The organism is Streptomyces sp. R44 (assembly GCF_041053105.1).
Classification (GTDB): Bacteria; Actinomycetota; Actinomycetes; order Streptomycetales; family Streptomycetaceae; genus Streptomyces.
Window position 1 is genome coordinate 6,232,501 of record NZ_CP163444.1, and the last position, 57,671, is coordinate 6,290,171.

44 protein-coding genes, 1 tRNA gene, 2 rRNA genes and 1 pseudogene (1 of these 48 running past the window's edge) are annotated in these 57,671 nt (G+C 71.5%); 24 read left to right on the forward strand and 24 right to left on the reverse strand.

Annotated features, from left to right (window positions below):
* Positions 1–60 precede the first annotated feature (60 nt).
* The 3 genes from AB5J54_RS29065 to AB5J54_RS29075 all read left to right on the forward strand — a co-directional run bounded on the left by AB5J54_RS29065 (position 61) and on the right by AB5J54_RS29075 (position 3,445).
* Positions 61–3,179 (forward strand): 23S ribosomal RNA (locus AB5J54_RS29065).
* Positions 3,180–3,251: 72 nt separating this feature from the next.
* Positions 3,252–3,368: ribosomal RNA gene (rrf, locus tag AB5J54_RS29070) — 5S ribosomal RNA — on the forward strand.
* Positions 3,369–3,372: 4 nt separating this feature from the next.
* Positions 3,373–3,445 (forward strand) — tRNA-Thr (locus AB5J54_RS29075).
* A gap of 109 nt (positions 3,446–3,554) precedes the next feature.
* Here AB5J54_RS29075 and AB5J54_RS29080 read toward each other — a convergent pair.
* Complete coding sequence (locus tag AB5J54_RS29080) at positions 3,555–6,200, reverse strand: SpoIIE family protein phosphatase (protein ID WP_369146856.1); 2,646 nt, start codon at positions 6,198–6,200, stop codon at positions 3,555–3,557.
* Positions 6,201–6,468: 268 nt separating this feature from the next.
* Between AB5J54_RS29080 and AB5J54_RS29085 the strand changes: the two genes are divergently transcribed.
* The 9 genes from AB5J54_RS29085 to AB5J54_RS29125 all read left to right on the forward strand — a co-directional run bounded on the left by AB5J54_RS29085 (position 6,469) and on the right by AB5J54_RS29125 (position 20,736).
* Entirely contained in the window at positions 6,469–11,949 is a 5,481-nt protein-coding gene (locus AB5J54_RS29085; protein ID WP_369146857.1) for a HAMP domain-containing protein, read from the forward strand.
* Between the two features lie 304 nt (positions 11,950–12,253).
* Positions 12,254–12,928, forward strand: coding sequence for a two-component system response regulator (locus AB5J54_RS29090; RefSeq protein ID WP_015036579.1), 675 nt, complete (start codon positions 12,254–12,256; stop codon positions 12,926–12,928).
* 138 nt (positions 12,929–13,066) lie between these two features.
* The gene (locus tag AB5J54_RS29095; RefSeq protein WP_369146858.1) at positions 13,067–15,874 is read left to right on the forward strand and encodes a DNA translocase FtsK; all 2,808 of its coding nucleotides are present in this window, start codon (positions 13,067–13,069) and stop codon (positions 15,872–15,874) included.
* Between the two features lie 222 nt (positions 15,875–16,096).
* Complete coding sequence (locus AB5J54_RS29100) at positions 16,097–16,921, forward strand: helix-turn-helix domain-containing protein (protein ID WP_369146859.1); 825 nt, start codon at positions 16,097–16,099, stop codon at positions 16,919–16,921.
* A gap of 91 nt (positions 16,922–17,012) precedes the next feature.
* The gene (rimO, locus tag AB5J54_RS29105; protein WP_369146860.1) at positions 17,013–18,518 is read left to right on the forward strand and encodes a 30S ribosomal protein S12 methylthiotransferase RimO; all 1,506 of its coding nucleotides are present in this window, start codon (positions 17,013–17,015) and stop codon (positions 18,516–18,518) included.
* Entirely contained in the window at positions 18,515–19,189 is a 675-nt protein-coding gene (gene pgsA, locus AB5J54_RS29110; protein ID WP_369146861.1) for a CDP-diacylglycerol--glycerol-3-phosphate 3-phosphatidyltransferase, read from the forward strand. The genes rimO and pgsA overlap by 4 nt, the downstream gene beginning before the upstream one ends.
* The gene (locus AB5J54_RS29115) at positions 19,186–19,707 is read left to right on the forward strand and encodes a CinA family protein (RefSeq protein ID WP_369146862.1); all 522 of its coding nucleotides are present in this window, start codon (positions 19,186–19,188) and stop codon (positions 19,705–19,707) included. The genes pgsA and AB5J54_RS29115 overlap by 4 nt, the downstream gene beginning before the upstream one ends.
* Before the next feature lie 109 nt (positions 19,708–19,816).
* On the forward strand, positions 19,817–20,200 hold the full coding sequence (locus AB5J54_RS29120; RefSeq protein WP_024758922.1) for a helix-turn-helix domain-containing protein: 384 nt from the start codon (positions 19,817–19,819) through the stop codon (positions 20,198–20,200).
* Positions 20,201–20,424: 224 nt separating this feature from the next.
* Positions 20,425–20,736, forward strand: a complete 312-nt coding sequence (locus AB5J54_RS29125; RefSeq protein ID WP_369146863.1) for a hypothetical protein — start codon at positions 20,425–20,427, stop codon at positions 20,734–20,736.
* Here the strand turns inward: AB5J54_RS29125 and AB5J54_RS29130 are convergent.
* The 3 genes from AB5J54_RS29130 to AB5J54_RS29140 form a co-directional block, all read right to left on the reverse strand.
* Entirely contained in the window at positions 20,684–21,454 is a 771-nt protein-coding gene (locus tag AB5J54_RS29130; protein WP_369146864.1) for an SDR family NAD(P)-dependent oxidoreductase, read from the reverse strand. The genes AB5J54_RS29125 and AB5J54_RS29130 overlap by 53 nt on opposite strands.
* A gap of 32 nt (positions 21,455–21,486) precedes the next feature.
* Positions 21,487–22,296, reverse strand: a complete 810-nt coding sequence (locus AB5J54_RS29135) for a DNA-formamidopyrimidine glycosylase family protein (protein WP_369146865.1) — start codon at positions 22,294–22,296, stop codon at positions 21,487–21,489.
* 235 nt (positions 22,297–22,531) lie between these two features.
* A complete protein-coding gene (locus AB5J54_RS29140; RefSeq protein ID WP_369146866.1) occupies positions 22,532–27,181 on the reverse strand; it encodes a DEAD/DEAH box helicase in 4,650 nt (1,549 codons plus the stop codon).
* Between the two features lie 91 nt (positions 27,182–27,272).
* Between AB5J54_RS29140 and AB5J54_RS29145 the strand changes: the two genes are divergently transcribed.
* The 3 genes and pseudogenes from AB5J54_RS29145 to AB5J54_RS29155 all read left to right on the forward strand — a co-directional run bounded on the left by AB5J54_RS29145 (position 27,273) and on the right by AB5J54_RS29155 (position 29,377).
* A complete protein-coding gene (locus AB5J54_RS29145; protein ID WP_369146867.1) occupies positions 27,273–28,139 on the forward strand; it encodes an AraC family transcriptional regulator in 867 nt (288 codons plus the stop codon).
* A 193-nt stretch (positions 28,140–28,332) separates the two neighbouring features.
* Positions 28,333–29,072, forward strand: a pseudogene (locus AB5J54_RS29150) (AzlC family ABC transporter permease).
* Entirely contained in the window at positions 29,069–29,377 is a 309-nt protein-coding gene (locus AB5J54_RS29155; RefSeq protein WP_369146868.1) for an AzlD domain-containing protein, read from the forward strand. The pseudogene AB5J54_RS29150 and the gene AB5J54_RS29155 overlap by 4 nt, the downstream one beginning before the upstream one ends.
* 51 nt (positions 29,378–29,428) lie before the next feature.
* Here AB5J54_RS29155 and AB5J54_RS29160 read toward each other — a convergent pair whose 3' ends face one another.
* Positions 29,429–30,736: an MFS transporter gene (locus tag AB5J54_RS29160; RefSeq protein WP_369146869.1), complete on the reverse strand. Its 1,308-nt coding sequence runs from the start codon at positions 30,734–30,736 to the stop codon at positions 29,429–29,431.
* On the reverse strand, positions 30,733–32,097 hold the full coding sequence (locus tag AB5J54_RS29165; protein WP_369146870.1) for an alkyl sulfatase dimerization domain-containing protein: 1,365 nt from the start codon (positions 32,095–32,097) through the stop codon (positions 30,733–30,735). Before AB5J54_RS29165 ends, AB5J54_RS29160 begins: the two co-directional genes overlap by 4 nt.
* A gap of 145 nt (positions 32,098–32,242) precedes the next feature.
* Between AB5J54_RS29165 and AB5J54_RS29170 the strand changes: the two genes are divergently transcribed.
* The gene (locus tag AB5J54_RS29170) at positions 32,243–33,433 is read left to right on the forward strand and encodes a PucR family transcriptional regulator (protein ID WP_369146871.1); all 1,191 of its coding nucleotides are present in this window, start codon (positions 32,243–32,245) and stop codon (positions 33,431–33,433) included.
* 52 nt (positions 33,434–33,485) lie between these two features.
* On the opposite strand, the gene AB5J54_RS29175 is transcribed toward AB5J54_RS29170, so the two are convergent.
* Positions 33,486–34,415 (reverse strand): hypothetical protein, encoded by a 930-nt coding sequence (locus tag AB5J54_RS29175; RefSeq protein ID WP_369146873.1) that lies wholly within the window; start codon positions 34,413–34,415, stop codon positions 33,486–33,488.
* Positions 34,416–34,494: 79 nt separating this feature from the next.
* Between AB5J54_RS29175 and AB5J54_RS29180 the strand changes: the two genes are divergently transcribed.
* Together AB5J54_RS29180 and AB5J54_RS29185 are read left to right on the forward strand one after the other, a co-directional pair.
* The gene (locus AB5J54_RS29180; RefSeq protein ID WP_369146874.1) at positions 34,495–34,689 is read left to right on the forward strand and encodes a DUF3046 domain-containing protein; all 195 of its coding nucleotides are present in this window, start codon (positions 34,495–34,497) and stop codon (positions 34,687–34,689) included.
* 280 nt (positions 34,690–34,969) lie between these two features.
* Positions 34,970–36,103 carry an AI-2E family transporter gene (locus AB5J54_RS29185; RefSeq protein WP_369149489.1) on the forward strand — a complete coding sequence of 378 codons (1,134 nt, stop codon included), beginning with the start codon at positions 34,970–34,972 and terminating at the stop codon, positions 36,101–36,103.
* Positions 36,104–36,115: 12 nt separating this feature from the next.
* Here the strand turns inward: AB5J54_RS29185 and AB5J54_RS29190 are convergent, their stop codons facing one another.
* From AB5J54_RS29190 to AB5J54_RS29205, 4 genes are all read right to left on the reverse strand, one after another.
* Positions 36,116–36,895 carry a cytochrome d ubiquinol oxidase subunit II gene (locus AB5J54_RS29190; RefSeq protein ID WP_369146875.1) on the reverse strand — a complete coding sequence of 260 codons (780 nt, stop codon included), beginning with the start codon at positions 36,893–36,895 and terminating at the stop codon, positions 36,116–36,118.
* Between the two features lie 37 nt (positions 36,896–36,932).
* Complete coding sequence (locus AB5J54_RS29195) at positions 36,933–38,228, reverse strand: cytochrome ubiquinol oxidase subunit I (protein WP_369146876.1); 1,296 nt, start codon at positions 38,226–38,228, stop codon at positions 36,933–36,935.
* A gap of 136 nt (positions 38,229–38,364) precedes the next feature.
* Entirely contained in the window at positions 38,365–39,033 is a 669-nt protein-coding gene (locus AB5J54_RS29200; protein ID WP_369146877.1) for a response regulator, read from the reverse strand.
* On the reverse strand, positions 39,030–40,253 hold the full coding sequence (locus AB5J54_RS29205; protein WP_369146878.1) for a sensor histidine kinase: 1,224 nt from the start codon (positions 40,251–40,253) through the stop codon (positions 39,030–39,032). The genes AB5J54_RS29200 and AB5J54_RS29205 overlap by 4 nt, the downstream gene beginning before the upstream one ends.
* Before the next feature lie 112 nt (positions 40,254–40,365).
* On the opposite strand from AB5J54_RS29205, the gene AB5J54_RS29210 reads away from it, so the two are divergent.
* The 4 genes from AB5J54_RS29210 to recX all read left to right on the forward strand — a co-directional run bounded on the left by AB5J54_RS29210 (position 40,366) and on the right by recX (position 43,915).
* Positions 40,366–41,151, forward strand: a complete 786-nt coding sequence (locus tag AB5J54_RS29210) for an SGNH/GDSL hydrolase family protein (RefSeq protein WP_369146879.1) — start codon at positions 40,366–40,368, stop codon at positions 41,149–41,151.
* 42 nt (positions 41,152–41,193) lie between these two features.
* Positions 41,194–42,027, forward strand: a complete 834-nt coding sequence (locus tag AB5J54_RS29215; RefSeq protein ID WP_369146880.1) for an alpha/beta fold hydrolase — start codon at positions 41,194–41,196, stop codon at positions 42,025–42,027.
* Between the two features lie 183 nt (positions 42,028–42,210).
* On the forward strand, positions 42,211–43,344 hold the full coding sequence (gene recA, locus AB5J54_RS29220; RefSeq protein ID WP_369146881.1) for a recombinase RecA: 1,134 nt from the start codon (positions 42,211–42,213) through the stop codon (positions 43,342–43,344).
* 4 nt (positions 43,345–43,348) lie between these two features.
* Positions 43,349–43,915: a recombination regulator RecX gene (recX, locus tag AB5J54_RS29225; RefSeq protein ID WP_369146882.1), complete on the forward strand. Its 567-nt coding sequence runs from the start codon at positions 43,349–43,351 to the stop codon at positions 43,913–43,915.
* Between the two features lie 431 nt (positions 43,916–44,346).
* Here recX and AB5J54_RS29230 read toward each other — a convergent pair whose 3' ends face one another.
* From AB5J54_RS29230 to AB5J54_RS29265, 8 genes are all read right to left on the reverse strand, one after another.
* Positions 44,347–44,754 (reverse strand): rhodanese-like domain-containing protein, encoded by a 408-nt coding sequence (locus tag AB5J54_RS29230; RefSeq protein ID WP_369146883.1) that lies wholly within the window; start codon positions 44,752–44,754, stop codon positions 44,347–44,349.
* The gene (locus AB5J54_RS29235) at positions 44,751–45,296 is read right to left on the reverse strand and encodes a cysteine dioxygenase (RefSeq protein ID WP_369146884.1); all 546 of its coding nucleotides are present in this window, start codon (positions 45,294–45,296) and stop codon (positions 44,751–44,753) included. Before AB5J54_RS29235 ends, AB5J54_RS29230 begins: the two co-directional genes overlap by 4 nt.
* A gap of 94 nt (positions 45,297–45,390) precedes the next feature.
* Positions 45,391–45,477, reverse strand: a complete 87-nt coding sequence (locus tag AB5J54_RS29240) for a putative leader peptide (RefSeq protein ID WP_311307652.1) — start codon at positions 45,475–45,477, stop codon at positions 45,391–45,393.
* Positions 45,478–45,509: 32 nt separating this feature from the next.
* Positions 45,510–47,261 (reverse strand): FAD-dependent monooxygenase, encoded by a 1,752-nt coding sequence (locus AB5J54_RS29245; protein ID WP_369146886.1) that lies wholly within the window; start codon positions 47,259–47,261, stop codon positions 45,510–45,512.
* 192 nt (positions 47,262–47,453) lie between these two features.
* Complete coding sequence (locus AB5J54_RS29250) at positions 47,454–48,344, reverse strand: amino acid ABC transporter permease (protein WP_369146887.1); 891 nt, start codon at positions 48,342–48,344, stop codon at positions 47,454–47,456.
* Positions 48,341–49,015: an amino acid ABC transporter permease gene (locus tag AB5J54_RS29255; RefSeq protein ID WP_369146888.1), complete on the reverse strand. Its 675-nt coding sequence runs from the start codon at positions 49,013–49,015 to the stop codon at positions 48,341–48,343. Before AB5J54_RS29255 ends, AB5J54_RS29250 begins: the two co-directional genes overlap by 4 nt.
* Before the next feature lie 121 nt (positions 49,016–49,136).
* Positions 49,137–49,958, reverse strand: a complete 822-nt coding sequence (locus AB5J54_RS29260; protein ID WP_369146889.1) for a glutamate ABC transporter substrate-binding protein — start codon at positions 49,956–49,958, stop codon at positions 49,137–49,139.
* Between the two features lie 54 nt (positions 49,959–50,012).
* The gene (locus AB5J54_RS29265; RefSeq protein ID WP_369149491.1) at positions 50,013–50,741 is read right to left on the reverse strand and encodes an amino acid ABC transporter ATP-binding protein; all 729 of its coding nucleotides are present in this window, start codon (positions 50,739–50,741) and stop codon (positions 50,013–50,015) included.
* A gap of 348 nt (positions 50,742–51,089) precedes the next feature.
* Between AB5J54_RS29265 and AB5J54_RS29270 the strand changes: the two genes are divergently transcribed.
* Together AB5J54_RS29270 and AB5J54_RS29275 are read left to right on the forward strand one after the other, a co-directional pair.
* Positions 51,090–51,803, forward strand: coding sequence for a response regulator transcription factor (locus AB5J54_RS29270; RefSeq protein WP_369146890.1), 714 nt, complete (start codon positions 51,090–51,092; stop codon positions 51,801–51,803).
* A gap of 18 nt (positions 51,804–51,821) precedes the next feature.
* Positions 51,822–53,216 carry an ATP-binding protein gene (locus tag AB5J54_RS29275; protein WP_369146891.1) on the forward strand — a complete coding sequence of 465 codons (1,395 nt, stop codon included), beginning with the start codon at positions 51,822–51,824 and terminating at the stop codon, positions 53,214–53,216.
* Between the two features lie 84 nt (positions 53,217–53,300).
* Here the strand turns inward: AB5J54_RS29275 and AB5J54_RS29280 are convergent, their stop codons facing one another.
* The 5 genes from AB5J54_RS29280 to AB5J54_RS29300 form a co-directional block, all read right to left on the reverse strand.
* On the reverse strand, positions 53,301–53,645 hold the full coding sequence (locus AB5J54_RS29280; RefSeq protein WP_369146892.1) for a hypothetical protein: 345 nt from the start codon (positions 53,643–53,645) through the stop codon (positions 53,301–53,303).
* Between the two features lie 16 nt (positions 53,646–53,661).
* Entirely contained in the window at positions 53,662–54,021 is a 360-nt protein-coding gene (locus AB5J54_RS29285) for a hypothetical protein (protein WP_369146893.1), read from the reverse strand.
* Between the two features lie 292 nt (positions 54,022–54,313).
* Entirely contained in the window at positions 54,314–55,312 is a 999-nt protein-coding gene (locus AB5J54_RS29290) for a TAXI family TRAP transporter solute-binding subunit (RefSeq protein ID WP_369146894.1), read from the reverse strand.
* A gap of 170 nt (positions 55,313–55,482) precedes the next feature.
* Positions 55,483–56,658: an RCC1 domain-containing protein gene (locus AB5J54_RS29295; RefSeq protein ID WP_369146895.1), complete on the reverse strand. Its 1,176-nt coding sequence runs from the start codon at positions 56,656–56,658 to the stop codon at positions 55,483–55,485.
* Between the two features lie 15 nt (positions 56,659–56,673).
* Positions 56,674–57,671, reverse strand: partial view of an RCC1 domain-containing protein gene (locus AB5J54_RS29300; protein WP_369146896.1) — the 3' portion only. Its footprint extends 163 nt past the window's final position; 998 of the gene's 1,161 nt are visible here — the last part of the coding sequence; its start codon lies off the right edge, out of view; it ends in the stop codon at positions 56,674–56,676.

Sequence of the window (57,671 nt, forward strand, 5' to 3'; positions counted from 1 at the left end):
ATCAGGGTGATGGGTGGCTGGTCGTTGTTTGAGAACTACACAGTGGACGCGAGCATCTGTGGCCAAGTTTTTAAGGGCGCACGGTGGATGCCTTGGCACCAGGAACCGATGAAGGACGTGGGAGGCCACGATAGTCCCCGGGGAGCCGTCAACCAGGCTTTGATCCGGGGGTTTCCGAATGGGGAAACCCGGCAGTCGTCATGGGCTGTCACCCATGCCTGAACACATAGGGCATGTGGAGGGAACGAGGGGAAGTGAAACATCTCAGTACCCTCAGGAAGAGAAAACAACCGTGATTCCGGGAGTAGTGGCGAGCGAAACCGGATGAGGCCAAACCGTATGCGTGTGATACCCGGCAGGGGTTGCGCATGCGGGGTTGTGGGATCTCTCTTTCACAGTCTGCCGGCTGTGAGACGAGTCAGAAACCGTATGGATAGGCGAAGGACATGCGAAAGGTCCGGCGTAGAGGGTAAGACCCCCGTAGCTGAAATCTGTACGGCTCGTTTGAGAGACACCCAAGTAGCACGGGGCCCGAGAAATCCCGTGTGAATCTGGCGGGACCACCCGCTAAGCCTAAATATTCCCTGGTGACCGATAGCGGATAGTACCGTGAGGGAATGGTGAAAAGTACCGCGGGAGCGGAGTGAAATAGTACCTGAAACCGTGTGCCTACAAGCCGTGGGAGCGTCGGATACAGCTTGCTGTATCTCGTGACTGCGTGCCTTTTGAAGAATGAGCCTGCGAGTTTGCGGTGTGTTGCGAGGTTAACCCGTGTGGGGAAGCCGTAGCGAAAGCGAGTCCGAATAGGGCGATTCAGTAGCACGCTCAAGACCCGAAGCGGAGTGATCTAGCCATGGGCAGGTTGAAGCGGAGGTAAGACTTCGTGGAGGACCGAACCCACCAGGGTTGAAAACCTGGGGGATGACCTGTGGTTAGGGGTGAAAGGCCAATCAAACTCCGTGATAGCTGGTTCTCCCCGAAATGCATTTAGGTGCAGCGTCGTGTGTTTCTTGCCGGAGGTAGAGCACTGGATAGGCGATGGGCCCTACCGGGTTACTGACCTTAGCCAAACTCCGAATGCCGGTAAGTGAGAGCGCGGCAGTGAGACTGTGGGGGATAAGCTCCATGGTCGAGAGGGAAACAGCCCAGAGCATCGACTAAGGCCCCTAAGCGTACGCTAAGTGGGAAAGGATGTGGAGTCGCAGAGACAACCAGGAGGTTGGCTTAGAAGCAGCCACCCTTGAAAGAGTGCGTAATAGCTCACTGGTCAAGTGATTCCGCGCCGACAATGTAGCGGGGCTCAAGCGTACCGCCGAAGTCGTGTCATTGCAGCATGAGGGCCAACGCCCGCTGTGATGGGTAGGGGAGCGTCGTGTGCCGGGTGAAGCAGCCGCGGAAGCGAGTTGTGGACGGTTCACGAGTGAGAATGCAGGCATGAGTAGCGATACACACGTGAGAAACGTGTGCGCCGATTGACTAAGGGTTCCTGGGTCAAGCTGATCTGCCCAGGGTAAGTCGGGACCTAAGGCGAGGCCGACAGGCGTAGTCGATGGACAACCGGTTGATATTCCGGTACCCGCTTTGAAACGCCCAATATCGAGCCCATTAATGCTAAGGCCGTGAAGCCGTTCCGGACCCTTCGGGGAAAGGAAAGTGGTGGAGCCGTCGACCCAAGGTGGTAGTAGGTAAGCGATGGGGTGACGCAGGAAGGTAGTCCAGCCCGGGCGGTGGTTGTCCCGGGGTAAGGGTGTAGGGCGTGTGATAGGCAAATCCGTCACACATGAAGCCTGAGACCTGATGCCGAGCCGATTGTGGTGAAGTGGATGATCCTATGCTGTCGAGAAAAGCCTCTAGCGAGTTTCATGGCGGCCCGTACCCTAAACCGACTCAGGTGGTCAGGTAGAGAATACCGAGGCGTTCGGGTGAACTATGGTTAAGGAACTCGGCAAAATGCCCCCGTAACTTCGGGAGAAGGGGGGCCACGCCTGGTGATCGGATTTACTCCGTGAGCTGGGGGTGGCCGCAGAGACCAGCGAGAAGCGACTGTTTACTAAAAACACAGGTCCGTGCGAAGCCGTAAGGCGATGTATACGGACTGACGCCTGCCCGGTGCTGGAACGTTAAGGGGACCGGTTAGCTCTGTTTCGACAGGGCGAAGCTGAGAACTTAAGCGCCAGTAAACGGCGGTGGTAACTATAACCATCCTAAGGTAGCGAAATTCCTTGTCGGGTAAGTTCCGACCTGCACGAATGGCGTAACGACTTCTCGACTGTCTCAACCATAGGCCCGGTGAAATTGCACTACGAGTAAAGATGCTCGTTTCGCGCAGCAGGACGGAAAGACCCCGGGACCTTTACTACAGTTTGATATTGGTGTTCGGTTCGGCTTGTGTAGGATAGGTGGGAGACTTTGAAGCCGTGACGCCAGTCATGGTGGAGTCGCCGTTGAAATACCACTCTGGTCGTGCTGGATGTCTAACCTCGGTCCGTGATCCGGATCAGGGACAGTGTCTGATGGGTAGTTTAACTGGGGCGGTTGCCTCCCAAAGGGTAACGGAGGCGCCCAAAGGTTCCCTCAGCCTGGTTGGCAATCAGGTGTTGAGTGTAAGTGCACAAGGGAGCTTGACTGTGAGACCGACGGGTCGAGCAGGGACGAAAGTCGGGACTAGTGATCCGGCGGTGGCTTGTGGAAGCGCCGTCGCTCAACGGATAAAAGGTACCCCGGGGATAACAGGCTGATCTTCCCCAAGAGTCCATATCGACGGGATGGTTTGGCACCTCGATGTCGGCTCGTCGCATCCTGGGGCTGGAGTCGGTCCCAAGGGTTGGGCTGTTCGCCCATTAAAGCGGTACGCGAGCTGGGTTTAGAACGTCGTGAGACAGTTCGGTCCCTATCCGCTGTGCGCGTAGGAATATTGAGAAGGGCTGTCCCTAGTACGAGAGGACCGGGACGGACGAACCTCTGGTGTGCCAGTTGTCCTGCCAAGGGCATGGCTGGTTGGCTACGTTCGGGAGGGATAACCGCTGAAAGCATCTAAGCGGGAAGCCTGCTTCGAGATGAGTATTCCCACCTCCTTGAGAGGGTAAGGCTCCCAGTAGACGACTGGGTTGATAGGCCGGATGTGGAAGCCCAGTAATGGGTGGAGCTGACCGGTACTAATAGGCCGAGGGCTTGTCCTCAGTTGCTCGCGTCCACTGTGTTAGTTCTGAAGCAATGAACTCCCTTGCCGGTTGAGTTCAACTTCATAGAGTTTCGGTGGTCATAGCGTTAGGGAAACGCCCGGTTACATTCCGAACCCGGAAGCTAAGCCTTTCAGCGCCGATGGTACTGCAGGGGGGACCCTGTGGGAGAGTAGGACGCCGCCGAACACCTGCCCTTTTAGCTCAGTCGGTAGAGCGTCTCCATGGTAAGGAGAAGGTCAACGGTTCGATTCCGTTAAAGGGCTCCGAAAATGAAAAGGCCCCCGCCTCTTGGCGGGGGCCTTTTCGTGTTTCCAGGGCCGTATGGAACAGCGCCGGTGTCTCCCTTCGAGGGAGGCACCGGCGCTGGTTTCGTCAGCTGTGGTCCGGCTCGCGGAGGCGCATCGCCAGGATGGCCATGTCGTCGGAGGCGGGGGCGTGGGCGAAGCGCTCGACCGCGCGGAGGACACGGGAGGCGACCGCGCCGGCCGTCAGGCCCGTACAGGTCTTGAGGACCTCGGCCAGGCCGTCGTCGCCGAGCATGCGGCTGCCCTCGCGGCGTTCCGTCACGCCGTCCGTGACGCAGAGGAGGACGTCGCCCGGGTCGAGCGTGATGGTCTGCTCGTACAGCTCCAGGTCCTCCATGACACCCAGGAGCGGCTGCGGTTCGGCCGCGGGCTCCACCGTGCCGTCCGGGCGGAGGCGCAGCGGGAGCGGGTGGCCGGCGCAGACGACCTTGAGGATCGCCGAGCCGTCCGGCTGCGGGCGCATCTCGCCGTACAGCAGGGTCAGGAAGCGGCTGCGGGCGCCTTCGTCGAGGATCGCCGCGTTCAGCCGCTCCAGGACCGCCGGGCCGCCGAAGCCCTCGCGGGCCAGCAGGCGCAGGGCGTGGCGGGCCAGGCCGGTGACGGCGGCTGCCTCCGGGCCCGTACCGCAGACGTCGCCGATGGCGAATCCGTACGCGCCGTCCCGGATGGGGAAGAGGTCGTAGAAGTCGCCTCCCACCTCGTTGCCCTCGCCGGCCGCCCGGTAGATGACGTCGACCTCGACGCCCGGGATGGTGGGCAGGCCGGGCGGGAGGAGGCTGCGCTGGAGGGACTGGCTGATCGCCACGCGCTCCGAGTACAGGCGGGCGTTGTCCAGGGCCAGGGCGGCCCGGCGGGAGAGGTCCTCGGCGAGCTCCAGGATCTCCTGGCGGAAGTGGTCCTCCGAGGGCCTGCCGAGGGTCAGCATGCCGATGACGCGGTTGCGGGCGACCAGCGGCAGGACGACGGTCTCGCCGGCGACCGCGCTCGCGGTGGCCAGGGTGGTGTCGATGCCGGAGGAGAGCGGGCTCGTGGGGTGGTCGAGGGCGTGGACCGAGGCGGTGAGCGCGGCCCGGTGGGCGGCGTCGCCCGGCGCGGACCACACGCGGGCGCCGGGGGTCGGCACCGGGTCGGGCGGGGCGATGGAGGAGAGCAGGTCCTTGAGGCCGTCGATGCGGTCCTCGTCCTCGTGGAGCACGTACGAGAGGTACGGGTCGGAGGCCTGGTCGGCGATCGTGTAGACCGCGCACCAGGTGGCGAGGGTGGGGACCGTCATCTGGGCCATGAGGGCCAGGGTCTGGTCGCGGTCGAGGGTGCCGGCCAGCAGGTCGGAGGCCTCGACGAGGAAGCTGAGGGAGCCGCGGCGGAGTCGTTCCAGTTCGCCCAGGCGGGCGGATTCGACGGCCAGGGCGATGCGGTCGGCGGCGAACTGGAGGCGCAGGGCCTCCTCGTTGGAGTAGCGGTTCGCGGACTCGGCGGCGACGCCGAGGGAGCCGGTGAGGCGGCCCTCGACCTTCAGAGGGACCGTCACCACCGAGCGCATGCCGGTGCCTTCGAGGAGGGGGACGGCGCCGGGGACGGCGGCCAGGTCCTCGTGGACGGCGGGCATGCGGGCGGAGCCGTAGCGGCTGGCGCCGGTCTCCACGGGGACGCGGGCGAAGCGCTGGCGGGCGGCCGGGAGTCCGGTGGTGGCCCGTACCTCCAGTTCCGTCTCGTCGTCGGTGGCGAGGAGGAGGAAGGCGGCGTCGCCGTCGAGCATGTCGCGGGCGCGCTCGACCGTGCGCTGCAGGAGGCCGTCGAGGTCGTCGGGGGCGGGGGTGCCGATGAAGACCTCGAAGGGGTCGGCGGCGCGGCTCTCGGTGCCCGGCTCGGCGACGGGGCGCTGCGGGGTCTGGAGGACGGCGCGCTCGTGTTCCCGTACGAGAAGGCAGACGGTGGAGGGTTCGCCCTGGGCGTCGCGGACCCGGAGGTGCGAGGCGTAGACGGGGATGACCCGGCCGTCGGCGCAGCGGATGCCGTAGCTGCCCTCCCAGCGGGAGAGGCGCAGGGCCTCGGCGAGGCCGGTGCCGATGCCGGGGGTGTGGGGCCAGGCGGCGAGGTCGCCGAGGGGTTTGCCGATGACCTTGTCGGAGTCGTATCCGAAGAGTTCCTCGGCGTCCTCGTTCCACGCGGTGATCGTGCCGCCGCGGTCGATCTGGGTGACGGCGACGCGGACGCGGCTCTCGGCGACCGGGAGGAGGGCGTCGGGGAGGACGGGTCCGGCGGAGCGGGTGCCGACCGGGCGCTGGGGGAGGTCGAGGTGGAACCAGACGTGCTTGCGGGTGGGGGAGTAGTCGACGCCCCAGCGGTGGGCGAGGGCGGCGCAGAGCAGCAGGCCGCGGCCGTTCTCGCGGTCCGGGCTGCCGAGGGTGCGGCCGCTCTGGACGGGGATCTCGCGCTCCGGGTAGCGGTCGGAGACCTCGACGCGGACGCTGTCGTCGGAGCGGAGGCACAGGACCTCGGCGGAGGTGCCGGCGTGGATGACGGCGTTGGTGACGAGCTCGCTGGTGAGGACGACGGCGTCGTCGACGAGTTCGGGGTGTCCCCAGCCCTGGAGGGTGTCTCTGACGAAGGCGCGGGCGGCCGCGACGGACCGCCCGACGGGCTCGAAGCTGGCAGTCGCCCGCGCGGTGATCACAGCACTCCTCGTACGCGTCTCGACGCCCGGCTCTGCCATGCTCGGTCTGTCCCTCCCACTGCCCGGTGGTCGTGCGCGCACCACACCGCCCCCGCCGGGCGGACCGGGGCGGTTGGACAGCCGGATGCCAGGTTACTTACCTTCGCTGTCCGAGCGGATGCCGGTCACCGCTGATTCCGTCCCTCGGGGTAGGGACGCTGTGCGAAGCTGCCGAACTGTTATCGCCAGGTTCGGGCACGGTGAAACACTGGGCAGGCTGACGGCGAGAGCCGGAGCGGTACGGTCGACCCCTTTCGGGAGGGACACGGTGGAGTCTGGCACGGCGGCGCGGCGCGGCGGAGGCAGTGGCACGCGCGCGAGGGGCGGGCGTTCCCGTGGGGGGACGGTCCAGGTGGACGCGGCGGCATTGGAGCGGTTGCTGGCCGCGCTGGTGTCGATGCGCGACGGGAACTTCCGTCGGCGTCTGACGGTGTCCGGTGACGGGGTCATGGCGGAGATCTCCGCCGTGTTCAACGAGGTCGCCGACCGGCAGATGCATGTGACGGGTGAGCTGTCGCGGGTCCGGCGGGTGGTCGGACGCGAGGGCAAGCTGTCCGAGCGGCTGGAGGCCGGGGCCAGTGAGGGGGCGTGGGCGGCGGCGATCGAGGCCGCGAACGCGCTCGTCGACGATCTGGCCCGGCCGGTGTCCGAGGTGGGGCGGGTTCTCTCGGCGGTGGCCGAGGGTGACCTGGACCAGCGGATGGACCTGCGTTCGGAGGGTGCGGACGGGACCGTGCGGCCGTTGCGCGGGGAGTTCCTGAAGGTCGCCCGTACGGCCAACAACCTGGTCGACCAGTTGTCGGTGTTCGCCTCCGAGGTGACGAGGGTCGCCGTCGAGGTGGGTACGGACGGCAAGCTGGGCGGGCAGGCGCAGGTGCGCGGGGTGTCCGGTTCGTGGAAGGACCTCACGGACTCCGTCAACACCATGGCGAACCGGCTGACGGCGCAGGTCCGGGACATCGCGCTCGTGACGACGGCGGTCGCCAACGGTGATCTGTCGCAGAAGGTCACGGCGAACGTGGCCGGCGAGATGCTGGAGCTGAAGAACACCGTCAACCGGATGGTGGACCAGCTGTCGTCGTTCTCGTCCGAGGTGACCCGTGTCGCGCGCGAGGTGGGTACGGAGGGTGAGCTCGGCGGTCAGGCCGAGGTGGCCGGGGTCGCCGGCGTGTGGAAGGACCTCACCGATTCCGTCAACACGATGGCGGGAAACCTCACCAATCAGGTGAGAGGCATCGCCGAGGTGACGACGGCGGTCGCGAACGGTGACCTGTCGCAGAAGGTGAGGGTCTCCGCGCGCGGTGAGATCGCTCAACTCGCGGACACCATCAACCAGATGACGGAGACGCTGCGGACGTTCGCCGACGAGGTGACCCGGGTGTCGGGCGAGGTCGGCGCGCAGGGTCTGCTCGGCGGTCAGGCGCAGGTGCCGGGCGCGGCGGGGACCTGGAAGGACCTCACGGACTCCGTCAACACGGTCTTCCGGAACATCACCACGCAGGTGCGGGACATCGCGCAGGTGACGACGGCGGTGGCCAACGGTGATCTGTCGCAGAAGGTCACGGTGGACGTGGCCGGCGAGATGCTGGAGCTGAAGAACACCGTCAACACGATGGTGGACCAGCTGTCGGCCTTCGGTTCCGAGGTGACCCGTGTGGCGCGGGAGGTCGGCGTCGAGGGTCTGCTCGGCGGCCAGGCCGAGGTGCCGGGCGCCGCGGGGACGTGGAAGGACCTCACCGACTCGGTGAACACGGCCTTCCGCAACCTGACCGGTCAGGTGCGGGACATCGCGCAGGTGACGACGGCGGTGGCCAACGGTGATCTGTCGCAGAAGGTCACGGTGGACGTGGCCGGCGAGATGCTGGAGCTGAAGAACACCGTCAACACGATGGTGTCGCAGCTGTCGTCCTTCGCGGACCAGGTGACCCGGATGGCCCGGGACGTGGGCACCGAGGGGCGGCTCGGCGGTCAGGCGCGGGTCGACGGGGTGTCCGGGCGCTGGCGGGAGCTCACGGACTCCGTGAACTTCATGGCCGGCAACCTGACCTCGCAGGTGCGGCAGATCGCGCAGGTGACGACGGCCGTGGCCCGTGGTGACCTGTCGCAGAAGATCGACGTGGACGCGCGCGGCGAGATCCTGGAGCTGAAGAACACCATCAACACGATGGTGGACCAGCTGTCCGCGTTCGCGGACCAGGTGACCCGGGTGGCCCGTGAGGTGGGCACGGACGGGCGGCTGGGCGGTCAGGCGCAGGTGCCGGGCGTGGCCGGTGTGTGGCGGGACCTGACGGACTCGGTGAACGGCATGGCCGGCAACCTCACCACCCAGGTCCGCAACATCGCGCAGGTCGCCACCGCGGTGGCGCGGGGCGACCTGTCGCAGAAGATCGACGTGGACGCGCGCGGCGAGATCCTGGAGCTGAAGAACACCCTCAACACGATGGTGGACCAGCTCTCGAACTTCGCGGAGCAGGTGACCCGGGTGGCCCGCGAGGTGGGCACCGAGGGCATCCTGGGCGGTCAGGCCGAGGTGCAGGGGGTCTCCGGCACCTGGAAGGACCTCACCCAGTCGGTGAACTTCATGGCGAACAACCTCACCATCCAGGTGCGGAACATCGCCGAGGTCACGACGGCGGTCGCCATGGGCGATCTGTCGAAGAAGATCACGGTCGACGCCCGGGGCGAGATCCTGGAGCTGGTGACGACCGTCAACACCATGGTCGACCAGCTGTCGAACTTCGCCGACGAGGTCACGCGCGTGGCCCGTGAGGTGGGTACGGAGGGCATCCTCGGCGGCCAGGCACGCGTGCGCGGTGTCACCGGCACGTGGAAGGACCTCAGCGACAACGTCAACCTGATGGCCAACAATCTGACCAACCAGGTGCGGAACATCTCCCGGGTGTCGGCGGCCGTCGCCAACGGCGACCTGACGAAGAAGGTGACGGTCGAGGCGCGCGGCGAGGTCGCCGAGCTCGCCGAGACCGTCAACACGATGGTGACGACCCTGTCGTCCTTCGCGGACGAGGTCACGCGCGTGGCCCGTGAGGTGGGTACGGAGGGCATCCTGGGCGGCCAGGCACGCGTGCCGGGCGTCTCCGGCACGTGGAAGGACCTCACCGAGTCGGTGAACTCGATGGCCGACAACCTCACCGGCCAGGTGCGCCAGATCGCCGCCGTCACCACCGCCATCGCCAAGGGCGACCTCACCAAGAAGATCGACATCGACGCGCGCGGTGAGATCCAGGAGCTGAAGAACACCATCAACACGATGGTGGACCAGCTGTCGAACTTCGCCGAGGAGGTCACCCGGGTGGCCCGCGAGGTGGGCACCGACGGGCAGCTCGGCGGCCAGGCCCGGGTCCGGGACGTCGAGGGCACCTGGTGGGACCTGACCGAGTCCGTGAACGAGATGGCCGAGAACCTGACCCGTCAGGTGCGGGCCATCGCGGCCGTCGCCACGGCGGTGACCCGCGGCGACCTCAACGTGAAGATCGACGGTGTGGACGCGGCCGGTGAGATCCAGGCGCTGCAGGACAACATCAACACGATGATCGCCAACCTGCGCGACACCACCCTCGCCAACGACGAGCAGGACTGGCTCAAGAGCAACCTGGCCCGTATCTCCGGCCTCATGCAGGGCCGCCGGGACCTCGACGACGTGGCCTCGCTCATCATGAGCGAGCTGACGCCGGTGGTCTCGGCCCAGCACGGCGCGTTCTTCGTGGCCATGCCGACGGGCTCCGCGCACGGCGACGCCGAACTCGTGGGCGAGGGCGAAGGCTCGTACGAGCTGCGGATGCGCGGGAGTTACGGATACTCCACCGGCTCGATGCCGACCTCGTTCCGTCCCGGCGAGACCCTCATCGGGACGGCCGCCGAGGAGAAGCGGACCATCCAGGTCAATGTGCCGCCGGGCTATCTGAAGATCTCCTCGGGGCTGGGGGAGGCCTCGCCCGCGCATGTGATCGTGCTGCCGGTGCTGTTCGAGGGCAAGGTCCTCGGGGTGATCGAGCTGGCCTCGTTCCAGCCGTTCACGCAGATCCAGCGGGACTTCCTCAACCAGATCGCCGAGCTGATCGCGACCACGGTCAACACCATCAGCGTCAACACCAAGACCGAGGTGCTGCTCCAGCAGTCGCAGAAGCTGACCGAGCAGCTCAAGGAGCGGTCGGCCGAGCTGGAACACCGGCAGAAGGAACTCCAGGGCTCCAACCTGGAGCTGGAGGAGAAGGCCGAACTCCTCGCCCGGCAGAACCGCGACATCGAGGTGAAGAACACCGAGATCGAGGAGGCCCGGCAGGTCCTGGAGGAGCGGGCGGAGCAGCTCGCCGTCTCCATGCGGTACAAGTCGGAGTTCCTCGCCAACATGTCGCACGAGCTGCGCACGCCGCTCAACTCGCTGCTGATCCTGGCCAAGTTGCTCGCGGACAACGTCGAGACCAATCTGACGCCGAAGCAGGTCGAGTTCGCGGAGACCATCCACGGTGCCGGCTCGGACCTGCTCCAGCTGATCAACGACATCCTCGACCTGTCGAAGGTCGAGGCGGGCAAGATGGACGTCTCGCCGACCCGTATCGCGCTCGTCCAGCTCGTCGACTACGTGGAGGCGACGTTCCGGCCGCTGACGGCGGAGAAGGGGCTCGACTTCTCGGTGCGCGTCTCGCCCGAGCTGCCGGCCACGCTCCACACCGACGAGCAGCGGCTGCTCCAGGTCCTGCGCAACCTGCTGTCCAACGCGGTGAAGTTCACCGACACGGGCGCGGTGGAGCTGGTGATCCGGCCGGCCGGCGCGGATGTCCCGCAGTCGATCCGCGAGCAGCTCCTGGAGGCCGGTTCGCTGCGCGATCCGGAGGCCGACCTGATCGCGTTCTCGGTCACCGACACCGGGATCGGGATCGCGGCGAGCAAGATGCGGGTCATCTTCGAGGCGTTCAAGCAGGCCGACGGCACGACCAGCCGGAAGTACGGCGGTACGGGTCTGGGGCTCTCGATCAGCCGGGAGATCGCGCGGCTGCTCGGCGGCGAGATCTTCGCGGCGAGCGAGCCCGGCCGCGGTTCGACGTTCACGCTGTACCTGCCGCTGAGCCCGATGGAGCAGCTGTCGGGCGGTTACGGGCAGGGCGTGCAGGACGCGGACGATCCGCAGCAGGGGGCCGAGGAGGGCATGGCCGGGGTCGTCAACCCGTTCCCGCACTTCCCGCCGCCGACCGTCCGGACGGAGGCGCGGTCGGGGGCCGGGGCGCTGTTCCGGCACCGGCGGAAGGCCGCGGCGGAGGCGACCGGGATGCGGGGCGCGGTCCCCGGACAGTCCGGGCAGCCGATCGCGGCGGAGCGGGAGGAGCAGGAGTCCGAGCCGCGCCGTACCTTCAACTTCTCCGGCGAGAAGGTGCTCATCGTCGACGACGACATCCGCAACGTCTTCGCGCTCACCAGTGTCCTGGAGCAGCACGGGCTCGCGGTGCTCTACGCCGAGAACGGGCGGGAGGGCATCGAGGTCCTGGAGCAGCACGACGACGTGACGGTGGTGCTGATGGACATCATGATGCCGGAGATGGACGGGTACGCGACGACGACCGCGATCCGGCGCATGCCGCAGTTCGCCGGGCTGCCGATCATCGCGCTGACGGCGAAGGCGATGAAGGGCGACCGGGAGAAGGCGATCGAGTCCGGTGCCTCGGACTATGTGACGAAGCCGGTCGATCCCGACCACCTGCTGTCCGTCATGGAGCAGTGGATGCGGGGGCAGTGACTCCGGGCCGGTGGTCCGTGCCGCGCGCGGTACGGACCACCGGGCTCCGCCGGTGCCCGCTGACGGACTGTCGCCAGGGGCGTGTGAGAGGGCGGGATACGGGGAACCTTCTGGTCTCCCACCGCGTTTCTGCTACGTGCACAGTGACATCGCGGTGACAGGGTGTGGCGACGGGCGGGGTGCGGCTACGATGACCGGCACAAGGACGGACGGCGCTAGGGAGTCGTCTTCTGGGGCGGCGCCCGGTGCTTCCCCCGGTTCGGGGGTCCGGGGAGAGCCGTTGCCGGGACGAGGAGGACGGGGCATGGTGCAGAAGGCCAAGATCCTCCTGGTCGATGACAGGCCGGAGAATCTGCTGGCGCTGGAGGCCATTCTCTCCGCGCTCGATCAGACGCTGGTGCGGGCATCGTCCGGGGAGGAAGCGCTCAAGGCGCTGTTGACGGACGACTTCGCGGTCATCCTGCTCGACGTCCAGATGCCGGGGATGGACGGTTTCGAGACCGCCGCCCACATCAAGCGGCGCGAGCGGACCCGGGACATTCCGATCATCTTCCTCACCGCCATCAACCACGGCCCCCACCACACCTTCCGGGGGTACGCGGCCGGGGCGGTCGACTACATCTCCAAGCCCTTCGACCCGTGGGTGCTGCGGGCCAAGGTCTCCGTCTTCGTCGAGCTCTACATGAAGAACTGCAAGCTGCGCGAGCAGGCCGCCCTGCTGCGGCTGCAGTTGGAGGGCGGCGGCGAGGGCGGTCACGGCAAGGAGGCCGCCGGACTGCTCGCCGAGCTCTCCGCGCGGCTCGCGGCCGTCGAGGAGCAGGCCGAGGCCCTGTCGAAGCAGCTCGACGACGACTCCGCCGACGCGGCCGCCGTCGCCACCGCCGCGCACCTGGAGCGCAAGCTCACCGGGCTGCGCCGGGCGCTCGACGCGCTGGAGCCCGGTACGGGCGCCGCGCCGACCCTGCCCGCCCAGAGCTGACGTACCGTCACCGCTCCTCCGGCGCGGCGGCCGTCGTCGTGATGCGGCGTCAGCATCGCGCCCCGGCACGGACGACACGAACGGGTGAGGCGGACGGGCGCTCCCCACACCGCTCCCCACACCGGTAACCTCGGCATCATGGCTTCACGTACGTCCGGCAAGGGTTCCCAGGGCACGGCGAACACCGCAAAGCCGCGGGCCGGCCGGACGACGGGCGCCGCGAAGAAAGCGGCGCCCGCGAAGTCCCCCGCCAAGCCGCCCGCGAAGAAGGCGCCCGCCAAGAAGGCCGCGCCCGCCAAGCGCGCGCCCGCGCGGAAGACCGCGGCGAAGAAGGCCCCGCCCCGGCCCGCCCCGTCCCCGACCGGGGGCGTCTACCGGCTCGCGCGTGGCGCCTGGCTCGGCCTCGCCCACGGGATCGGGGCGATGTTCCGGGGGATAGGGCGCGGCGCCAAGGGGCTCGACCCCGCCCACCGCAAGGACGGGCTCGCGCTGCTCCTCCTCGGCCTCGCGCTGATCGTCGCCGCCGGCACCTGGTCCAATCTGCGCGGCCCGGTCGGCGACCTCGTCGAGATGCTGGTCACCGGATCCTTCGGCCGGCTCGACCTGCTCGTACCGCTGCTCCTCGGGGCGATCGGCATCCGGCTGATCCTCTATCCGGAGAAGCCCGAGGCCAACGGCCGGATCAGCATCGGCCTCTCCGCGCTCGTCATCGGCATCCTCGGCCAGGTGCACATCGCCTGCGGCTCGCCGGGGCGCGGCGACGGCAGCGCGGCCATGCAGGACGCCGGCGGGCTCATCGGCTGGGCCGCCTCCCAGCCCCTCGTCTTCATGATGGGCGAGGTCCTCGCCGTACCGATGCTGGTGCTGCTCACCGTCTTCGGACTGCTCGTGGTCACCGCCACTCCGGTCAACGCCATCCCGCAGCGGCTGCGCGCGCTCGGCGCCAGGCTGGGCATCGTCGAGCCCGCGTACGACCCGGAGGAGGCCGAGGAGCACCCGGGCCACGAGGGGTACGACGAGGAGTGGCGGGATGCCGGCCCGCGGCCCGCGCGACCCTCCCGGCGGCGCCCGGCCGGGCCCTCGGAGCCGTACGACGTCGACCGGGCCGAGGCCGAGCTCCTGGAGCGGCGCGGCCGCTCGGCCCGCCGGAGTTCCGCGCGGGACGACTTCGCGACCGGTCTGGACCCGGTGGACGTCGCCGCGGCCGCCGCGGCCGCGCTCGACGGCGCCGTGCTGAACGGCATGCCGCCCTCGCCGATCGTCGCCGACCTGACCAAGGACGTCACCGCCGAGCGGAACGCCGCGCTCGCCGCCTCCGCCGCCGAAGCCGCTCCGGCGGAGGCGGTGCCGGCCGCGCCCGTGCCGCCGGCCCGTGGGGGAGACCGCCCCGGCGGGGCCGTACCCGACCTGACGAAGCCGGCACCCGAGCCGACCGACCTGCCGCCCCGGGCCGAGCAGCTCCAGCTCGCGGGCGACATCACGTACTCCCTGCCCTCGCTCGACCTCCTGGAGCGCGGCGGGCCCGGCAAGACCCGCAGCGCCGTCAACGACGCCGTCGCGGCGGCGCTGACGAACGTCTTCACCGAGTTCAAGGTGGACGCGGACGTCACGGGCTTCACGCGCGGTCCGACGGTCACGCGGTACGAGGTCGAGCTCGGCCCCGCCGTGAAGGTCGAGAAGATCACGGCGCTGGCCAAGAACATCGCGTACGCGGTGGCCTCCCCCGACGTGCGGATCATCTCGCCGATCCCCGGGAAGTCCGCGGTCGGCATCGAGATCCCCAACAGCGACCGGGAGATGGTCAACCTCGGGGACGTGCTGCGGCTCGCGGACGGCGACGACGACCATCCGATGCTGGTCGCGCTCGGCAAGGACGTCGAGGGCGGCTATGTGATGGCCAACCTGGCGAAGATGCCGCACATCCTGGTGGCCGGTGCCACCGGCTCCGGCAAGTCCTCCTGCATCAACTGCCTCATCACCTCGGTGATGATAAGAGCGACCCCCGAGGACGTCCGGATGGTGCTCGTCGACCCCAAGCGGGTCGAGCTCACCGCCTACGAGGGCATCCCGCACCTGATCACCCCGATCATCACCAACCCCAAGAAGGCCGCCGAGGCGCTCCAGTGGGTCGTGCGCGAGATGGACCTGCGCTACGACGACCTGGCCGCCTTCGGCTTCCGGCACATCGACGACTTCAACCAGGCCATCCGGGACGGCAAGATCAAGCTGCCCGAGGGCAGCGAGCGCGAGCTCAACCCCTACCCGTACCTCCTGGTGATCGTCGACGAGCTCGCCGACCTGATGATGGTCGCGCCGCGCGACGTCGAGGACTCCATCGTCCGGATCACCCAGCTGGCGCGCGCCGCCGGCATCCACCTCGTGCTCGCCACCCAGCGGCCGTCCGTGGACGTCGTCACCGGTCTGATCAAGGCGAACGTGCCCTCCCGGCTCGCCTTCGCCACCTCCTCGCTCGCCGACAGCCGGGTCATCCTGGACCAGCCCGGCGCCGAGAAGCTGATCGGCAAGGGCGACGGCCTCTTCCTGCCGATGGGTGCCAACAAGCCCATCCGCATGCAGGGCGCCTTCGTCACCGAGGCCGAGGTCGCGAACGTCGTACAGCACTGCAAGGACCAGATGACGCCCGTCTTCCGGGACGACGTCACCGTCGGCACCAAGCAGAAGAAGGAGATCGACGAGGACATCGGCGACGACCTCGACCTGCTGTGCCAGGCCGCCGAGCTCGTCGTCTCGACGCAGTTCGGCTCCACCTCGATGCTCCAGCGGAAGCTCCGCGTGGGCTTCGCGAAGGCCGGCCGGCTGATGGACCTGATGGAGTCGCGGAACATCGTCGGGCCGAGCGAGGGTTCGAAGGCGCGGGACGTGCTGGTGAAGCCGGACGAGCTGGACGGGGTCCTCGCCGTGATCCGGGGGGAGTCGGGAGCGTAGCCGCGGCGGGGCCGGGTACCCGGTTCGAGACCGGGCCGAGACTCACTCGTAAGGGAACGGTGGGCAACCGTTTCCCCTGGCCGTACGTCAAGTTGGAGGGAGGGACAGAAGGATGTCCCAGCCTCATGGCGTACAAACAGCACCCGCCCGGTTGCCCCACCCTTTCGTACCACCCATAGACTGAACGTCCAGCAGGTGGCTACACGCTCGAAAGGCGCTCTCGTGTCCATCGGCAACTCCCCCGAAGACGACCGGACCTTCCCGGCAGACGACCGGGAACCGATCGGTCGTGCTCTCCAGCAGGCCCGAATCGCCGCCGGTCTCACCGTCGAAGAGGTCAGTGCCTCCACCCGTGTCCGGATTCCGATCGTGCACGCGATCGAGGAGGACGACTTCTCGCGCTGTGGCGGCGACGTCTACGCCCGCGGCCACATCCGTACCCTCGCGCGCGCCGTCGGCATCGATCCGGCTCCGCTGATCGAGCGGTACGACGCCGAGCACGGTGGCCGTCCCGCGCCCACCCCCGCCGCCCCGCTCTTCGAGGCGGAACGTATCCGCCCCGAGCCCCGCAGGCCCAACTGGACCGCCGCCATGGTCGCGGCCATCGTCGCCGTCGTCGGATTCGTCGGCTTCACGATGTTCAACGGGAACGAGTCCGGGAAGGGGACCACCGTCGCCGACGGCGGCCCCGCGCCCGCCCCCGAGAAGGCGAGCTCCGCCGCCAAGCCGAAGCCGGTCAAGCCCGCGCCCAAGCCCACCGAGAGCGCGATCGCCGCGGTCCCGCAGGACAAGGTCACGGTCAAGCTCTCCGCGATCGACGACAAGAGCTGGATCTCGGCCAAGGCCCACGACGGCAAGCTCCTCTTCGACGGCCTCCTCCTCAAGGGCGAGTCCAAGACCTTCCAGGACGACGAGCGCGTCGATCTGGTCCTCGGCAACGCCGGCGCGATCGAGCTCTACGTGAACGGCAAGAAGCTCGACGACAAGTTCGAATCCGGCCAGGTGGAGCGGCTCAGCTACACCAAGGGCGACCCCGAGGCCGGCTGAGCCCCCGCCGTACCGCGTGCGATGTGACCTCTGTCGCGCAGGTGAACCCTGCGCGACGGGGGAACGGCCGGGACGAAGTAGTCTTGAGCCCATGCCCGAACGCCGTACCGTCGCCCTTGTCACTCTTGGCTGCGCCCGTAACGAGGTGGACTCGGAGGAGCTCGCAGGCCGCTTGGCAGCGGACGGCTGGGAGCTCGTCGAGAACGCCGAGGAAGCGGACGTCGCCGTCGTCAACACCTGCGGATTCGTCGAAGCTGCCAAGAAGGACTCCGTCGACGCCCTGCTCGAAGCCAATGATCTGAAGGACCACGGCAAGACCCAGGCCGTCGTCGCCGTCGGCTGCATGGCCGAGCGGTACGGCAAGGAGCTCGCCGAAGCCCTCCCGGAGGCCGACGGCGTCCTCGGCTTCGACGACTACGCCGACATCTCCAACCGCCTCCAGACCATCCTCAACGGTGGCAGTGTCGAGGCGCACACCCCGCGTGACCGGCGCAAGCTGCTGCCGCTGTCGCCCGTGGAGCGCCAGGAGGCCGCCGCGGCCGTCGCCCTGCCGGGGCACGGCGCCGTGGAAGCCCCCGAGAACGTGCCGAGCGACCTGCCCGACGGCCTCGCGCCCGCCTCCGGGCCGCGCGCGCCGCTCCGCCGCCGCCTGGACACCAGCCCCGTCGCCTCCGTGAAGCTGGCCTCCGGCTGCGACCGCCGCTGCTCCTTCTGCGCCATCCCCTCCTTCCGCGGCTCCTTCGTCTCGCGCCGTCCCTCGGACGTGCTCAACGAGACGCGCTGGCTCGCCGAGCAGGGCGTGAAGGAGATCATGCTGGTCTCCGAGAACAACACCTCCTACGGCAAGGACCTCGGCGACATCCGGCTCCTGGAGAGCCTGCTGCCCGAGCTGGCCGCGGTGGACGGCATCGAGCGCGTCCGCGTCAGCTACCTCCAGCCCGCCGAGATGCGCCCGGGCCTGATCGACGTCCTCACGTCGACCGAGAAGGTCGTGCCCTACTTCGACCTGTCCTTCCAGCACAGCGCCCCCGACGTGCTGCGGGCCATGCGCCGCTTCGGCGACACCGACCGCTTCCTGGAGCTCCTGGAGACCATCCGCTCCAAGGCCCCCACGGCCGGTGCCCGCTCCAACTTCATCGTCGGCTTCCCCGGCGAGACCGAGGCGGACTTCGCCGAGCTGGAACGCTTCATCACCCACGCGCGCCTCGACGCCATCGGCGTCTTCGGCTACTCCGACGAGGACGGCACCGAGGCCGCCACGTACGAGCACAAGCTCGACCAGGACGTCGTCGACGAGCGGCTCGCCCACCTCTCCCGGCTCGCCGAGGAGCTCACCGCACAGCGCGCGGAGGAGCGGATCGGAGAGACCCTTGAAGTACTCGTCGAGTCCGAGTCGGACGACGAGGACGAGGAGGGCGGCTGGATCGGCCGTGCGGCCCACCAGGCGCCCGAGACCGACGGGCAGGTGCTGCTGCTCACCACGGACGGCGGTGCGGGCCCCGCGCTCGCCCCGGGCCGTATGGTCAGGGCGAAGGTCGTCGGCACGGAGGGCGTCGACCTGGTGGCCGAGTGTCTTTTCGAGGAGGCAGGCAGATGACCGGAGTCCCGGCATCCGCGACGGGCGGAACCGGTAGGCCGGCGCCCCGCGGCAAGCTGGGCGCGGCGGCCGTCAACCAGGCCAGCCTGTGGAACATCGCCAACATCCTCACCATGATCCGGCTCGTCCTCGTGCCGGGCTTCGTGATCCTGCTGTTCCAGGACGGCGGGCACGACCCGGCGTGGCGGGCCTGGGCCTGGGCGGCGTTCGCGGTGGCCATGATCACGGACGTCTTCGACGGGCACCTCGCCCGTACGTACAACCTGGTCACCGACTTCGGGAAGATCGCCGACCCCATCGCCGACAAGGCGATCATGGCGGCCGGGCTGATCTCGCTGTCCCTGCTCGGCGACCTGCCCTGGTGGGTGACCTCGGTCATCCTGGCCCGTGAGCTCGGCATCACCCTGATGCGGTTCTGGGTCATCCGGCACGGGGTCATCCCCGCCAGCCGCGGCGGCAAGATGAAGACGCTCGCCCAGGGCACCGCCGTGGGCATGTACGTCCTGATGCTCACCGGGCCGCTCGCCACCCTCCGCTTCTGGGTGATGGCGCTGGCCGTCGTGCTGACGGTCGTCACCGGTCTGGACTACGTCCGCCAGGCGGTCGTCCTGCGGCGCAAGGGGCTCGCGGAGGAGCGCGCGGCCGCGCGGGCGGAGACGGCGACACGATGACCGAGGCCGCCCGGGTGCTGGCGCTGCTCGCGGAGCGTGATCAGACGCTGGCGGCCGCGGAGTCCCTCACGGGTGGTCTGGTGGCCGCCGAGCTCACCGGCGTGGCCGGCGCCTCGGTGTCCTTCCTGGGGTCGGTCACGGCGTACGCCACGGCCCTCAAGCAGCAGCTCCTCGGCGTCGACGGGGCCCTGCTCGCGGAGCGCGGAGCGGTGGATCCCGAGGTCGCGCTGCAGATGGCGGCCGGCGTGCGGGACCGGCTCGGCGCCGACTGGGGGATCTCGACGACCGGGGTCGCGGGGCCCACACCGCAGGACGGACAGCCCGTCGGAACGGTCTACGTGGCGGTCGCCGGACCGGCCGCGACGAGCGCGCGGGCCGGGAAAGTGGTGTCGTTGAGGTTGAACGGCGATCGTACGGAAATCCGTAGAGAGAGCGTACGGAGCGTGCTGGAACTGCTCCATGAGGAACTCTCGGGAAATGCGCGGGCACAGGATACGGAACACAACGGGGGGAATTGATGTTTGCAGCCCTGAGTGAACACGACATCGCTCCCCGCACGGCCGCAGCGCGAGGCGGTACGGTGGGGCGTGAAGGATGCGGCTACGCGGTCCGAGGAGGGAGCCACCGATGATTCTGCTCCGTCGCCTGCTGGGTGACGTGCTGCGTCGGCAGCGCCAGCGCCAGGGCCGTACTCTGCGCGAAGTCTCCTCGTCGGCCCGAGTTTCGCTCGGCTATCTCTCCGAGGTGGAGCGGGGGCAGAAGGAGGCTTCCTCCGAACTGCTCTCCGCGATCTGCGACGCGTTGGACGTACGGATGTCCGAGCTGATGCGCGAAGTGAGCGACGAGCTGTCGCTGGCCGAACTGGCCGAATCGGCAGCGGCGAGCGAACCGGTGCCGACGCCGGTACGCCCGATGCTCAATTCGGTGTCGGTGACGTCGGTGGCCGGTGTGCCCACCGGGCGGGTGACCATCAAGGCGCCCGCGGAAGCGGTGGACGTCGTCGCTGCCTGAACCGAAGTGGGGCGAAGCCCCGGTCGGTGCCTCTTCGTGAGGCGCTGACCGGGGCTTTTCTCATGCCCGGGGGCTTCGGGGCGTTCCGCTGGAGATGCCGGGTTCCGGTGGGGCGTGCCATGGTGGGAGGGACGTACGACTGGGCCGTGTGCGCCGGGTCTGCCTCCGGTGCGCCCTCCCGCAGGGTGATCCTGCCGGTCTAGCGTCGACCGCAGGAGGCGGCCATGGTACGGCGACGGGTTCCGCTGGTGACGCTCGCGCTGCTCGCGTGCGGCCTCGCGGCCGGAGGGCTCTGGTGGTGGGCGGTGCTGCGTCTGATGCTGCTGCCGGGGGAGTCCGGGCCGGTCGAGGGGGCGGTGGCGGCGGGCGGCTGGGGGCTGAGCCTGCTGCCGGTGCACGTGGCGGCCTCGTCGGGGCGGCGGGTCCCTGGCCCGGTGGTGTCTTCTCCGCGGCGGCGGTCTCCCGGTGCGTCGGTCCGGGGTGTCACCAGGGCATCGCGACGCCGCCGTTGGGGCGGAGGATCTGGCCCGTCGTGAACGAGGAGGCGTCGGAGGCCAGGTGCAGGACCGCGTGCGCGATGTCCTCGGCCTCGCCGACCCGGCCCAGCGGTGAGTGCCGGACCATCGCGGCCTCGGCCTGCAGTTGGGCGGTCGGCTCGTGGCGGTCCGTCATCGGGGTACGGATCCAGCCCGGGGCGACCGCGTTGACCCGGATGCCGTGCGGGCCCGCCTCCGTCGCCAGGGTCTTCGTCAGCTGCACGACGGCCGCCTTGGTGACGCTGTAACAGAGCAGGCCCGGGCTCGCGGTGTCCATCGCGCCCGAGGCCATCGTGACGATCGAACCGGGGACGCCCGCGGCGATCATCGAACGGGCCGCCTCCTGGCACGCGTGGAGCACGCCCTTGAAGTTGACGGCCAGGACGCGGTCGAGGTCCTCGTCCCGGGTCTCCAGGACCGTGCTCGTGTGCATGATCCCGGCGATGGCGGCCATGACGTGGAGCGGGCCGGCGGCGCGGACGGCCGCCGCCAGCGCGGTCCGGTCGGTGACGTCCAGGACGTGCGTCTGCGCGGAGCCGCCCTCGCGGGCGATCAGGGCCGCGGTCTCCTTGAGGCCCGCCTCGTCGCGGTCGGCGCAGTGGACGGTGGCACCGGCCCGGGCGAGGAGGGCCGCGGTGGCGCGGCCGATGCCGCTCGCGGCGCCGGTGACGAACGCGGTGCGGCCGGTCAGGTCGTAAGCCGGGAGAGTCGTCGTCATGTCCGGACCGTACGACCGGAGCTGACGGGTCGTCAATTGTCGGGGCGGTGGTCGTTTCCGTCGGGGCCCCGCTGGCAGCCCGGGCACCAGTACGTCACCCGGTCGCCCAGCTCCGCCCTGCGGATCGCGGCGCCGCAGCGCAGGCAGGGACGGCCCTCGCGGCCGTAGACGTACAGCGGGGTGCCGGGGCGGCGGGTGGTCGTGGTGCGCCGGTCCGGACGGTCCTTGTTCGCCTCCAGGAGGCGGTGGGCCGTGGCGACCAGACGGGCCGGGACCTCGGGGGCGAGCTCGCCGACCGGGAGCCAGGGGGTGACGGCGGCGAGGAAGGCCAGCTCCGACTTGTACACATTGCCGATGCCGGCCAGGTTGCGCTGATCGAGGAGGGCCTCGCCGAGGGGGCGCTCCGGCTCGGCGGCGAGCCGTCGCACGGCCTCCTCGGGGTCCCAGTCGGGGCCCAGGAGGTCCGGGCCGAGGTGGCCCACGGCGTGGGACTCCTCGGCGGTACGGATCAGCTCCAGGACCGGGAGGCGGTAGCCGTACGCGGTGGACTCGGCGTTCCCGAGGATCGCCCGGATCTGGTGCTCGGGGCCGCCGCGCGGGTGCTCCCCGGTGGCGTACACCCGCCAGGCGCCGTCCATCCGCAGATGCGAGTGGAGGGTGAGCCCGCCCTCGACGCGGGCGAGCAGGTGCTTGCCGCGCGGGGTGACGTCGAGGAGCGTGCGGCCGGTGAGGTCGGCGGTCGCGAACCGGGGCACGCGGAGGTCGGCGCGGGTGAGGACGCGGCCGGCGAGCGCGGTGTGCAGGCGGCGGGCGGTCTGCCAGACGGTGTCTCCTTCGGGCATGGGGCCATTGTGGGGCCCCGCCGTCCGTTGTGGGCCGCCGTCCGTTGTGGGCATGCGTTCCGCCGGGGCGGAACGGGTGGGCACAACGGAACGGCGCCCTTGCCGGCGCCAGAGCCTTCCGCGCCCTGACCCGCACCACGTGTGCGCCGCCGCTCGGGGTGCGGGCCGAGGCGCGGAACGCGGAGGCGCCGCACGGCGCGGGCGCGGGCCCAGACGGGCGCTGGCCCGCGCGGCGTCAGGGGCGGAGGCGGAGGCCTCTGGGGGTGGCCAGGAAGCCGGAGGATTCCAGGGGGCGGGACAAGGGCGACGTCAGGGACGTCGTGCCGTTGATGCGCTCCACCGTGACCGTGCCCAGCGTCCCCGCCTTGGCCGACGCCGCCAGCGCCTCCGCCGCCGCCGTCAGCGCCGGGTCCTCCGGGTCCGTCGGCCAGGAGAGGAGGGTCTTGCCGCCGCGCTCCATGTAGAGCGTGAGCTCGCCGTCGACCAGGACCACCATCGCGCCCGCCTTGCGGCCCGGCTTGTGACCCGCGCCCGTCGGCGGCTCGGGCCAGGGGAGGGCCGCGCCGTAGGCGTTCGCCGGGTCGGCCGCCGCCAGGACCAGGGCGCGCGGGCCCGCCGCCGCCTCCGCACCGCGGTCGCGGGCCGTCGCGGCCGCCCGCAGCCGGTCCACCGCCCCGTCCATGGCGAACTGCGCCGCGCCGAGACCCTCCACGACATAACCGCGCCGCGCCTGCCCGCTGTCCTCGAAGGCCGCCAGGATCCGGTACGTGGCCGAGAAACCGCCCTCCACGCCCTCGGCGGCCACCGCGCCCCGGGTGACCACGCCGTGCCGGTCCAGGAGCGTGCGGGCCAGGGCGTGCGCCCGGTGGGTCGGCTCCGGTTCGATCGGGGGCAGCATCGACCAGCGGCCCGAGACCGTGGGCGGGCCCGTGCGGGACGCCGGGCGGGCCGCGGCGGTCAGCGTGCCGTACCGCCCGCGCGGGACCGTGCGCCGGGCGCGGTGGGCGGTGGAGCCCGCCGTGCGGCCCGAACCGAGGAGCGCCCGCAGCGGGGCCAGGGTGTCGTTGGTGAGCCGGCCCGACCAGGCCAGGTCCCAGAGGGCGTCGGCGAGCTGCGGATCGGTGGCGTCCGGGTGGGTGGTGGCCCGGATCTGGTCGGCGATCTGCCGGAAGAACAGGCCGTACCCGCCGGAGAGGGCCGTGAGCAGCGACTCGTGGAGCGCGGAGAGCTCCAGGGGGTGCGCCGGCGGGAGGAGCAGCGGGGCCGCGTCCGCCAGGTAGAGGGAGACCCAGCCGTCCTTGCCGGGGAGCGAGCCCGCGCCCGCCCAGACGACCTCGCCGGTGGTCGTCAGCTCGTCGAGCAAGGCCGGGGAGTAGTCACGGACTCTGGACGGCAGGATCAGCTTCTCCAGGGCCGAGGCCGGGACCGGCGCGCCCTGCAGCTGCTCGATCGCCCGCGCGAGGCCGTCGATGCCGCGCAGGCTGTTGCCGCCCAGGTGCTGCCACTGCGGCAGGAAGGTGGCGAGGGCCGCCGGGGGCACCGGCTCCAGCTCATGGCGCAGGGCCGCCAGGGAGCGGCGCCGCAGCCGGCGCAGGACGGTCGCGTCGCACCACTCCTGGCCGATGCCCGAGGGGTGGAATTCGCCCTGAACCACGCGGCTCGAGGCCGCCAGGCGCTGGAGGGCGCCGTCGGTGACGGCCGCGCCGAGGCCGAAGCGGGCGGCGGCCTGGGAGGAGGTGAACGGGCCGTGCGTGCGCGCGTACCGCGCGAGCAGGTCGCCCAGCGGGTCCTTGACCGGCTCGGTGAAGGCCTCGGGCACGCCGACCGGCAGGGCCGTGCCCAGGGCGTCCCGGAGCCGGCCCGCGTCCTCGATCGCCGCCCAGTGGTCCCGGCCGCCGACCCGCACCCGGATCGCGCGCCGGGCCGCCCCGAGCTCGGGCGCCCAGCCCGCCTCGGCGCCCCGCTCGGCCAGCTCCGCGTCCGTCAGCGGGCCCAGGACCCGCAGCAGGTCCGCGACGCCCTCCACGTCCTTGATCCGGCGGTCCTCCGTCAGCCACTGGAGCTCCCGCTCCAGCTCCGTCAGGACCTCGGGGTCGAGCAGTTCCCGCAGCTCCGCCTGGCCGAGGAGCTCCGCGAGCAGCCGGGAGTCCAGGGAGAGCGCGGCCGCCCGCCGCTCGGCGAGCGGTGAGTCGCCCTCGTACAGGAACTGCGCCACGTACCCGAAGAGCAGCGAGCGGGCGAAGGGGGAGGGTTCGGGGGTCGTGACCTCGACGAGGCGGACGCGCCGTGACTCGATGTCCCCCATCAGCTCTTCGAGGCCCGGGAGGTCGAACACGTCCTGCAGGCACTCGCGGACGGCCTCCAGGACGATCGGGAACGAACCGAACTCGCTCGCCACCTGGAGCAGCTGGGCCGCGCGCTGCCGCTGCTGCCACAGCGGGGTGCGCTTGCCAGGGTTGCGCTTCGGCAGCAGCAGGGCGCGGGCGGCGCACTCGCGGAAGCGGGAGGCGAACAGCGCGGAGCCGCCCACCTGGTCGGTGACGATCTGCCCGATCTCGCCCTTGTCGAAGAGGGCGTCCGCCGCGCCGACGGGCGCCTTGTCCGCGTCGTACGTCGTGTCCAGGTGCCGGCCAGGGTCGACCGGCTCGTGGTCCAGCAGGTCCAGGCCCATGTCCAGGCCCATCAGGTCGGCGTCCGGCAGGCGCAGCACGATGCCGTCGTCCGCGTGCATCACCTGCGCGTCCATGCCGTACCGCTCGGCGAGCCGCGCGCCGAGCGCCAGCGCCCAGGGGGCGTGCACCTGCGCACCGAACGGGGAGTGGATGACGACCCGCCAGTCCCCGAGCTCGTCGCGGAAGCGCTCGACCAGGATCGTCCGGTCGTCCGGCACGTGACCGCAGGCCTCGCGCTGCTCCTTGAGGTACGCGAGGACGTTCTCCGCGGCCCAGGCGTCCAGGCCCGCGGCGAGCAGCCGCAGGCGCGCGTCCTCGTCCGGCAGGGCGCCGACCTCGCGGAGGAACGCGCCCACCGCCCGGCCCAGTTCGAGCGGGCGGCCCAGCTGGTCGCCCTTCCAGAACGGCAGTCGGCCCGGCACGCCGGGCGCGGGGGAGACCAGCACCCGGTCCCGGGTGATGTCCTCGATCCGCCAGGAGGTGGTGCCGAGCGTGAAGACGTCGCCGACCCGCGACTCGTACACCATCTCCTCGTCGAGCTCCCCGACCCGGCCCCCGCCCTTCTTGGGGTCCGAGCCCGCCAGGAAGACGCCGAACAGACCGCGGTCCGGGATCGTGCCGCCCGAGGTGACGGCGAGCCGCTGCGCACCCGGCCGGCCCGTGACCGTGCCGGCGACCCGGTCCCAGACCACGCGCGGGCGCAGCTCGGCGAAGGCGTCCGAGGGGTAGCGGCCGGCCAGCATGTCCAGTACGCCGGTGAACGCCGACTCCGGCAGCGACGAGAACGGGGCCGCGCGGCGCACCACCGCGAGCAGGTCGTCCACCTGCCAGGTGTCGAGCGCGACCATCGCGACCAGCTGCTGCGCGAGGACGTCCAGCGGGTTGGCGGGGATCCGCATGGACTCGATCGCGCCGGACCGCATCCGCTCGGTGACCACGGCCGCCTGCACCAGGTCGCCCCGGTACTTCGGGAACACCACGCCCGTGGAGACCGCTCCCACCTGGTGGCCCGCGCGGCCCACGCGCTGGAGGCCGGAGGCCACCGACGGCGGCGACTCGACCTGGACGACCAGGTCCACCGCGCCCATGTCGATGCCCAGCTCCAGGCTGGAGGTGGCCACCACGGCGGGCAGCCGGCCCGCCTTCAGGTCCTCCTCCACCTGGGCCCGCTGCTCCTTCGACACCGAGCCGTGGTGCGCGCGGGCGAGCAGCGGCGGGGCGCCCTGCGCCGCCCCCGACTGGGCCATGACCTGGGCCGGAGGAGCCCCCTCGGGGAGTGGCTCGCCGGTCGCCCGCTCGTAGGCGATCTCGTTGAGCCGGTTGCACAGGCGCTCGGCGAGTCGGCGGGAGTTCGCGAAGACGATCGTGGAGCGGTGGGACTGGACCAGGTCGGCGATCCGCTCCTCGACGTGCGGCCAGATCGACGGCTTGTCCCCGCCGTCCTTCCCCTCGGAGGCGGGGGAGCCGCCGAGCTCGCCCATGTCCTCGACGGGCACGACGACCGACAGGTCGAACTCCTTGCCCGACGGAGGCTGCACGATCTCCACCGCGCGCCCGGGGGACAGATAGCGGGCCACCTCGTCGACCGGGCGGACGGTGGCCGACAGGCCGATGCGGCGCGCCGGGCGGGGCAGCAGCTCGTCGAGCCGCTCCAGGGACAGCGCCAGGTGAGCGCCCCGCTTCGTGCCCGCGACCGCGTGGACCTCGTCCAGGATGACCGTCTCCACGCCCGCCAGGGCCTCGCGCGTGGCGGAGGTCAGCATCAGGAACAGGGACTCGGGGGTGGTGATCAGGATGTCCGGCGGCCGGGTCGCGAGCGCCCGCCGCTCGGCCGGCGGGGTGTCCCCGGACCGGATCCCGACCCGGACGTCCGGCTCGGGCAGGCCGAGCCGCACCGACTCCTGGCGGATGCCGGTCAGCGGCGAGCGCAGGTTCCGCTCGACGTCCACGGCGAGGGCCTTGAGCGGCGACACGTACAGCACGCGGCAGCGCTTCTTCGCCTCGGCCGGCGGCGGCGAGGCCGCGAGCCGGTCCAGGGAGGCGAGGAAGGCCGCCAGGGTCTTGCCCGAGCCGGTCGGCGCGACGACGAGCACGTCGGAGCCCGCTCCGATGGCGTTCCAGGCGCCCTCCTGCGCCGCCGTGGGCGCGGTGAAGGCCCCGGTGAACCAACCACGGGTCGCGGGGGAGAACGAGTCGAGCGCGGACCTGACCATGCCCCCCATCGTGCACCCGACCACTGACAACCGTCCGGACCTGGGCGAATCCCGTTCGTCTCGGGGCGACGCCGGGGCACAGAATGGGGGGATGGCGAGGGGTACGGCGGCGAGGGACGGAGCGGGCGGGGAGGAGCGGGCACGGTACTGGCAGCCCGCCGAGCTGCCCGGGGTCGATCTGCTGCACGCCCACTACGTCCGCAAGGCCTTCGCACGGCACACCCACGAGAGCTTCGTCTTCGCCGCGATCACCGAAGGCGTCGAGGCCTTCCACTACCGCGACGAGCTCGTCCACGCCGGGCCCGGACAGATCGCCCTCGTCAACCCGGACACCCCGCACACCGGGCACGCGGGCGTGCCCGAGGGCTGGACCTACCGGACGATCTACCCCGACGCGGAGATCGTCCGGTCGATCGCCGCCGACACCCTCGCCCTGCGCGGCCAGGCCGGATTCACCTCGCCCGTCGTCGACGACCCGTACGCCGCACAGCTCGTCGTCGGTGTCCACCGGGCCGCGGAGGAGGGCAACGCGCTCGCCGCGGACAGCCTCCTGCGCCTGGTCACCGCCCGGCTGCTGCGCAGCCACGGCGGTCTCGTCACCCCGCTCCCGCCCCGCTCGGCGGGCGCCCGGAACGCGGCACGCGCGCGGGAGGTCCTGGAGGCCGGGATGAGCGGGCCGCCGACCCTGGAGCGGCTCGCCGCCGACCTCGGCACCAGCCCGTTCGCCCTGCTCCGCGCCTTCCGCGAGGCGTACGGGATGCCTCCGCACACCTGGCTCACCGACGCGCGCGTACGGCGGGCCCGGCAGCTCCTCGACGCGGGGACGCCCCCGGCGGAGGCGGCCGCCGCCGTCGGCTTCACCGACCAGTCGCACCTCAGCCGGCACTTCACCCGCAGCGTGGGGGTGCCTCCAGGGGCCTATCAACGCGCGCGTGGAGCGGGACGCCGGGCCCCGTAGCCGCGCCGGCGCGTGGAGGGGGACGGCGGGCCCTGTAGCCGCGCCGGTGCGTGGAGGGGGACGGCGGGTTCCGTCGCCGCGCCGGCGCGTGGAGGGGCACGGCCGGCTCCGTCGCCGTGCCGGCGCGCGCTCGGAGGCGGCGCCGCAAGAACGTACAAGACCGGGGCCGGAGCGGCCCCGTAACGTCCCTGACGTGGCAGAACAGACAGCACCTCCCGTCATACGCGACGGCACCCCGGCCAAACCCGACGCGGCCGTCGTCCGCGACGCGCTCGGCGTCGGCATCGCCGTCGGGCTCTCCGGCTTCGCCTTCGGCGTGACTCCGCGGGCTCCGGCCTCAGCCTCCTCCAGACCTGCGTCCTCAGCCTGCTCGTCTTCACCGGCGCCTCGCAGTTCGCCCTGGTCGGAGCGCTGGCCGCGGGCGGCAACCCCTTCACGGCCGCCGCCGGAGCCTTCTTCCTGGGCACCCGCAACGCCTTCTACGGGCTGCGGCTCTCCCAGCTCCTCGCCCTGCCGAAGGCCGTCAAGCCCTTCGCCGCGCACTGGGTGATCGACGAGACCACGGCCGTCGCGCTTCCCCAGCCGTCCCGGCGGGCCGCCCGGATCGGCTTCACCGTCACCGGCCTCACCCTGTACGTCCTGTGGAACCTGACCACGCTCCTGGGGGCGCTGGGTGCCGAGGCGATCGGCGACACCGCGGCCTGGGGGCTCGACGCCGCAGGCCCCGCCGTCTTCCTGGCCCTGCTCGCCCCCATGCTGAAGTCCGCCACGGAGCGTGCCACCGCCGGAATCGCCGTCCTGCTCGGCCTCGGGCTGCTGCCCGTGCTGCCCGCCGGCGTCCCGGTCCTCGCCGCCGCCCTCGCCGCCCCCGCCGTGCTCTGGGCCAAGGGCCGGCGCACGGCCCCCACCGGACGAGAGAAGGACTCCCGATGAACGTCTGGATCGCGATCGCCCTCACCGCCGCCGGGTGCTACCTCGTCAAGCTGATCGGCCTGCTCGTGCCCGCCGGAACGCTGGAACGCCCGCTCGTCCAGCGGCTCGCCGCCCTGCTCCCCGTCGCGCTGCTCGCCGCGCTCACCGCCCAGCAGGCCTTCAGCACGGGCGGCGATCTCGTCCTGGACGCCCGGGCCGCCGGGCTCGCCGCGGCCGCCGTCGCGCTGGTCCTGCGCGCGCCGTTCCTGGTCGTGGTGGGCGCCGCCGTCGCCGTCACCGCGGGGGTCCGGGCCCTCGGCTGGTGAGGACACCGGTACGGGGCCGGCGCGCCCGCCCCGCCCCGTACCGCCTCCCCCTCAGTGCGCCACCGGCACCCCCACCGGCGGCGTCTCCGGGACGCCCAGGCGCTCCGCGTCCCGTTCCGGGCGCAGGAACAGGGCCGTCAGGGCGCCCGCGACCGCGAGCAGACCGGCCGTGAACAGCCAGCCGTTCTCGTACCCCCGGGCCGTCGTCGCGCCCGCGTCCACGATGCCGCCGAGGACCAGCGGCGCGAGCACCCCGCCCAGGGCGAAGACGCACACCACCGCCCCGAGCACCACTCCGCGCTGCGCGGGCGGGGTGATCCGGGCGACCGCCGTCTGGCCCACCGTCATCATGGGCAGCGCCAGCGCCATCGGGCCGAACATCATCGGCACCCGCAGCCAGTCCGCGCCCGCCGTCGCGAAGACCGTCACGGCCGCCGCGGACAGCAGGAGCAGCACCCCCGCGCCCGCGCCCGACGGCAGCCGTCCGGGCCCGCCGCGCCGGGCCGCCCGCTGGGCGAGCGCACCGTGGACGAGCAGGACCACACCGTTGGCGACCGCCCCCGCGCCGACCATCAGGCCCGCCCGGTGCGCGTCCCAGCCCAGGACCGTCTCCAGGTAGTCCGGCAGCCAGGTCAGCTTCGAGCTCATCAGCCAGTACGCGGCGAACGAGCCCGCGCACGCCGTCAGGAACGTGCCGCTCAGCAGGACCCGGCGCAGCGGCACCTCCGCGACCCCCGTGTCCTCCCGGCCCGGCGCGTCGCCCACCGGAGGCGCGAGCGGGCCCTCGGAGCCGTACCGGCGCCAGACGGCCGCCCACACCAGGCCGAGCACGCCGACGGTGCCGAACGCCCAGCGCCAGCCCCATCCGGAGATCACCGCGGACAGGGCGGGCGCGGCGACCGCGACCCCGGCCGCGGCGCCGACCATCAGGACGGCCGTCGGCAGGTTCCGGTCCCGCTGGCCGAACCAGCCGTGCAGATGGTGGACCGCCACCGGGGCCGCCGGTCCCTCCGCCGCGCCCAGCAGCACCCGGGTCACCACCAGCGTCCCGAATCCGGCGGCGGCCCATACCATCGGCAGCTGGGCCACCGACCAGAGCAGCGCCATCCCGAGCAGCAGGACGGACGTCCGTACCTTCCGGGTCAGGGCCGAGACGGCGAGCGCCGACACCGAGAACAGGGCGAAGAACGCCGCCTGCGCCGCCCCGAACTCCTGCCGGGAGATCCCGAACTCGCGCATGATGTCCGGCCCGGCGAGACCGAGGACGGCCTTGTCCGCGAAGTTGACCAGCATGAACGCGAGCAGCAGCCAGGTCGTGCCCCAGGCGCCGGGCCCGTCCGCGTGCTTCGCCCCGCTCATCCGCAGCACGGGTCCTCGTCGGCGACGACACCCACGCTGATCGCCCCGGCGGCCCGCTCGCGGCCCGCGGCGGAACGCGTCAGTTCCGTCGTGACGTCCGTGCCCTCCGCCACCGCCGCGGACTCCGCCGCCGCCCAGTGGAAGACCCCGCGGGCCATCGTCGACGTCTCGCGGCCGGCCCGCGTCTCGTACACCCGGGCCCGGATCCGGGCCACCTCGGCGTCCGCCGGGGCGGCGAGGGCCGCCGCCTCCGCCAGGTGCGAGGCGAGGCGCGGATCGCCCTCGTCGAGGAGCCGGGCCGCCCGCTCGGCGAGCACGAGCGCGCCGCCCGCCGCGGCCGCGAACTCCGCCGCGACCGCCGCCTCGGGGGCGGGCTTGAGGTGGGCCGGGTTCTGGTCGTACCAGCCGCCCCACAGCCGCCACAGGTTCCGCACGACGAACTCCGGCTCGTCGTAGGCCGGGTGGAGGTACGGCTTCGCGAGCAGCTCCGCCGGGACCTTCACCCCGTGGATGACCGCGTCCAGGCGCAGCCCCGCGTTCATCAGCTCCCGGGTCTGCTCGCACAGCGACTCCAGGAGCGCCGCCGTGTCGTCGAGCGCCTGCGCCACCCGGTCCGCGCCGACGATCGGGATGCCGTGGCCGGGCAGCAGGACCTCGGCGCCGAGCTCGCCCATGGCCCGCAGCGCCCGCGCCCACTCCTCCGGGTAGCGCTGCACCTTCTGCGGGTTGCCGGCGTTGGGGGAGTTCCAGATGAAGAGGTCGCCCGTGCACAGGGTCTTGAGCTCCGGCACCCACACATAGGTGTGGTCGTCCGTCTCCCCGCGCGCGTGGAACAGCTCAAACGTCAACCCGCCGTGACGGAACGTCAACCGGTCGCGGTAGGTGGTGTCCGGGTGGCGGTACTCGGTGGGCCACTCCAGGCCCGGTACGCCGAACTGGCGCCGGTTGATCCAGGCGTTGTAGCCCGCGGTCTCCACGTACCGGTCGAAGCGGGCGGCCACCGCCTCGTGCGCGATGACCTCCGGGCGGACCTCCTCGGCGTCGAAGGGCGCCACCCCGAAGACGTGGTCGACATGGCCGTGCGTGAACACGACCGCCCGCACCGGGTCCTGGCTGAACGAGCGCACCGCCGCGTGCAGGAGACCGGCCGTGCGGACATCGCCCGAGTCGACCAGGACGAGCCCGGCGCCGCTGTCGAAGACGGCCACGTTCGCGAAGGCCGGGAAGAATCCGATCCCGTCCCGGACCCGGACCAGCTCCTCCGAGGTGAACGCTCCGGTGAGATGCGGCAGCAGGGTCTCCTCGCCCCGCCACACCCGGTCGGTGTAGTCGAGATACGTACGGGGGGTGTGCTCGGTCATACCAGCGGCTCCTTCGGTGCGGTGCGGCGGAACGCCTGGGCACCGAGTTTCGGCCCGTCACGCACGGCACGACATCCCGCACCGTCACATCCTTCGGCGGTCGGTACTGTGACCCGTCACAACCGGGGACGGGGAAGGAGTCGTCGTGACGGAGGTCTCCGAGGCGGCCCGGGCGCTCGCACTGCGCTGCGAGGCCCGGGTCAACGAGCTCGCGCGCCGGATGACCAGGGACTCCTTCGCCCGGCTGCCCGGCTACGACCGGCTCCCCGACGAGGTGAAGGACGTCGAGATCGCGGCGACCGTACGCCACGGGGTACGGCTCTTCCTCCGCAGCGCCCTCGATCCCGGGACCAGGGAACCCGGCGACATGCGGCTGTTCCGCGAGCGGGCCGCGCAGCGCGCCGAGGAGGGCATGCCGCTCCACCTGCTGCTCCGCAGCCACAGCCTCGGCGCGCACATGCTGTGGCGGGCGCTGCGCGAGGCCGCCCTGCCCGGGGACGAGGCCGCGCTCGTCGAACTCGCCGATCTGCTCTTCGCGTCCCAGCCGGGCATCGTCGGCGCCGTCGCCGAGACCTACCTCGACGAGCGCTCGGCCCTGGAGACCGAGCGGCGGGCCCAGCGCCGCTCCTTGCTGCGCGGACTCCTCGACGGGACGCTGCCCCCGGCCCGGCTCGGCGCCGCCCCGTTCGGCCTCGACGGGCCCTGTCTCGTGCTCGCCGTCGGTGCCGTCGACCCGCCCGAGGAGGGCGAGGTGGCGGCCCGGCGGCGGCTGCGCCGCGTGCAGACGGCGCTCGACCACAGCTTCGGGGTGGAGGTGCCGGCCCTCATCGACACCGGTACGGAGCCGGGCCGGGCCCTCGTGCCCGGCGCCGCCGAGCCGCCCGCGGACCTGGCCGAGCGGCTCTCCCGGGCCGCCGGGACCACGCTGCGGGTCGCCGTCGTGCCCGCCGGGGGCCCGGAGGAGGTGCCGGAGGCCGCCCGTACCGCCGGGGAGGTCCTGCGGGTCGCCGCCGGCTGCGGGCTGCCGCCCGGACTGCACCGGCTCGACGACGTGCTCCTGGAGTACCACCTGTCCCGGCCCGGGGAGAGCGGCCGGCGGATCGCGGCCCTCCTCGACCCCGTGGCCGACCGGCCGGAGCTCCTGGAGACCCTCCGCGTCCACCTCGCCCACGGCCAGGACCGGCGCGCCACGGCCGCCGCGCTCGGACTGCACCCCAACACCGTCGACAACCGGCTCGCCCGGACCGCCGAGCGCACCGGCATCGACCTCGCCACACCGAGGGGCACAGCCACCGCCCTCGCGGCGCTGCTGCTGCGCGAGGCCCCGGAGGGGTAGGGCCCCCGCCGAGGCGCCGGGGCGCCGGGGCGCCTGAGTGCCCGGGTGCGCGTCAGTGGATCGTGCGGCCGTGGGCGCGGAGGGTGCGCAGCGCCTCGACCGTGACGATCGGGCGCCACTCCAGGGCCGAGCCGGGCGCCCAGGCACGCCACCGCATCGGCCAGCCGCCGTCCTCCTCCTGCTCGGCTTCGAGCCGGTCGAGGGAGCGCGTCATCTCCTCGTCCGTGAACCAGCGCGCGGCCAGCGAGTCCGGCACGCGCGCGTAGTCGTGCGGATAGTGGTACTCGCCCGGCGCGTACCCGTCCGCCACCGGGTGGTCCCCCGGCCGGTCGGGATCCAGGACGGCGAGCCCCTGCTCGCGGACGAGCCGGCCGAGCTTGTCGGCGGCCGCCTCCGCGCGCGGGCGGTCGGGGGCCGAGTCCAGGAAGGAGACGGCCGCCTGGATCTCGTACGGATGCGACTTCTCCAGCGACTCCACGGCCGCCCAGCAGAACTCGGTGGCCCGGAACAGCCACGCGTGCCACACCTGGTTGCGGTGCAGCACACCCACCACCGGACCGGTCGAGAGCAGGGCGCTCGGCGGGGAGTCGACGACCGGCACGAAGGGCGCCGAGGGGTAGCGGCGCTGGCACGGGTGGACCGCCGGGAGCGCGCCGTCGTGCGTGGACACCTCCGTGAGGTAGCGGCAGATCCGCTCCACGCGCAGCCCGCCGCAGCGGCCGATGGAGTCCAGGACCCGCAGCCCGTGCGCGGTGTGCAGGGGCTGGCTCACCGGGCCGCGAAGATCCGGTTCGAGCGCGTGTCCGTAGCCGCCGTCCTCGTTGAGGTACGCCGTGAGGGCCGCCTCGACCGGGTCCGGGCCACCGCGCAGGAAGTGGTAGGCGAACCGGTGCTGTTCGAGGACGCGGGCCGTCAGCCAGATGAAACGCTCGGCGCGCGCCAGGGGAGTCGAGGGAGGGGAGGGGAGGGGGTTTTCGGCCATGCTCCGACCGTAGGGCGGAAAAGCGCGGTGACAAGGTCTGCGGAGCGGGCTGCACTCTTGGGAGCGGGATACTGGGGTCATGCGGTTGACGATTTTCTGGGAACGGATGGCTGACCACTTCGGCGCGGGCTATGCCGAGTCCTTCGCGAGCGACCACGTGATGGCCGAGCTCGGGGGCCGGACGGTGCGCGAGGCGCTGGACGCCGGCTGGGAGGCGAAGGACGTGTGGCGTGCCGTCTGCGCGGCCGTCGACGTACCGGCCGACAAGCGATGACCGGAAAGCGAACCGCGGGGTGACTGGCGGGGATGTGCGGGGTCCCGGGTGGAATGTCCGTGCGGTGCGCGAGACTGGCGGGGTGGCCCCGACTGACGACACCGAGAAGAACGAACCGAACGCCGTGCCCGACGCACTCGATGTGACCGACGGCACGGCTTCCGCGGAGCCCACCGTGGCCCCGGCCGCCGTGCCGCCGGAGGCGCCGTCGGCCGCGCCCTCGGATGCGCCGGCCCTGCCGTCGGACGCCGTCGCCGGCCCCGCCGCCGGAGGCGCGCGGATGCCGCGCTGGCTGCCCCGCGCGCTCGTGCTCGCCCTCGCGCTCTACGCCGTCTTCCAACTGGGCAACTGGGCCTTCCACCAGCTCGTCGGCCTCCTCGTCAACATCCTGCTCGCCTTCTTCCTCGCCCTCGCCATCGAGCCGGCGGTCGGACGCATGGCGGCGCGCGGGATGCGCCGCGGCCTCGCCACCTTCCTCGTCTTCTTCGCCGTCACGGTCTTCGGCGTCGGCTTCGTCGTCCTCCTCGGCTCGATGCTGGCCGGCCAGATCGTGGACATGGTCGAGAACTTCCCGAAGTACCTCGACTCGCTGATCAACTGGATCAACCAGAACTTCCACACGGAGCTCTCGCGCGTCGAGGTCCAGGACAGCGTGCTGAGCTCCGACTGGCTGCAGAAGTACGTGCAGAACAGCGCCTCCGGCGTCCTCGACGTCTCCGCCACCGTCCTCGGCGGGCTCTTCCGGCTGCTCACGATCTTCCTGTTCTCGTTCTACTTCGCGGCCGACGGGCCCCGGCTGCGGCGCGCGCTCTGCTCCGTCCTGCCGCCGGCCCGCCAGACCGAGGTCCTGCGCGCGTGGGAGATCGCCGTCGACAAGACCGGCGGCTACTTGTACTCGCGCGGCCTGATGGCCCTCATCTCGGGCATCGCGCACTTCGTGCTCTTCGAGATCCTGGGCGTGCCGTACGCCCCGGCGCTCGCCGTGTGGGTCGGCCTGGTCTCGCAGTTCATCCCGACCATCGGCACCTATCTGGCCGGCGCCCTGCCGATGCTGATCGCCTTCACCGTCAACCCCTGGTACGCGCTGTGGGTGCTCGGCTTCGTCGTGATCTACCAGCAGTTCGAGAACTACGTGCTCCAGCCGAAGCTCACCTCCAAGACCGTGGACATCCACCCGGCCGTGGCCTTCGGCTCGGTCATCGCGGGCACGGCGCTGCTCGGGGCCGTCGGCGCGCTGATCGCCATCCCGGCCGTCGCCACCCTCCAGGCCTTCCTCGGCGCGTACGTGAAGCGGTACGACGTGACCGACGACCCGCGCGTCCACGGCCACCGGAGGTACGGCGAGGCGGTCGTGGCCCGGCTGCAGAAGGCCCTGCACCACAAGAAGGAGCCCTCGCAGGGGGAGTCCTCCTGACCCCCAGCCCGGTCAGAGGTACGAAGGGCCGGTCACCCGGTGCCGGAAGGCGTGCCAGATCCATGCCTGGACGGCCACCAGGAGCGGGGTGACGACCAGCAGGGTCGGCACCAGCAGGCCGAGCGTGGCGGGGGAGGCCGTCGTCCCCGCCAGCGGCAGCGCGCCGCCCGCCCAGAGCGGCAGCCCGGCGAGCAGGGCGCCGGTGAGCGCGAAGGACTGCCAGGGGCGCCCGGCGCGACCGACGAGCCGGCGGGCCCGCTCGTACGGAACGCCCGTGAGGCGCAGCGCGGCGAAGCCGAGCCCGTGCGCGGCGAACAGCGCGGCCACCGCGAGCGCGGTGAGCAGCGCCGTCGGGCCCGTCGCCGGGGCGTACGGGTGCCCGGTCAGCAGGGCCGCGACCAGCCACCCCCAGGACAGCGCGACGGTCCAGCTTCCGCACGCCACGGCGGCGTCGCAGCCGGTGCGCCAGCGGGGTCCGGGGCCCCGGCCGCGCGACCAGAGCCCCACGTCCCGGAGGATCCAGCCGGTCAGGAGGGCCACGAGGACCGGGAACTGGCCGCTCAGGAGCGCCCCTTCGAGGCTGGGGAAGCAGCCGACGAGGACGCCGGCGGCGGCGACCAGCCAAACCTCGTTGCCCAGGAAGAACGGGGCGAAGGAGGCGAGGACGAGGCGCCGCTCACGGTCGTTCCGGCCGAGCCAGGGGGCGAGCATGCCGGTGCCGATGTCCGCCCCGGCGAGGACGAACCAGCCCACGGCGAAGAAGGCGAGCAGGGCGATGGCCAGGGTCTCCACGGGGGCTCCTCGGGCTTTCCTCGGTGGTTCGGGCTGTTCAGTAACGGGGAGCGGGCAGCGAGTCCGCCGGGTCCTCCCCCGTGTCCGCGGGGGTCCGGCGTTCGTCGTGGCCGAGGCCGGATTCGACCGGGCCGCGGCGGGCGTGCCGGGCGAGGAGCCAGGCGTTGAGGAGGGCGAGCAGCACGAAGACCGTAGTGAAGACGGTGAGGGAGAGGCGCACGGTGGCGGGGGAGAGGTCCGAGACCGCGTCCTCCGTCTTCAGGAGCCCGTAGACCACCCAGGGCTGCCGTCCGGCCTCCCGGAAGACCCAGCCGCCGATCATGGCGAGATACGGCAGCGGGACGGCCGCCATCAGGACGAGGTGCCAGAGCCGGAACCGGAAGACGACCTTCTTGAAGCAGGCCAGGACCACCCCGGCGAAGCACAGGTACATCATCAGCGCGAAGCTGATCAACATCACCAGACCGCCGCCCCGCGTCCACGCCTCCGAGGGCACGTAGTCGCCCGGCCCGAAGCGGTCCGCCATCTCCGCCTGGATCCGGGCGATCTCGGCGGCCTTCCCGCTGAAGACGGCCGACTTCATGGGCTGGAAGGTGGTGAGGGCGCCGAACTGCAGGCCGCCGAAGACGGCCGCGGCCATCAGCGCGGGCGCCGACAGGAAGACCCCGATGCGCAGGCTGCGGCCGAAGAACTCCCACTCCGGGCTGCGCCGGAAGAGGTGGTACGCGCTCACCCCGGCCATGAAGAACCCGGCGGTCAGCAGCGCGCCCGCCAGGACGTGCCCGAAGGCGAGCAGCGCGGAGGGGTTGGTGAGGACGGTGACCGGGTCGTCGAGGACCAGCTCGCCGCCCTCGGAGCCGTACCCCACGGGGTGGTTGAGGAAGCCGTTGGAGACGAGGATCCAGTACGCCGAGAGGTAGGCGGTCAGGACGACGATCCAGATCGCGGCCAGATGGGCCCAGCGGTTGAGGCGGTTCCAGCCGAAGATCCACAGGCCGAGGAAGGTCGACTCGACGAAGAACGCCACGATCGTCTCGACGGCGAGCGAGGCCCCGAGGACGTTGCCCGCCTCGTGGGTGAGTCCGCTCCAGGCCATGCCGAACTGGAACTCCATCACGAGGCCGGTGACGATCCCGACCGCGTAGTTGATCACGTACAGCTGGCCCCAGAACCGCACCATGCGCGCGTGGAGCGGGCTCCGGCTGAACGTCGCCCTGGTCTGGAGCACGGCGACGACGGTCGCGAGCCCCAGGGTGAGGGCGACGAAGAGGAAGTGTCCGCCCGCGGTGAGGGCGAACTGCAGCCGCGCGAGATCGAGTACGTCCTGATTCACCCGGTCAGCGTGGGCGTACGGTCAGGAGCCCGGCGTCACCCCGGAGTGGACACCGGCCGTACCCCGGCGGTTGCGTCGCCCCACGCGCGCGTACCCCCTGAGTTGCGCCGCCGGCCCTCCGTCCCTTAGGGGCGCCTCAGGCCAGCCAGCCGGGCGTGATCATCCCGGACTCGTACGCCAGGATCACCAGCTGAGCCCGGTCGCGCACGGCCAGCTTGGTCATGATGCGGCTGACGTGGGTCTTGGCGGTGGCGGGGGAGAGGACGAGCCGGCCGGCGATCTCGTCGTTGGAGAGCCCGGCGCCCACCAGACCGAGGACCTCGCGCTCCCGCTCGGTGAGGGCGTTCAGACGGGGGCTCGGATCAGGCTGCCGGCCCGCGAGACCGGCGAACTCGGCGATCAGACGGCGGGTCACGGCCGGGGAGATCAGGGCGTCGCCGCGCGCCACGACCCGTACCGCGTGCAGCAGTTCCATCGGCTCGGTGTCCTTCACGAGGAAGCCCGACGCACCGGCGCGCAGCGCGCCGTACACGTGGTCGTCCGCGTCGAAGGTGGTCAGGATGACCACCCGCACCCCTTCGAGCCGCGCGTCGCCGGTGAGGCGGCGGGTGGCCTCCAGACCGTCGAGCACCGGCATCCGGATGTCCATCAGGACGACGTCCGGCCGCAGTTCGCGGGCGAGCGCGACCGCCTGCTCCCCGTCCCCGGCCTCGCCGACGACCTCGATGTCCTCCTCGTCGGAGAGGATCGACCGGAAGCCGGCCCGGACCAGGGTCTGGTCGTCGGCGAGCACGACACGGATCATCGGGGGTCCCTCTCGGAGGCGGGAGCTGAAGTGGGTGGGGTCAGGGGGAGCCGGGCGTCCACCAGGAAGCCGTCTCCGTCGTTCCGGGCGGTGAGCTCCCCGCCGAACGCGCGGGCCCGCTCCGTCATGCCCTGGATGCCGCTGCCCGGCGGCCGCCCGTCCGGAGCGCCCCCGCCGTCGTCCGCGATCCGCAGCCGCACCGCGTCGGCACCCCAGTCCAGGGTGATCGACACGGTCCTCGCGCCCGCGTGGCGGGTGACGTTCGTCAGGGACTCCTGGACGATCCTGTACGCGGCGAGGTCGACGGGCGGCGGCAGCGGCACGGGCGTGCCCGTGCTGTGCGTACGGACGTCGAGGCCGGCGCTCCGGGCACGCGCGGCGAGGTCGCCGAGGAGCGCCAGACCGGAGGACGGGGTGGTGGGCGTGGACTCGTCGGCCCGGCGCAGCACCCCGAGGGTCGCCCGCAGCTCGCGCAGCGCGTCCTTGCTGGTCGCCTTCACCGCCTCCAGGGCCTCGGTGGCGGTGACGAGCCCGGCCTCGGGGGCCGGCTTCTTGCCCAGCCGGTGGAGTGCCGCACCGGACTGCACGTTGATCAGGGAGATGCTGTGCCCGAGCACGTCGTGCACCTCACGGGCGATCCGCAGGCGCTCCTCGGTGGCGGACTGCCGGGCGCGGGCCTCCTGCTCCCGTTCGGCGGCGAGCGCCCGCTGCTCCACCTCGTGGAGGTAGGCGATCCGGGTGCGCTGGGCCCGGCCGACGGCGACCAGGCTGATCAGCCAGCCGGCCAGCATCGCGAGCGAGGTGTCGTCGATCTGCCGGTGTCCGGGCTGCTGCCGGATCTCGCCGAAGCCGACCGCGAGCAGCGTGACGGCCGCGAGCGCGACGGCGGCGGCGAAGCGGCCCTCGGCGGCGGTCGTGTACAGCGCGAGGGCGAAGGCGATCATGAGCGGGCCGTCCTGGGCGGACAGCGGGTAGTAGACGACGCAGGCGATCAGCGTGGTCACGGCCACGGTGACCGGCTGCCGCCGCCGGAAGTACAGCGCTCCGCAGCCGGTCAGGATCAGCGCCCAGCCGAGCACCGTGCGGAGCGCGGGCTCGCTCGTGTACTGCGCCGAGACGAGCGTCCAGACCGCCACCACGAGCAGGACGACTCCGGCCACGAGGGCGTCGGCGGCCCTGGACGGCAGTCGGCCGCCGGGGGCGCGGAGGGGCAGGGGCATGGGTCGAAGGATAGGCGGGAGGGCGCTTCGGGACTCTGGTAGTCGAGTTGTCTAGTAATGGAAGTGACTAGGATGGAGGGCGGTGCGCAGGTGGTCGAGGAAGGCGGAGTCCATGTCGGACGGCACGTTTGTGCGGTACGTCGCCCTGGGGGACAGTCAGACGGAAGGGCTCGGTGACGGTGACGACACCGTAGGGCTGCGCGGATGGGCGGACCGGCTCGCCGAGTCGCTCGCCCGCGAGCGGCCCGACGTGCTCTACGCCAACCTGGCCGTACGGGGCCGCCTGGCCGGCGAGGTCCGCGCCGAGCAGCTGGGCCCCGCCCTCGCGCTCCGACCCGATCTCGCCACGGTCGTCGCCGGCGTCAACGACCTGCTGCGGCCCCGCTTCGACGTGGACGCGACGGCCGGGCACCTGGAGGCGATGTTCGCCGCGCTGACCGGGCAGGGCGCCCGCGTCGCCACCCTCACCTTCCCCGACGTCGGCCGGATCACCCCGCTCGCCCGCCCGCTCGGCCCCCGCGTCGAGGCCCTCAACGAGCGGATCCGCACGGCCTCGCGCCGGCACGGCGTCACCGTCGTCGAGACCTCCCACCACCCCGTCGTCACCGACCCCCGGCTGTGGAGCTCCGACCGGCTGCACGCCGGCCCGATCGGCCACGCGCGCATAGCCGCCGCCGTCGCCCACGCGCTCGCGCTGCCCGGCTCCGACGACTCCTGGACCCGCCCGCTGCCCCCACAGGCCCTCCCCACGGGTCTGGGCGCGATGGCCGCCGAACTCCGCTGGGCCGGGACCTTCCTCGGCCCCTGGATCGGCCGGCGCCTGCGCGGCCGCTCGTCCGGCGACGACCGCCGTGCCAAGCGGCCGGAGCTGCTGCCGGTGGCGGCCGGTCCGCAGTAGGTTCGAGTCGCCGACGGATGCGGCGGGAGGGGCGGTGGAGGCGTGATCGAGACCGATCTGGAGCTGGACGACGGCCGGGTGCTGCACGTCTACGACACCGGACCCGGCTCCCGCCTGACCGTCTTCTGGCAGCACGGGACCCCGAACATCGGCGTGCCACCGGGGCCACTCCTCCCGGATTCCGCCCGGCTCGGGATCCGCTGGGTGTCGTACGACCGTCCCGGGTACGGAGGGTCGACTCCCCGGCCGGGCAGGGACATCGCCTCGGCGGCCGACGACGTCCGGGCCGTCGCCGACGCGCTGGGGATCGGACGGTTCGCCGTCATGGGGCACTCCGGAGGCGGCCCGCACGCCCTGGCCTGCGGGGCGCTCCTGCCGGAGCGGGTGCTCGCCGTGGTCGCCGTGGCGAGCCTCGCCCCCTTCGGCGCCGAGGGTCTCGACTGGTTCGCGGGCATGACGCCCTCCGGCGAGGCGGGCCTGCGGGCCGCCGCCGCGGGGCGTGCGGCGAAGGAGGCGTACGAGGCGGACGCCGGGTACGACCCCGGGATGTTCACCCCCGCCGACCACGCGGCGCTCGCCGGGGAGTGGTCCTGGTTCGGCGACGTCGTCGGTCCCGCCGTGGAGGGCGGACCGGGCGGGCTGATCGACGACGACCTCGCCTACGTCGCCCCGTGGGGCTGCGATCCCGCCCGGGTCGCCGCGCCGGTCCTCCTCCTGCACGGCGGCGCGGACCGGATCGTGCCGAGCGCGCACGGCCGCTGGCTGGCCGACCGCTGCCCCGGCGCGGAGCTGCGGCTCCAGCCGGCCGACGGGCACCTCTCCGTCCTCCGGGCGGGCCCCGAGGCCCTGCGGTGGCTCGTCGGCCGGGCCGTCTGAGGGCCGCGTGGCGCGCTTGACACTAAAATCGAACATCCATTCTCATGGAAGTCCGACCCTTGGAATCACGGGCTTGTCGCCGAGTTGTCCACAGGTCGGAGGGGACGTCGGGGCCCATTGTCAGTGGCAGGGGTTAGCGTCTTTCACATGAAGCGATCGACTCAAGCAAACCGGGTGGAACCCATGGCAGGAACCGACCGCGAGAAGGCGCTCGACGCCGCGCTCGCACAGATTGAACGCCAATTCGGCAAGGGCGCCGTGATGCGCATGGGCGACCGCACCCAGGAGCCGATCGAGGTGATCTCCACCGGATCGACCGCCCTCGACGTCGCCCTCGGCGTCGGCGGCCTGCCGCGCGGCCGTGTCGTGGAGATCTACGGACCGGAGTCCTCCGGTAAGACGACCCTGACCCTGCACGCCGTGGCCAACGCCCAGAAGGCCGGCGGACAGGTCGCCTTCGTGGACGCCGAGCACGCCCTCGACCCCGAGTACGCCAAGAAGCTCGGCGTCGACATCGACAACCTCATCCTGTCCCAGCCGGACAACGGCGAGCAGGCCCTCGAGATCGTCGACATGCTGGTCCGCTCCGGCGCCCTCGACCTGATCGTCATCGACTCCGTCGCCGCGCTCGTCCCGCGTGCGGAGATCGAGGGCGAGATGGGCGACTCGCACGTGGGTCTCCAGGCCCGCCTGATGAGCCAGGCGCTCCGGAAGATCACCAGCGCGCTCAACCAGTCCAAGACCACCGCGATCTTCATCAACCAGCTCCGCGAGAAGATCGGCGTGATGTTCGGCTCGCCGGAGACCACGACCGGTGGCCGCGCCCTGAAGTTCTACGCCTCGGTGCGCCTCGACATCCGTCGTATCGAGACCCTCAAGGACGGCACGGAGGCGGTCGGCAACCGCACCCGCGTCAAGGTCGTCAAGAACAAGGTCGCGCCGCCGTTCAAGCAGGCCGAGTTCGACATCCTCTACGGCCAGGGCATCAGCCGCGAGGGCGGCCTGATCGACATGGGCGTGGAGCACGGCTTCGTCCGCAAGGCGGGCGCCTGGTACACGTACGAGGGCGACCAGCTCGGCCAGGGCAAGGAGAACGCCCGCAACTTCCTGAAGGACAACCCCGACCTCGCCAACGAGATCGAGAAGAAGATCAAGGAGAAGCTGGGCGTCGGCGTCCGGCCCGAGGCTCCGTCGGCCGAGCCGGGTGCGGACGCGGCGGGCGCCGCCGACGCGACCGGTGCGGACGACGCCAAGAGCGTCCCGGCTCCCGCGAGCAAGACCGCGAAGGCGACCAAGGCCACCGCGGTCAAGAGCTGAACCGGTGACCGGGCGCACCGAATGGCCGGGTGACAGCTCCGACTCGTCGAGGGCCGAGAAGGAGCTGTCACCCCAGGATCCGGCTGAGCGGGCGCGCGCGATCTGCCTGCGCCTGCTCACCGGAAACCCCCGCACGCGCAAGCAGCTCGCCGACGCGCTGCGCAAGCGGGAGATCCCCGACGAGGTGGCGGAGGAGGTCCTCTCCCGCTTCGAGGACGTCGGTCTCATCGACGACGCCGCCTTCGCGGGGGCCTGGGTGGAGTCCCGCCACCACGGCCGGGGCCTCGCCCGCCGGGCGCTCGCCCGGGAGCTGCGCACCAAGGGCGTCGAGCCGACCCTCATCCAGGAGGCGGTGGACCAGCTCGACACCGAGCGGGAGGAGGCCACGGCGCGCGAGCTCGTGGACCGCAAGCTGCGCGCCACCCGCGGCCTCGACCGCGACCGGCGTCTGAGACGGCTCGCGGGGATGCTCGCCCGCAAGGGGTACCCCGAGGGCATGGCCCTCCGCGTCGTCCGCCAGGCCCTGGAGGCCGAGGGCGAGGACACGGAGGGACTGGACGAGCCCTTCTGAGCGGGGCCCGCTGACGGGCCTTGCCGAGACGGGTTCTACCGAGCGGGCGCCTGCTGACGGGCTTTGCCGAGACAGGCTCTGCCGAGACGGGCACCTGCTGACGAGTCCTTCGGGACGGGCCTTGCCGAGAGGCGCCGCTTCCAGGCGAGTCCTTCTGCCGCGGGGGGACAGAAGGACTCGTCCGGTTGCGGCCCGGGGGACGTCCGGGGGACGTCCGGTCAGGCGCGCGCCGGCCGGGCCGGCCCGAGGCCGGAGGACCGGCCGGGCTCGGGCCGCCGGGAGGCGCACAGGACCAGGCGTCCGCTCGAATACCCGTCAGCCCGGGGCCCGGTGTCAGGCGTCCGCTCCGGTGCCCGTAAGCCGGGGCGGACCGGTGTCAGGCGTCCGCTCAGGTGCCCGTCAGCCGGGGTGGCCCGGTGTCAGGCGTTCGGTCAGGCTCGGGTGGCCGGGAGGAGGACCGGGAGGCCGGCGGACTTCCAGGCCTGGAAGCCGCCGATGAGGTCCGTCGCCCGGTGCAGGCCCAGGCGGCGCAGGGACTCGGCCGCGAGGGAGGAGGCGTAGCCCTCGTTGCAGAGGACCACCACCCGCAGGTCGTGGCTGTCGGCCTCCGCAGCGCGGTGGCTGCCCAGCGGGTCGAGCCGCCACTCCAGTTCGTTGCGCTCCACGATCAGCGCGCCCGGGATCAGGCCGTCCCGTTCCCGCAGGGCGGCGTAGCGCGTGTCCACCAGGAGCGCGTCACCCGCCTCGTACGCCTCGTAGGCGGCCCGGGGCTCGATCCGGTCGAGGCCCGACCTGACCCGCTCCAGGAGCTCGTCGATGCCCACTCGCTCCTCGCTCACTGCCAGTCCTCCGGACGCTCGACCTGCTCAAGACGGAGTACCGCGCCCGTCCGGCTGAACCGCCGGATCAGCGGGAGCGGCGGATAGTAGGCGTGCACCGACACCGCGTGGGTGTCCGTGGACTCGTTCAGCACCTCGTGCACGTGGTGGCGGCCGAACGCCCGGCCGGTGCCCTCCGGGAGACGCCGGGAGCGGTCGAGGCCGTCGGCCAGTTCCAGGGTCTTCCAGCCGCTCGCCGGCAGGCGGACGGCGAGCGCGTTCTCGGTCAGCGTGCCGCGCGCGGTCGCGAAGGCGCCCAGCGACTCGGCGTGGTCGTGCCAGCCGGTGCCGGTGCCGGGCGGCCAGCCGATGAGCCAGGCCTCGCTGCCGCCGGGGCCGTCGAGCCGTACCCAGGTACGGCCCTCGGGGTCGAGCGGCAGGGAGTCGACGAGGTCCTGGTCGGCCGCCGTACGACGGACGAAGTCGAGGAGTTCCGCCGAGCTCGGTGAGGGGGTGGAGGTGGGGGAGAGGACAGGGGGAAGGGGGGTGACGTGCTGGGGCACGGATGACCGTCCTGAGGTTCGCGAAGAGCGCGCGACGGCACACGGCACACGGACATGCGTCGGTGGCGGGGCGCGCGCGGGGAGAGGGGCGAGATCAGCAGGACGGGCGACACACGCAGCCCGCATAGCGGAGGAGGTCCATATGGACCCTCCGCCACAGGCGCACATCGGTGTCGGTCACGCTCCGGAGTACACCATGCGCGCCTGTGGGAATCAATGCATGTCCGCCGTGCGGTCGCTCGGCACGGACACTTCGGGGGCCTTCCCGGAGGGGTCCTTCTCCGAGCCGGTCGTGTCGGAGGCGGTCTTCTCCGAGGCGGCCTTGTCGGAGGGGGCCTCCTCCGCCGGAGCCTCTTCGGTGGCCGAGCCGCCGCGGGCCGCGTCCGCCGCCGCGTACAGCTCCTCCGGACGGACCCCGGAGAACGCGGCGACGAGGTGCCCGTCGGGCCGTACGAGCAGGACGGCGTGGGCCGGAGCGCCCGGGTAGGCCTCTGTGACCAGGACCTCGGCCTTCACCGGGAGCGCCTGGACCGCCTCTTCGAGCCGGGGCATCACCCCCGCGCTCCGCCAGTGGCGCCGGTCCCACACCCCGGTGCCGGGGGCGACGAGGAGGACCAGGAGACGGCCCTGGCCGAGCCGGTCCCGGAGCCGTACGGTCGTGCCGTCGGGGGCGGTCACGCGGACGTCCTCGACGGGGGCGCCCTCCGGGGTGCCGACGGGGGTGCGCCCCTCGGTGTAGGGAGGCGCGAGGGGGGAGTGGGGGTACGCCGGGGGCGCGCCGAGCGGGCCGCGCCCCACATGGCCGTCGGTCAGCAGGGCGTCGTGGCCGCGCGAGGCGCCCGGGAGGTACGTCCGTAGGCCCCCGCCGCCGCGCAGTACGGGCAGCGACTGGTCCGCCGCGCGCAGCCGGATCGCGACGGCCGTCCGCCGCTCGCTCTGGTAGCTGTCGAGCAGCCGCTCCGAGCCGCCGTGGTGCCAGGCGTGGGCGAGCTTCCACGCGAGGTTGTCCACGTCCCGCAGGCCCTCGTCGAGGCCCTGGGTGCCGACCGCGCCGAGCAGGTGCGCCGCGTCGCCGGCGAGGAGGACCCGGTCCACCCGCCAGCGGCGGGCGAGCCGGTGGTGCAGGGTGTGGACGCCGGTGTCGATGAGTTCGTACGGGGGTGTCACGCCCTCGCACCAGCCGGCCAGGGTCTCGCGGATCCGGGCGACCAGCGCGTCCGGGGTGACGAGGTCGCCGCGGGGCGGCAGCAGCCAGTCGATCCGCCACACCCCGTCGGGCAGCGGACGGGCGGTGATCTCCTCGCCGGCGCCGCGCCACGGGGGCTGGCGGTGCAACAGGGCCTCCCCGGGCCAGGGGAGTTCGGTGCGCAGCGCGGCCACGGCGTGCCGCTCCACCGCCGTGCGGCCGGGGAACCGGATCCCGAGCAGCTTGCGTACGGTCGAGCGGGCCCCGTCGCAGCCGACGAGATGGCTGCCGCGCCACCAGGTGCCCTCCGGGCCGCGGGTGTGGGCGACGACCCCGTCCCGGTCCTGCTCGATGGTGTCGAGCCGGGACTCGGTGACGATCCGGATCAGCTTCTGCCGGGAGATGGCGTCGCGCAGGCCGCGGGCCAGGGCGTGCTGGGGGATGTGCAGCGGGGCGGCCGGGGAGGCGGGCGCGTCGGGGTCCTCGGACCATTCCTCGGTGCCGCCGAGCCCCAGGTCGAGGGTGAGCCGGCGCACCTCCTGGCGGCGGCGCATCCCGCGCCAGCCGATCCAGCGGACGCCCTCGTCACGGAGGGTCGTGCAGCCGAGCCGCTCGACCATAGCGGCCATGTCGGCGCGCAGGACGACGCTGCGCGCCGGGCGGGACTCCTCCTTGCCGGCGCCCTCGTCGAGGACGATGCTGGGCACGCCCTGGGCGGCGAGCGCGAGGGAGAGCGCGAGGCCGACCGGCCCCGCGCCCACGATGATCACCGGGTCCACGGCGCGGCTCCTGTAGGCCGGACGGTCATGGGGGCAGCACAGCTGAGTGTGGCACGAGCCCGGTGGTTGATCACAGACCGTATGCAACCCACTGAGGGTGCTTGCGTCAAGCGACGGGGTGGGCGCGGTGCGGCTGACCTGAAGTCAGTGCCGCTCCGGCCCACCCCTGTTGTCCCACGGACCCCTGCGGAGTCAGGCGCCGCTGACGGCTTCCGACTTCACGTCGGGGACTCCGGCCTGGGCCGGGAGGTTCACCGAGGGAGACTTCCTGCCCTGCCGCAGCCGCTTCTCCAGGCGGCTCGCGAGGGTGGTGAGGAGGAAGTTGAGGGCGATGTAGATCAGGGCGATGACGGTGAAGGTGGCGATCGTGTTGGCACCGTAGTTGGCCGTGATCTGGCGGTTCTGGCTGAGCAGCTCCGCGTAGCCGAGCAGGGCGCCGCCGAGCGCGGTGTCCTTCACGATGACGACGAGCTGGCTGACCAGGGCGGGCAGCATGACGGTCACGGCCTGCGGCAGCAGGACGTACAGCATGGTCTGACCCTTGCGCATGCCGAGCGCGACGGCCGCGTCGGCCTGGCCGCGGGGCAGCGAGAGCACGCCGGCCCGGACCACCTCGGCGATGACGGAGGCGTTGTAGAGAACGAGGCCGGTGACGACCGCGTACAGCGGGCGGAAGTCGGAGCTCACGGTCGTGAACTGTGCGTACACCGCGCTCGCGAACATCATCAGCAGCAGGACCGGGATGGCGCGGAAGAACTCCACCACCGCGCCCACGGGCACCCGCACCCAGCGGTGGTCGGAGAGCCGGCCGATGCCGAGGGCGGCGCCGAGCGGCAGCGCGATCAGGATGGAGAGCGCGGCGGCCTTGAGGGTCTCGACCAGGCCCGGCAGCAGGTATGTCGTCCAGACCCGGGAGTCGGTGACGAAGGGGCTCCACTTGTCCGCGTCCAGCTGGTTCTTGTCGGCCAGCGCGGTGAGAACCCACCAGGCCACCAGGGCGAGAACCGCCAGGAAGACGATCGTGTAGACGATGTTGCGCCGCTTCGCGCGCGGGCCGGGAGTGTCGTACAGGACGGAGCTCATCGCTTCACCGCCAGTCGCTTGGCCGCCCAGCCCAGGATCAGGCCGGTGGGGAGGGTGAGGACGATGAAGCCGAAGGCGAAGACCGCGAAGACGGCGAAGAGCGCGTCGGCCTCGTTCTCGATCATCTCCTTCATCAGGAACGCGGCCTCGGCGGCGCTGATGGCTGCCGCCACGGTGGTGTTCTTGGTGAGGGCGATGAGGACGTTGGCCAGCGGGGCCACCACTGCGCGGAAGGCCTGCGGGAGCACCACCAGGGTGAGGACCTGGGTGAAGCTCAGGCCCAGTGCGCGGGCGGCCTCGGCCTGACCGGGCGGAACGGTGTTGATGCCGGAGCGCAGCGCCTCGCAGACGAACGTGCCGGTGTACGCGACCAGTCCGAGGATCGCGAGCCGGAAGCCGATCGTCTGGGAGTCGTCGGCGCCGAGGGTGATGCCGAGGGTCTGGTCGAGGCCCAGCGAACAGGCCACGATGACCACGGTCAGCGGGGTGTTCCGGACGAGATTGACGTACCCGGTGCCGAAGGCACGCATCAGCGGGACGGGGCTGACCCTCATGGCAACCAGCGCGGTGCCCCAGATCAGCGAGCCGATCGCCGAGAAGAAGGTGAGTTGCGCCGTCACCCAGAAGGCGCCGAGCAGGTCGTACTGCCCGGAATCAAGAAAGTCGAACACGATGCCCCGCGCTCTCCCCTGGTGGTCGGTCGGTGTGGAGGCCGCCGCGTGGGCGGCGGCCGGTGCCGGCGTGACGGCCGCCCGTGCGCGGGGCGGCCGTCACGGCTTCGGGCGGGGTGGGTCAGCTCGCGATCTTCGGCGCGGGCTCGTACTTGTAGCCCGAGGGGCCGAAGTGCTGCTTGACGAGCTTCTCCCAGGTGCCGTCGGAGACCATCTTCTCCAGCGCCTTGTTGATCTTGCCGCGCAGGTCCTCGTCGCCCTTCTTGACGCCGATGCCGTAGTTCTCGTCGCTCATCCGGAGACCGACGAGCTTGAACTTGCCCTGGTTCTCCTTCTGCGCGGCGTAGCCCGCGAGGATGGAGTCGTCGGTGGTCAGGGCGTCCACGCGCTTGTTCTCCAGGCCGGTGAGGCACTCGGAGTAGCCGCCGAGCTGACGGAGGTCGGCCTTCGGGGCGAGCTTGTCCCGGACGTTCTGCGCGGAGGTCGAGCCGGTGACCGAGCAGAGCTTCTTGGAGTTGAGGTCCTCGACCTTGGTGATCGAGTTGTCGTCGGTGCGCACGAGCAGGTCCTGGTGGGCCAGGAAGTACGGACCCGCGAAGTCGACCTCCTTCTTGCGCTTGTCGTTGATCGAGTAGCTGGCGACGACGAACTTGACGTCACCGTTCTTGATCAGGTTCTCGCGCTCGGCGCTCGGCGCCTGCTTCCAGTTGATCTTGTCCTCGGAGTAGCCGAGCTCCTTGGCCACGTACTTGGCGACGTCGACGTCGAAACCGGCGTACGTGCCGTCCGGGGTCTTCAGGCCGAGGCCCGGCTGGTCGAACTTGATGCCGATGTTGATCTTGTCGCCGTTGCTGCCGGAGTCGGAGCCGCTGCCACAGGCGGTGGCGGTCAGGGCGAGGACGACGGCGGCCGCGGCGGCGGCGGAGACGCTGCGAAGCTTCATGGAGGAAAGTCCCTTGAGTAGGCGTGAGTTGGGAAGACTAGGTCGTGAACCCGCTCAGTGGTGAAGGATTTTGGAGAGGAAGTCCTTGGCGCGGTCGCTGCGCGGATTGCTGAAGAACTCCTCGGGAGACGCCTGCTCGACGATCTTTCCGTCGGCCATGAAGACCACGCGGTTGGCGGCGGAGCGCGCGAAGCCCATCTCGTGGGTCACGACCACCATCGTCATGCCGTCCCGGGCCAGCTGCTGCATGACCTCCAGGACCTCGTTGATCATCTCCGGGTCGAGGGCCGAGGTCGGCTCGTCGAAGAGCATGACCTTCGGGTCCATCGCGAGCGCGCGGGCGATCGCCACGCGCTGCTGCTGACCGCCGGAGAGCTGAGCGGGGTACTTGTCCGCCTGAGTGCCGACCCCGACCCGGTCGAGCAGGGCCCGGGCCTTGGTCTCGGCGGCCTTCTTCTCCGTCTTGCGGACCTTGATCTGGCCCAGCATCACGTTCTCGAGCACCGTCTTGTGCGCGAAGAGGTTGAACGACTGGAAGACCATGCCGACGTCGGACCGGAGCCGGGCGAGCTCCTTGCCCTCCGCCGGCAGCGGCTTGCCGTCGATGGTGATGGTGCCGGAGTCGATGCTCTCCAGCCGGTTGATCGTGCGGCACAGCGTCGACTTGCCGGACCCGGACGGTCCGATGACGACCACGACCTCGCCGCGGGTGATCGTCAGATCGATGTCCTGGAGGACATGCAGCGCGCCGAAGTGCTTGTTCACATCGGACAGTACGACCAGGTCGTCCGCGGTGCGCGGGGTGCCCTCGGGATCCTTGGACACTGACTCTCCGCTCATCGGCCTCTTGCTCCGTCCTCCTCGGTTGGGGAGGACACTAGAGACCCGATGTGACGAGCGTCATCACATCTGAGCGGAAATTGAGGATAACGATACGGCCGCAACCGGACACAGCGTGTGAAGGTGACGCCCTGTGCCGTACCGGGTCCATAACGGAAACGGTGACGTAACAGGGGGACACTTGACTGTGACACCCATGTTCGGTGTTCATGCCCTGGTACCACCTGGTACACAGAGAGCCGCCATCGGCGGAACCACGGAACACCACGGAACATCACGGAGGAGGTACGCATGCGACTGCTGCTCGTCGAGGACGACGACCACGTCGCCGCCGCACTCTCCGCGATCCTCGCGAAGCACGGCTTCACGGTCACGCACGCCCGCAACGGCGAGGAGGCCCTCCAGGCCGTCCTGCCGACCGCCCAGGGCGAGCGGCCCTCGTACGGAGTGATCCTGCTCGACCTCGGCCTGCCCGACCAGGACGGCTACCAGGTCTGCGGCCGCATCCGGAAGCTCACGACCACCCCGGTGATCATGGTGACCGCGCGCGGAGACGTGCGCTCCCGGATCCACGGGCTGAACCTCGGCGCCGACGACTACGTCGTCAAGCCCTACGACCCGGGCGAGCTCCTCGCCCGCATCCACGCCGTCAGCCGGCGCAACGCCGGAGCCGAGGAGGCCGCCGGGAGCGCCGGCGCCGCCGAAGCGGCCCTGCTCAGGCTCGGCTCCGTCACCATCGAGCTGCCCACCCGCAGGGTCAGCGTCGACGGCGCGAGCGTCCCGCTCACCCGCAAGGAGTTCGACCTGCTCGCACTCCTCGCCCAGCGGCCCGGCGTCGTCTTCCGCCGCGAGCAGATCATCAGCGAGGTCTGGCACACCAGTTGGGAGGGGACCGGCCGCACCCTGGAGGTGCACGTCGCCTCCCTGCGCTCCAAGCTGCGGATGCCCGCCCTGATCGAGACCGTGCGAGGCGTCGGCTACCGCCTCGTCGCCCCCGCCGCGTAACGACCGGACGGCCCCCTCGTGCGCACCCGACTCCTCCCGCTGCTCATCGTGCTGATGGCCGGCGTGCTGCTCGCCCTCGGCTTCCCGCTGGCCGCCAGCCTCGCCGCGTCCGAGCAGCAGCGGGTCGTCGTCGACCGGCTCGACGACGCCGCGCGCTTCGCCGCCCTCGCCCAGTTCGTCAGCGAGAGCAGCCCAGGCACGGACGAGCGGCAGGCCACCCTCGGCGGCGAACTCGCCAGCTACCACGACGTGTACGGCATCCGCGCGGGTGTCTTCTTCCGCGACAACCGCGCGATGGCCGCCGCCCCCGAGGACTGGGTCGTCCCGTACGACGGGGAGGGCCGGCGCGCCTTCAACGAGGCCCTGCTCGGGCGCCGCAGCCACGATCCGCCCCAGGTCTGGCCCTGGCAGGGGAACGCCCGGCTCACCATCGCCTCACCCGTCGTCCGCGACGGGGACGTCGTCGCCGTCGTCGTCACCGACTCGCCCACCGGACAGCTCCGCTCCCGCATCCTGCGCGGCTGGCTGCTGATCTTCGCCGGTGAGGCCGCCGCGATGCTGCTCGCCGTCGGCGCCGCCTTCCGGCTCACCGGCTGGGTGCTGCGACCGGTCCGCGTCCTCGACGCCGTCACCCACGACATCGCCACCGGACGCATGAACTCCCGCGTCGCCGCCACCGGCGGACCGCCCGAACTACGACGCCTCGCCCACTCGTTCAACGAGATGGCCGACAACGTCGAGGACGCGCTGGAACAGCAGCGGGCCTTCGTCGCCGACGCCTCCCACCAGCTGCGCAACCCGCTCGCCGCGCTGCTCCTGCGGATCGAGCTGCTCGCTCTGGAGCTCCCCGAGGGCAACGAGGAGATCGCTTCCGTACGCACCGAGGGCAAGCGCCTCGCGCAGGTCCTCGACGACCTCCTCGACCTGGCGCTCGCCGAGCACGCGGCGGCCGAGCTGCGGCTCATCGACGTCGGTGCGCTCACCGCCGAGCGGGTCGCGTCCTGGCGCCCGGTCGCCGAGGACAAGGGCGTCACCCTGACCGGGGAGTGCGGGGCGGTCACCGCCTGGGCGGACCCGGTTGCCCTCTCCAGCGCCCTCGACGCCGTGATCGACAACGCGCTCAAGTTCACCCCCGCCGGGGAGTCGGTCACGGTCACCGTCGTCCCGGACCGGTCGACCGTGGCCGTCGTCGTCGCCGACCAGGGGCCCGGCCTCACCGAGGAGGAGCTCGGCCGGGTCGGCGACCGCTTCTGGCGCTCGGGCCGGCACCAGAACATCAAGGGCTCGGGCCTCGGCCTCTCCATCGCGAGCGTCCTGCTGACGGCGGGCGGCGGAGGCATCGCGTACGCGCCGAACGAGCCGCACGGGCTACGGGTGACGGTCACCGTCCCGCGCATCCCGCACGACGCCTGAAGCGTGCTGCAGGCCGGGGGCGCTCCACCGGGATTCCCCTGGTGGAGCGCCACGCCTACGCCCGGCGCCCGGCCGGCTCGGGGCCTAGTAGCCGCGGGTGGTGATGCCACCCGACTTGACGATCGTGAAGGCCGGACAGAACACGTAGGACTTGCCCGAGGTCTGCCAGGACGTGGGCTCAAGAACGACGTCCTTGCCACCGAGATACGGCGTGCAGATGACGACCGCCTTGTACCGTCCGCCATTGGACTTGCTGCACGAGGCCTGCCAGCCCACCATGCCCTCGTACGAGCCCTTGTAGTAGCTGTTGGTGCATCCGGTCGGGTGTGCCGTGGCCGATGCGGGGGCTGCGGTGGCAGTGGCCGTGCCGGCGATGCCGAGGACGGCTGCAGCGGTGGCGGTGATCAGCGCCCGGTAAGACTTCTGCATCTCTGATGTGCCTTTCTCAGCTCTTGTTGGAGGAGGACGTCTCGACGCCTGCTGAAATGGTTCGGTAGGAACCGTTGCAGTAGGCGTTCGACATGCCGAACTGCCTCCAGGGGCCGCTGAACCATAAGACCTTTCCGGTCTCGGCGTCCTTGCAAATAGCCGTGGCTCGGTAGGATCCGCCGTTGTGCTTTTTGCAGCCGGCGGTGGTCATCCACACACTGACCCGCTCGTACTTGCAGTCGCTCGGGTGTGCCGTTGCTCCGGCTGCGGAAGCCGATGCGGCGGTCACCCCCGGGCCGAGCGCGAAGATTCCGGTGAGTGCGGCACCCAGTGCTGCAGTGGTAATTGATCGCCGTATGGGGGTAGCGGTCAGCAAGTCATTCCACCTGTCTTTGTGGAGAAGTATTACCTGCTTCTTCTTGGCGGCCTTTCGGCCTGACCGATCATGACCATTCCACAGCCCTTGGGGGAGGGCAATCGGATTCCTCGCGATCTGAGGATTACTTGAGCATCGATTCCCTCAAGGGTGCAATTTCGGAATGATTGGCCGAATTCCGTGAGGGTGTTTCAGGACGCACTGTGGCGCAAATCTTTCGAACGGCGTCGGTGCGTGGATCCCCGCACTCGACGCCGATGCCTTCAGAGGGCAGCCCTGAGTCCTGACAGGGTCAGGGCTTCACCGACCGGTAGTAGCGGCGGGCGCCGTCGTGGAGTTGCAGAGGCTCGGTGTAGACGGCCGTCCGCAGGTCCACCAGCTGGGCAGGGTGGACCCGGCGGCCGATGCCGTCCCGGCTCCTGATCACCGTACGGGTGAAGCCCTCCACCAGGTCCTCGTCCGCGTCCACCGTGGTGACCAGCAGGTTCGCCACCGCCAGGGTCTCGATCGGCCGGCCGTCCTGCGCCTTCGCGTACGCGTCCGCCGGGATCACCCCCGACCGGTAGTACCGGGTCGACGCCCCGACGTCGTGCAGTCGGTCGACCAGGCGGGCGTCCAGCGGGATCAGCCGGACCGGGAAGCGCTCGGACAGCTTCTGCACGGCATCGGTCGGCAGGCCGCCCGACCAGAAGAAGGCGTCGAGCTGTCCGCTCTCCAGGAGCCCGGGCATCGTGTCGATGCCGGCCGAGACCGGTTCGATGTCCCGGACGGGCGTCAGGCCGGCCGCCGCGAGGACCCGGTCGGCGATCAGCCGTACGCCTGAGCCGTCCTGGCCGACGCCGACCCGCAGCCCGCGCAGGTCCTGGACCCGCTGCAGCGAGGAGCCCTTGCGCACGACCAGCTGTACGTAGTCGTCGTAGAGCCGCGCGCAGCCGCGCAGCCGCTCGAAACCGGGCCTGCGGTCGCGCTGGTACTGGGCCACCGCGTCCGCCGTCGCGACCGTGAAGTCGGCCTCGCCGGTCGCCACCCGGGCCAGGTTCTGCTGGGAGCCCTCGCTGTCCTTGAGGGTTATCGACACCTCGGGCAGGTCCTGCGCCAGGGCGTTCTTGAGGAGCTCGCCGTACTTCTGGTAGACGCCGGTGGGGACACCCGTACTGAAAGTGACGGAGCCGCTCGGGGCGGGGGAGCCGAAGGGAATCAGCCACCACACGAGCACCGCGCACACCGCGAGCAGCGCGACCGCGACCGCCAGGAGACGGCGGCGGGCGGCACGGGTGAGCGAGGCGAGCATGCCGCGATCCTGCCAGGTCGTCGGCGTGTCTGGCCAGGCTCGGCGGTGCGGGGGCCGGATCGGGCGCATGGCGGGGCTGTGCCGGGAGTCGGATCGGTCCATGGCGGGGCGGTGTCGGAGGTCCGTGCGGGTGCGCGCACGGACCTCCGTACCTGCGAGGGGCGCCGCCGTCAGTAGGCGAAGGCGGACTTGCCCGTCATGGTCGTGGCGACCTGGGTGATGCCGCTGCCGGGCGGCAGCGCCACCGTGGTGCCGGGGGGAGTGGTGGTCGAGCCGTCGCCGAGCTGGGCCGCGGCGTTCGCACCCCAGCCGATCACCGAGCCGTCGTCCAGCGCGGCCACCGTGAAGTCGGCGCCGCCCGCGATGCTCTGCACGCCCTTGAGGCTGTCCAGGACGACCGGGGTGGTGCGGTTGGAGGCCGTGCCGTCGCCGAGCTGCTTGTCGGTGTTCTTGCCCCAGCCGGCCAGGCTGCCGTCGTCGAGGACGGCGAATCCGGACGCGGAGGTGGCGAAGATCCTCGCCACGGCGTCGAGGTAGGCGACGTCGACGGGCTTGTTGCTGTCGGTGGTGGAGTCGTTGCCGAGCTGGCCCTCGGCGCCCTTGCCCCAGGCCTTGACGATGCCGTCGGCGGTGAGCGCGAGGACGTGCTCGCAGCCCACGGAGATCGACTCGACGTCGGCGAGGTCGGGGACCTTCTGCGGGGTCTCGCGCGTGGTGTTGTTGCCGGTGCCGAGGCGGCCGTTGTCGCCCTTGCCCCAGGTCCAGACCGTGCCGTCCTGCCGGAGCGCCACGCTGAAGTCGCAGCCGGCGCCGACGTCCTTGACCTTGTCCAGGCTCTGTACGGGGATCGGTGCCTTGTAGGGGTTGGTGGTGTCCTGGCCGGTGCCGAGCTGCTTGGAGGCGTTGCTGCCCCAGGCGAGGATCCGGCCGCCCTTGACGGCGAGCACGTGGTTGAGGCCCGCGGAGACCTCGCTCACGCCGGAGAGGCCGGCGACGGACGCGGGGAAGGACTGGGCGGTGAGGGTGCCGTTGCCGAGCTGACCGGTGGCGTTGTTGCCCCAGCTCTTCACGGTGCCGTCCTTGAGGAGGGCGACGGCGAAGCCGTTGGCGGCCGCGGCGGCGCCGCCACCGCCGCCGGAGAGCTCGCGGACGTCGTCACGGGTGATGCCGGTGACGGCCGCGGGGGTCTGCTGGGCGAGGACGCTGCCGTTGCCCAGCTGCCCCTGGGCGTTCTCGCCCCAGGCGCGCACCCAGGGGTCGGTGCCGGCGGAGGCGGGGAGGGCGGAGGTGGTGAGGGCCGCGAGGGACAGGGCGGCGAGGAGGGTGGTGCGTGCGGGGAGATGCATGGGGACCTTTCGGGGTCAGTAGGCGTAGCTGGCCTTCCAGACGGTGGAGGCTGCTACGCGGGTCGTGCCACTGCCCTGGGGCAGGGCGAGGACCGGGGTGGGGGAGGCGGTGGTGGTGCCGTCGCCGAGCTGGCCGGAGCCGTTGTCGCCCCAGGCGAGGACGGAGCCGTCGTCGAGGACGGCGAGGGTGTGCTTCCAGCCGCCGGCCAGTGCACGGACGCCGCTCAACCCGGGTGCCGGGACGGGGGTGGTCCGGTCGACGGTGGTGCCGTCGCCGAGCTGGCCGGCCGCGTTCCACCCCCAGGCGCGGACGCTGCCGTCGTCGAGGACGGCGAAGTTGTGATAGCCGCCGGAGTAGATCCTCGCGACGCTGTCGAGGTGCTGGACGTCCACGGGGGACTGGCTGGAGGTCGTGCTGTCGTTGCCGAGCTGGCCGTAGCCGCCGCGGCCCCAGGCCTTGACCGTGCCGTCGGCCGTGAGGGCGACGGTGTGGTAGCAGCCGATGGCGATGGCCACGGCGTCCACCAGGTCCGGCACCTTCTTCGGTGTGTTCTGGTCGGTCGCCGAGCCGATGCCCAGCTGTCCGTCGGTGTTCCGGCCCCAGGTCCAGACCGTGCCGTCCTCGCGGAGGGCGGCGGCGTGGTAGCAGCCGGCGGCCACCTCCTTCACCTTGTCCAGGCTCTGGACGGCGACAGGGCGGGTCGTGGCCGCGGAGTCGGTGAGACCGTTCCCCAGCTGCCCGAAGGCGTTGTCGCCCCAGGCGAGCACGCGTCCGCCGCGTACGGCGAAGGCGAAGTGGACGCCTGCGGCGACCCGGGACACGCCCGAGAGGCCCGCGACGGTCGCCGGGAAGCCCTGGGAAGTGGTGGTGCCGTTGCCGAGCTGGCCGTTGGAGTTGCCGCCCCAGGACTGGACGGTGCCGTCGTTCAGCAGGGCGAGGGCGAAGGAGTTGGCGTTGTTGCCGCCGCCTCCGGCGAGCTCGCGCACGTCGGAGCGTGCGAGGCCCGGGACGG

What these genes read in the sequence shown, in the direction of transcription:
- AB5J54_RS29080 (WP_369146856.1), bottom strand. Translation starts at nt 6,200, where the DNA reads ATGGCAGAGCCGGGCGTCGAGACGCGTACGAGGAGTGCTGTGATCACC.
- AB5J54_RS29090 (WP_015036579.1), top strand. Translation starts at nt 12,254, where the DNA reads ATGGTGCAGAAGGCCAAGATCCTCCTGGTCGATGACAGGCCGGAGAAT.
- AB5J54_RS29095 (WP_369146858.1), top strand. Translation starts at nt 13,067, where the DNA reads ATGGCTTCACGTACGTCCGGCAAGGGTTCCCAGGGCACGGCGAACACC.
- rimO (WP_369146860.1), top strand. Translation starts at nt 17,013, where the DNA reads ATGCCCGAACGCCGTACCGTCGCCCTTGTCACTCTTGGCTGCGCCCGT.
- pgsA (WP_369146861.1), top strand. Translation starts at nt 18,515, where the DNA reads ATGACCGGAGTCCCGGCATCCGCGACGGGCGGAACCGGTAGGCCGGCG.
- AB5J54_RS29115 (WP_369146862.1), top strand. Translation starts at nt 19,186, where the DNA reads ATGACCGAGGCCGCCCGGGTGCTGGCGCTGCTCGCGGAGCGTGATCAG.
- AB5J54_RS29120 (WP_024758922.1), top strand. Translation starts at nt 19,817, where the DNA reads ATGATTCTGCTCCGTCGCCTGCTGGGTGACGTGCTGCGTCGGCAGCGC.
- AB5J54_RS29125 (WP_369146863.1), top strand. Translation starts at nt 20,425, where the DNA reads ATGGTACGGCGACGGGTTCCGCTGGTGACGCTCGCGCTGCTCGCGTGC.
- AB5J54_RS29130 (WP_369146864.1), bottom strand. Translation starts at nt 21,454, where the DNA reads ATGACGACGACTCTCCCGGCTTACGACCTGACCGGCCGCACCGCGTTC.
- AB5J54_RS29135 (WP_369146865.1), bottom strand. Translation starts at nt 22,296, where the DNA reads ATGCCCGAAGGAGACACCGTCTGGCAGACCGCCCGCCGCCTGCACACC.
- AB5J54_RS29140 (WP_369146866.1), bottom strand. Translation starts at nt 27,181, where the DNA reads ATGGTCAGGTCCGCGCTCGACTCGTTCTCCCCCGCGACCCGTGGTTGG.
- AB5J54_RS29145 (WP_369146867.1), top strand. Translation starts at nt 27,273, where the DNA reads ATGGCGAGGGGTACGGCGGCGAGGGACGGAGCGGGCGGGGAGGAGCGG.
- AB5J54_RS29155 (WP_369146868.1), top strand. Translation starts at nt 29,069, where the DNA reads ATGAACGTCTGGATCGCGATCGCCCTCACCGCCGCCGGGTGCTACCTC.
- AB5J54_RS29160 (WP_369146869.1), bottom strand. Translation starts at nt 30,736, where the DNA reads ATGAGCGGGGCGAAGCACGCGGACGGGCCCGGCGCCTGGGGCACGACC.
- AB5J54_RS29165 (WP_369146870.1), bottom strand. Translation starts at nt 32,097, where the DNA reads ATGACCGAGCACACCCCCCGTACGTATCTCGACTACACCGACCGGGTG.
- AB5J54_RS29175 (WP_369146873.1), bottom strand. Translation starts at nt 34,415, where the DNA reads ATGGCCGAAAACCCCCTCCCCTCCCCTCCCTCGACTCCCCTGGCGCGC.
- AB5J54_RS29180 (WP_369146874.1), top strand. Translation starts at nt 34,495, where the DNA reads ATGCGGTTGACGATTTTCTGGGAACGGATGGCTGACCACTTCGGCGCG.
- AB5J54_RS29185 (WP_369149489.1), top strand. Translation starts at nt 34,970, where the DNA reads ATGCCGCGCTGGCTGCCCCGCGCGCTCGTGCTCGCCCTCGCGCTCTAC.
- AB5J54_RS29200 (WP_369146877.1), bottom strand. Translation starts at nt 39,033, where the DNA reads ATGATCCGTGTCGTGCTCGCCGACGACCAGACCCTGGTCCGGGCCGGC.
- AB5J54_RS29205 (WP_369146878.1), bottom strand. Translation starts at nt 40,253, where the DNA reads ATGCCCCTGCCCCTCCGCGCCCCCGGCGGCCGACTGCCGTCCAGGGCC.
- AB5J54_RS29210 (WP_369146879.1), top strand. Translation starts at nt 40,366, where the DNA reads ATGTCGGACGGCACGTTTGTGCGGTACGTCGCCCTGGGGGACAGTCAG.
- recA (WP_369146881.1), top strand. Translation starts at nt 42,211, where the DNA reads ATGGCAGGAACCGACCGCGAGAAGGCGCTCGACGCCGCGCTCGCACAG.
- AB5J54_RS29250 (WP_369146887.1), bottom strand. Translation starts at nt 48,344, where the DNA reads ATGAGCTCCGTCCTGTACGACACTCCCGGCCCGCGCGCGAAGCGGCGC.
- AB5J54_RS29260 (WP_369146889.1), bottom strand. Translation starts at nt 49,958, where the DNA reads ATGAAGCTTCGCAGCGTCTCCGCCGCCGCCGCGGCCGCCGTCGTCCTC.
- AB5J54_RS29270 (WP_369146890.1), top strand. Translation starts at nt 51,090, where the DNA reads ATGCGACTGCTGCTCGTCGAGGACGACGACCACGTCGCCGCCGCACTC.
- AB5J54_RS29280 (WP_369146892.1), bottom strand. Translation starts at nt 53,645, where the DNA reads ATGCAGAAGTCTTACCGGGCGCTGATCACCGCCACCGCTGCAGCCGTC.
- AB5J54_RS29290 (WP_369146894.1), bottom strand. Translation starts at nt 55,312, where the DNA reads ATGCTCGCCTCGCTCACCCGTGCCGCCCGCCGCCGTCTCCTGGCGGTC.
- AB5J54_RS29295 (WP_369146895.1), bottom strand. Translation starts at nt 56,658, where the DNA reads ATGCATCTCCCCGCACGCACCACCCTCCTCGCCGCCCTGTCCCTCGCG.